Annotated in this window: 54 protein-coding genes and 1 tRNA gene (2 of these 55 cut by a window edge); 23 read left to right on the forward strand and 32 right to left on the reverse strand. The window is 35.0% G+C overall.

Translation table 11 applies throughout. The features are described from left to right. Window positions 1–193, reverse strand: the 5' end (the start) of a protein-coding gene (locus tag B2Z27_RS01700) for an MBL fold metallo-hydrolase (RefSeq protein WP_286812321.1). Its footprint begins 617 nt before the window's first position; only the first 193 of its 810 coding nucleotides appear in the window; it begins with the start codon at window positions 191–193; its stop codon lies beyond the left edge, outside the window. Beyond that, window positions 180–662 (reverse strand): GNAT family N-acetyltransferase, encoded by a 483-nt coding sequence (locus B2Z27_RS01705; protein ID WP_286812322.1) that lies wholly within the window; start codon window positions 660–662, stop codon window positions 180–182. The genes B2Z27_RS01700 and B2Z27_RS01705 overlap by 14 nt, the downstream gene beginning before the upstream one ends. Before the next feature lie 153 nt (window positions 663–815). Here B2Z27_RS01705 and B2Z27_RS01710 point away from each other — a divergent pair, with 153 nt between their 5' ends. Then, window positions 816–1,703, forward strand: coding sequence for a hypothetical protein (locus B2Z27_RS01710; RefSeq protein ID WP_058103210.1), 888 nt, complete (start codon window positions 816–818; stop codon window positions 1,701–1,703). 70 nt (window positions 1,704–1,773) lie between these two features. Here the strand turns inward: B2Z27_RS01710 and fumC are convergent, their stop codons facing one another. Then, the gene (gene fumC, locus B2Z27_RS01715; protein WP_286812323.1) at window positions 1,774–3,174 is read right to left on the reverse strand and encodes a class II fumarate hydratase; all 1,401 of its coding nucleotides are present in this window, start codon (window positions 3,172–3,174) and stop codon (window positions 1,774–1,776) included. A 172-nt stretch (window positions 3,175–3,346) separates the two neighbouring features. Here fumC and B2Z27_RS01720 point away from each other — a divergent pair, with 172 nt between their 5' ends. Further along, on the forward strand, window positions 3,347–3,520 hold the full coding sequence (locus B2Z27_RS01720; protein WP_286812324.1) for a hypothetical protein: 174 nt from the start codon (window positions 3,347–3,349) through the stop codon (window positions 3,518–3,520). Between the two features lie 69 nt (window positions 3,521–3,589). On the opposite strand, the gene B2Z27_RS01725 is transcribed toward B2Z27_RS01720, so the two are convergent. The 7 genes from B2Z27_RS01725 to B2Z27_RS01755 all read right to left on the reverse strand — a co-directional run bounded on the left by B2Z27_RS01725 (window position 3,590) and on the right by B2Z27_RS01755 (window position 11,571). After that, a complete protein-coding gene (locus tag B2Z27_RS01725) occupies window positions 3,590–6,088 on the reverse strand; it encodes an outer membrane beta-barrel family protein (RefSeq protein WP_286812325.1) in 2,499 nt (832 codons plus the stop codon). Between the two features lie 4 nt (window positions 6,089–6,092). Continuing rightward, window positions 6,093–6,608: a hypothetical protein gene (locus B2Z27_RS01730; RefSeq protein ID WP_286812326.1), complete on the reverse strand. Its 516-nt coding sequence runs from the start codon at window positions 6,606–6,608 to the stop codon at window positions 6,093–6,095. 87 nt (window positions 6,609–6,695) lie between these two features. Continuing rightward, entirely contained in the window at window positions 6,696–7,040 is a 345-nt protein-coding gene (gene arsC, locus B2Z27_RS01735) for an arsenate reductase (glutaredoxin) (protein ID WP_058103205.1), read from the reverse strand. A gap of 61 nt (window positions 7,041–7,101) precedes the next feature. After that, window positions 7,102–8,203 (reverse strand): peptide chain release factor 2 gene (prfB, locus tag B2Z27_RS01740; RefSeq protein ID WP_286812327.1). Its coding sequence is split into 2 segments (ribosomal slippage): window positions 7,102–8,136 and window positions 8,138–8,203, totalling 1,101 coding nucleotides; the frame shifts between segments, so codons are not numbered across the junction. Between the two features lie 65 nt (window positions 8,204–8,268). After that, window positions 8,269–9,120 (reverse strand): transglutaminase-like domain-containing protein, encoded by an 852-nt coding sequence (locus B2Z27_RS01745; RefSeq protein ID WP_286812328.1) that lies wholly within the window; start codon window positions 9,118–9,120, stop codon window positions 8,269–8,271. 30 nt (window positions 9,121–9,150) lie between these two features. Further along, window positions 9,151–10,098, reverse strand: coding sequence for an alpha-E domain-containing protein (locus B2Z27_RS01750; protein WP_058103203.1), 948 nt, complete (start codon window positions 10,096–10,098; stop codon window positions 9,151–9,153). Window positions 10,099–10,107: 9 nt separating this feature from the next. Next, entirely contained in the window at window positions 10,108–11,571 is a 1,464-nt protein-coding gene (locus B2Z27_RS01755) for a circularly permuted type 2 ATP-grasp protein (RefSeq protein WP_058103202.1), read from the reverse strand. A gap of 194 nt (window positions 11,572–11,765) precedes the next feature. Here B2Z27_RS01755 and B2Z27_RS01760 point away from each other — a divergent pair, with 194 nt between their 5' ends. Together B2Z27_RS01760 and B2Z27_RS01765 are read left to right on the forward strand one after the other, a co-directional pair. After that, on the forward strand, window positions 11,766–14,171 hold the full coding sequence (locus B2Z27_RS01760; protein ID WP_286812329.1) for a zinc-dependent metalloprotease: 2,406 nt from the start codon (window positions 11,766–11,768) through the stop codon (window positions 14,169–14,171). A gap of 21 nt (window positions 14,172–14,192) precedes the next feature. Continuing rightward, entirely contained in the window at window positions 14,193–15,215 is a 1,023-nt protein-coding gene (locus B2Z27_RS01765) for a threonine aldolase family protein (RefSeq protein ID WP_286812330.1), read from the forward strand. A gap of 4 nt (window positions 15,216–15,219) precedes the next feature. On the opposite strand, the gene B2Z27_RS01770 is transcribed toward B2Z27_RS01765, so the two are convergent. After that, window positions 15,220–15,522 carry a YegP family protein gene (locus B2Z27_RS01770; protein WP_286812331.1) on the reverse strand — a complete coding sequence of 101 codons (303 nt, stop codon included), beginning with the start codon at window positions 15,520–15,522 and terminating at the stop codon, window positions 15,220–15,222. 187 nt (window positions 15,523–15,709) lie between these two features. Between B2Z27_RS01770 and B2Z27_RS01775 the strand changes: the two genes are divergently transcribed. Next, the gene (locus B2Z27_RS01775) at window positions 15,710–16,810 is read left to right on the forward strand and encodes an OmpA family protein (protein ID WP_071341885.1); all 1,101 of its coding nucleotides are present in this window, start codon (window positions 15,710–15,712) and stop codon (window positions 16,808–16,810) included. A gap of 334 nt (window positions 16,811–17,144) precedes the next feature. Here the strand turns inward: B2Z27_RS01775 and B2Z27_RS01780 are convergent, their stop codons facing one another. Together B2Z27_RS01780 and B2Z27_RS01785 are read right to left on the reverse strand one after the other, a co-directional pair. Continuing rightward, window positions 17,145–17,597 carry a thioredoxin family protein gene (locus B2Z27_RS01780; protein WP_058103197.1) on the reverse strand — a complete coding sequence of 151 codons (453 nt, stop codon included), beginning with the start codon at window positions 17,595–17,597 and terminating at the stop codon, window positions 17,145–17,147. Window positions 17,598–17,640: 43 nt separating this feature from the next. Then, window positions 17,641–17,967 carry a YbaB/EbfC family nucleoid-associated protein gene (locus B2Z27_RS01785; RefSeq protein WP_071341887.1) on the reverse strand — a complete coding sequence of 109 codons (327 nt, stop codon included), beginning with the start codon at window positions 17,965–17,967 and terminating at the stop codon, window positions 17,641–17,643. A gap of 127 nt (window positions 17,968–18,094) precedes the next feature. On the opposite strand from B2Z27_RS01785, the gene B2Z27_RS01790 reads away from it, so the two are divergent. From B2Z27_RS01790 to B2Z27_RS01800, 3 genes are all read left to right on the forward strand, one after another. Continuing rightward, window positions 18,095–20,152 (forward strand): S9 family peptidase, encoded by a 2,058-nt coding sequence (locus B2Z27_RS01790; protein ID WP_286812333.1) that lies wholly within the window; start codon window positions 18,095–18,097, stop codon window positions 20,150–20,152. Window positions 20,153–20,232: 80 nt separating this feature from the next. Continuing rightward, complete coding sequence (locus tag B2Z27_RS01795; protein ID WP_286812334.1) at window positions 20,233–21,273, forward strand: PLP-dependent cysteine synthase family protein; 1,041 nt, start codon at window positions 20,233–20,235, stop codon at window positions 21,271–21,273. A gap of 119 nt (window positions 21,274–21,392) precedes the next feature. Further along, complete coding sequence (locus B2Z27_RS01800) at window positions 21,393–22,652, forward strand: aminotransferase class I/II-fold pyridoxal phosphate-dependent enzyme (RefSeq protein WP_074673329.1); 1,260 nt, start codon at window positions 21,393–21,395, stop codon at window positions 22,650–22,652. Between the two features lie 60 nt (window positions 22,653–22,712). Here B2Z27_RS01800 and B2Z27_RS01805 read toward each other — a convergent pair whose 3' ends face one another. Together B2Z27_RS01805 and B2Z27_RS01810 are read right to left on the reverse strand one after the other, a co-directional pair. Then, window positions 22,713–23,834: a GTP cyclohydrolase gene (locus B2Z27_RS01805; protein WP_286812337.1), complete on the reverse strand. Its 1,122-nt coding sequence runs from the start codon at window positions 23,832–23,834 to the stop codon at window positions 22,713–22,715. An 88-nt stretch (window positions 23,835–23,922) separates the two neighbouring features. Beyond that, on the reverse strand, window positions 23,923–25,008 hold the full coding sequence (locus B2Z27_RS01810; protein ID WP_091605171.1) for a transporter: 1,086 nt from the start codon (window positions 25,006–25,008) through the stop codon (window positions 23,923–23,925). An 86-nt stretch (window positions 25,009–25,094) separates the two neighbouring features. Between B2Z27_RS01810 and B2Z27_RS01815 the strand changes: the two genes are divergently transcribed. Genes B2Z27_RS01815 through B2Z27_RS01830 form a run of 4 tightly spaced genes read left to right on the forward strand, consistent with a single transcriptional unit; the run spans window position 25,095 to window position 30,540 of the window. Further along, a complete protein-coding gene (locus B2Z27_RS01815; RefSeq protein WP_058103190.1) occupies window positions 25,095–25,349 on the forward strand; it encodes a DUF4834 family protein in 255 nt (84 codons plus the stop codon). Between the two features lie 30 nt (window positions 25,350–25,379). Then, the gene (locus tag B2Z27_RS01820) at window positions 25,380–27,815 is read left to right on the forward strand and encodes a YfhO family protein (protein WP_286812338.1); all 2,436 of its coding nucleotides are present in this window, start codon (window positions 25,380–25,382) and stop codon (window positions 27,813–27,815) included. Further along, window positions 27,815–29,086 (forward strand): glycosyltransferase family 4 protein, encoded by a 1,272-nt coding sequence (locus tag B2Z27_RS01825; RefSeq protein WP_286812339.1) that lies wholly within the window; start codon window positions 27,815–27,817, stop codon window positions 29,084–29,086. The genes B2Z27_RS01820 and B2Z27_RS01825 overlap by 1 nt, the downstream gene beginning before the upstream one ends. Then, window positions 29,086–30,540, forward strand: a complete 1,455-nt coding sequence (locus tag B2Z27_RS01830; RefSeq protein WP_286812340.1) for a lipopolysaccharide biosynthesis protein — start codon at window positions 29,086–29,088, stop codon at window positions 30,538–30,540. The genes B2Z27_RS01825 and B2Z27_RS01830 overlap by 1 nt, the downstream gene beginning before the upstream one ends. Here the strand turns inward: B2Z27_RS01830 and B2Z27_RS01835 are convergent, their stop codons facing one another. Further along, window positions 30,541–31,578 (reverse strand): AI-2E family transporter, encoded by a 1,038-nt coding sequence (locus B2Z27_RS01835; protein WP_286812341.1) that lies wholly within the window; start codon window positions 31,576–31,578, stop codon window positions 30,541–30,543. A gap of 139 nt (window positions 31,579–31,717) precedes the next feature. Between B2Z27_RS01835 and B2Z27_RS01840 the strand changes: the two genes are divergently transcribed. Continuing rightward, entirely contained in the window at window positions 31,718–32,590 is an 873-nt protein-coding gene (locus B2Z27_RS01840) for an RluA family pseudouridine synthase (protein ID WP_286812342.1), read from the forward strand. Window positions 32,591–32,653: 63 nt separating this feature from the next. On the opposite strand, the gene B2Z27_RS01845 is transcribed toward B2Z27_RS01840, so the two are convergent. Both B2Z27_RS01845 and uvrA read right to left on the reverse strand, forming a co-directional pair. Then, the gene (locus B2Z27_RS01845; protein WP_091605152.1) at window positions 32,654–33,856 is read right to left on the reverse strand and encodes a hypothetical protein; all 1,203 of its coding nucleotides are present in this window, start codon (window positions 33,854–33,856) and stop codon (window positions 32,654–32,656) included. 163 nt (window positions 33,857–34,019) lie between these two features. After that, the gene (gene uvrA, locus B2Z27_RS01850; RefSeq protein WP_286812343.1) at window positions 34,020–36,800 is read right to left on the reverse strand and encodes an excinuclease ABC subunit UvrA; all 2,781 of its coding nucleotides are present in this window, start codon (window positions 36,798–36,800) and stop codon (window positions 34,020–34,022) included. Window positions 36,801–37,043: 243 nt separating this feature from the next. Between uvrA and B2Z27_RS01855 the strand changes: the two genes are divergently transcribed. From B2Z27_RS01855 to B2Z27_RS01870, 4 genes are all read left to right on the forward strand, one after another. After that, window positions 37,044–37,625 carry an RNA polymerase sigma factor gene (locus B2Z27_RS01855; RefSeq protein WP_058103182.1) on the forward strand — a complete coding sequence of 194 codons (582 nt, stop codon included), beginning with the start codon at window positions 37,044–37,046 and terminating at the stop codon, window positions 37,623–37,625. Between the two features lie 74 nt (window positions 37,626–37,699). Continuing rightward, window positions 37,700–37,843, forward strand: coding sequence for a hypothetical protein (locus B2Z27_RS01860; protein ID WP_167342518.1), 144 nt, complete (start codon window positions 37,700–37,702; stop codon window positions 37,841–37,843). Between the two features lie 399 nt (window positions 37,844–38,242). Then, window positions 38,243–38,824, forward strand: coding sequence for an RNA polymerase sigma factor (locus B2Z27_RS01865; RefSeq protein WP_058103181.1), 582 nt, complete (start codon window positions 38,243–38,245; stop codon window positions 38,822–38,824). 71 nt (window positions 38,825–38,895) lie between these two features. Beyond that, a complete protein-coding gene (locus B2Z27_RS01870) occupies window positions 38,896–39,039 on the forward strand; it encodes a hypothetical protein (RefSeq protein WP_167342516.1) in 144 nt (47 codons plus the stop codon). Between the two features lie 12 nt (window positions 39,040–39,051). Here B2Z27_RS01870 and B2Z27_RS01875 read toward each other — a convergent pair whose 3' ends face one another. Then, window positions 39,052–39,717, reverse strand: coding sequence for an endonuclease III domain-containing protein (locus B2Z27_RS01875; RefSeq protein WP_286812344.1), 666 nt, complete (start codon window positions 39,715–39,717; stop codon window positions 39,052–39,054). Window positions 39,718–39,772: 55 nt separating this feature from the next. On the opposite strand from B2Z27_RS01875, the gene bcp reads away from it, so the two are divergent. Next, window positions 39,773–40,225, forward strand: a complete 453-nt coding sequence (gene bcp / locus B2Z27_RS01880) for a thioredoxin-dependent thiol peroxidase (RefSeq protein WP_058103179.1) — start codon at window positions 39,773–39,775, stop codon at window positions 40,223–40,225. A 77-nt stretch (window positions 40,226–40,302) separates the two neighbouring features. Here bcp and B2Z27_RS01885 read toward each other — a convergent pair whose 3' ends face one another. Beyond that, window positions 40,303–41,757: a hypothetical protein gene (locus tag B2Z27_RS01885; protein ID WP_058103178.1), complete on the reverse strand. Its 1,455-nt coding sequence runs from the start codon at window positions 41,755–41,757 to the stop codon at window positions 40,303–40,305. A 171-nt stretch (window positions 41,758–41,928) separates the two neighbouring features. Here B2Z27_RS01885 and B2Z27_RS01890 point away from each other — a divergent pair, with 171 nt between their 5' ends. Together B2Z27_RS01890 and B2Z27_RS01895 are read left to right on the forward strand one after the other, a co-directional pair. Next, window positions 41,929–42,705 (forward strand): MBL fold metallo-hydrolase, encoded by a 777-nt coding sequence (locus B2Z27_RS01890; RefSeq protein ID WP_071341901.1) that lies wholly within the window; start codon window positions 41,929–41,931, stop codon window positions 42,703–42,705. Between the two features lie 2 nt (window positions 42,706–42,707). After that, window positions 42,708–43,202 (forward strand): hydrolase, encoded by a 495-nt coding sequence (locus B2Z27_RS01895; RefSeq protein WP_286812345.1) that lies wholly within the window; start codon window positions 42,708–42,710, stop codon window positions 43,200–43,202. Here B2Z27_RS01895 and B2Z27_RS01900 read toward each other — a convergent pair. The 5 genes from B2Z27_RS01900 to B2Z27_RS01920 form a co-directional block, all read right to left on the reverse strand. Beyond that, a complete protein-coding gene (locus B2Z27_RS01900) occupies window positions 43,199–43,858 on the reverse strand; it encodes an alpha/beta hydrolase (protein ID WP_058103175.1) in 660 nt (219 codons plus the stop codon). The genes B2Z27_RS01895 and B2Z27_RS01900 overlap by 4 nt on opposite strands. Window positions 43,859–43,862: 4 nt before the next feature. Next, the gene (locus tag B2Z27_RS01905) at window positions 43,863–44,192 is read right to left on the reverse strand and encodes a hypothetical protein (RefSeq protein WP_058103174.1); all 330 of its coding nucleotides are present in this window, start codon (window positions 44,190–44,192) and stop codon (window positions 43,863–43,865) included. After that, entirely contained in the window at window positions 44,192–45,451 is a 1,260-nt protein-coding gene (locus B2Z27_RS01910; RefSeq protein ID WP_286812346.1) for a dihydroorotase, read from the reverse strand. The genes B2Z27_RS01905 and B2Z27_RS01910 overlap by 1 nt, the downstream gene beginning before the upstream one ends. A 26-nt stretch (window positions 45,452–45,477) precedes the next feature. After that, the gene (locus B2Z27_RS01915) at window positions 45,478–47,394 is read right to left on the reverse strand and encodes a BatA domain-containing protein (protein WP_286812347.1); all 1,917 of its coding nucleotides are present in this window, start codon (window positions 47,392–47,394) and stop codon (window positions 45,478–45,480) included. An 82-nt stretch (window positions 47,395–47,476) separates the two neighbouring features. Next, the gene (locus B2Z27_RS01920; protein ID WP_286812349.1) at window positions 47,477–48,484 is read right to left on the reverse strand and encodes a glycosyltransferase family 2 protein; all 1,008 of its coding nucleotides are present in this window, start codon (window positions 48,482–48,484) and stop codon (window positions 47,477–47,479) included. 157 nt (window positions 48,485–48,641) lie between these two features. Between B2Z27_RS01920 and B2Z27_RS01925 the strand changes: the two genes are divergently transcribed. Both B2Z27_RS01925 and B2Z27_RS01930 read left to right on the forward strand, forming a co-directional pair. Further along, window positions 48,642–48,726: transfer RNA gene (locus B2Z27_RS01925), tRNA-Ser, on the forward strand. A 238-nt stretch (window positions 48,727–48,964) separates the two neighbouring features. Further along, window positions 48,965–50,206: a site-specific integrase gene (locus B2Z27_RS01930; RefSeq protein ID WP_114492131.1), complete on the forward strand. Its 1,242-nt coding sequence runs from the start codon at window positions 48,965–48,967 to the stop codon at window positions 50,204–50,206. A gap of 17 nt (window positions 50,207–50,223) precedes the next feature. On the opposite strand, the gene B2Z27_RS01935 is transcribed toward B2Z27_RS01930, so the two are convergent. Beyond that, window positions 50,224–50,883, reverse strand: coding sequence for a hypothetical protein (locus tag B2Z27_RS01935; protein WP_114492132.1), 660 nt, complete (start codon window positions 50,881–50,883; stop codon window positions 50,224–50,226). Then, window positions 50,883–51,299 carry a BfmA/BtgA family mobilization protein gene (locus B2Z27_RS01940; protein WP_114492133.1) on the reverse strand — a complete coding sequence of 139 codons (417 nt, stop codon included), beginning with the start codon at window positions 51,297–51,299 and terminating at the stop codon, window positions 50,883–50,885. The genes B2Z27_RS01935 and B2Z27_RS01940 overlap by 1 nt, the downstream gene beginning before the upstream one ends. A gap of 984 nt (window positions 51,300–52,283) precedes the next feature. On the opposite strand from B2Z27_RS01940, the gene B2Z27_RS01945 reads away from it, so the two are divergent. Then, window positions 52,284–52,970 (forward strand): sulfite exporter TauE/SafE family protein, encoded by a 687-nt coding sequence (locus B2Z27_RS01945; RefSeq protein WP_273292744.1) that lies wholly within the window; start codon window positions 52,284–52,286, stop codon window positions 52,968–52,970. Here B2Z27_RS01945 and B2Z27_RS01950 read toward each other — a convergent pair. The 5 genes in view from B2Z27_RS01950 to hypF are tightly spaced (at most 22 nt apart) and all read right to left on the reverse strand, a layout consistent with a single transcriptional unit that may run on beyond the window. Further along, window positions 52,953–54,053, reverse strand: coding sequence for a hypothetical protein (locus B2Z27_RS01950; RefSeq protein WP_273292742.1), 1,101 nt, complete (start codon window positions 54,051–54,053; stop codon window positions 52,953–52,955). The genes B2Z27_RS01945 and B2Z27_RS01950 overlap by 18 nt on opposite strands. Before the next feature lie 3 nt (window positions 54,054–54,056). Beyond that, the gene (hypE, locus tag B2Z27_RS01955; protein WP_286812350.1) at window positions 54,057–55,115 is read right to left on the reverse strand and encodes a hydrogenase expression/formation protein HypE; all 1,059 of its coding nucleotides are present in this window, start codon (window positions 55,113–55,115) and stop codon (window positions 54,057–54,059) included. 22 nt (window positions 55,116–55,137) lie between these two features. Beyond that, window positions 55,138–56,232 carry a hydrogenase formation protein HypD gene (gene hypD, locus B2Z27_RS01960; RefSeq protein ID WP_273292739.1) on the reverse strand — a complete coding sequence of 365 codons (1,095 nt, stop codon included), beginning with the start codon at window positions 56,230–56,232 and terminating at the stop codon, window positions 55,138–55,140. A gap of 2 nt (window positions 56,233–56,234) precedes the next feature. After that, window positions 56,235–56,510, reverse strand: a complete 276-nt coding sequence (locus tag B2Z27_RS01965) for a HypC/HybG/HupF family hydrogenase formation chaperone (RefSeq protein ID WP_273292737.1) — start codon at window positions 56,508–56,510, stop codon at window positions 56,235–56,237. Window positions 56,511–56,522: 12 nt separating this feature from the next. Further along, window positions 56,523–57,671, reverse strand: partial view of a carbamoyltransferase HypF gene (hypF, locus tag B2Z27_RS01970; protein ID WP_286812352.1) — the 3' portion only. 1,113 nt of this gene lie beyond the right edge of the window; 1,149 of the gene's 2,262 nt are visible here — the last part of the coding sequence; its start codon lies off the right edge, out of view — the gene reads right to left on this strand; the stop codon is at window positions 56,523–56,525.

The following is a 57,671-nucleotide window of genomic DNA, read 5'->3' on the forward strand; positions in this document are numbered from 1 at the left end:
TATTCCATTCTAAGACAGCCGTTGCGTGTTCTATGGGTGTTATGGTGATTTCGGTGTCTTTAGCCTCATTTTTCATTGAAGTCGACATTTCCGCTTCCGCTTCTGTGACTTCGGAATCTGATTTCTTTACTTCTTTACATGAGAAAGAAATGGCTCCTATACATAATAATAAAAAGAGTTTATTGATGTTCATTGTTATATTGTTTTAGTTTTAATTCCATTTTAATGTCAGATCTAAGGTAGTCTAAATTATCTTCCAACGGCGTTTCTATAAATCCGTATTTTTTATAAATATGCAAGGCGGCGTCAAGCTTGGTGCTTGAGTATAGTTCAAGTGTATTCCAGTTTTTATTCTTTGCAAAATCAATGGCGTATAATAATAATTTTTGACCAATTTGTAAGCCGTGATAAGATTTGCTAACTGCCATTTTTCCTAATTCATATCTTTCCTTGTTTTTTCTTATTAATGCAAAACACCCCACAGGTTCATTATTCCAGAGCCCAATAAAGATAAAGCCACCTTTGTCAATGATAGAGGCTTGGCTGTTTTCTAATAGTTCTCTGTCCTTTTCTTCAACTTTAAAATATTCGGTAATCCACTCTATATTCAAGTCTTTAAAGATTTGAGTATATTTAGTCTCAAATGGCACAATGGTAAGCATAGTCTATGTATTGGTCTAATGGTTACTTCTAAATTATACTATATTTAATGGTATTTACCACGTAATATAATTTAATTTTATGCTAAAGAATCTAAAATTTGAATTAACACGTATATAAACTGAACAAACAGACACTTTATTAAATTTAAAATTATGACTGAAACAAAAAACAACAATGGTTTAAAAGTTTTGACCGCTCTTTTAGGTGTTGTGCTTTTAGCAACTATCATTTATACAGTAAGTCTTTATCAAGATAAAAAGAAGACAGAGGTTGTTCTTTCTAAAGAGAAAGAATTGGTGGTTGAAGATTTAAATAGCTTAAAATCAGAATATGATAAAGCTATTTTGGAAAGTAATGCTACTAACGAAGAATTGGTTAGCGCAAGAGATAATATTGCTAAATACATAGACTCGGTAAAAACTATGAAAGCGGATATTAGTTCTTTATCTAGATACAGAAGACAAGTTAGTGTTCTTAAAGCGGAGAGAGAGCAGTTGTTAAAGCAAGTTGATTCTTTAACTCGTTCTAATAGTATGATCGCTATGCAGCGTGATAGTACTTATGTTGAGTTGGAAAAACAAACAGTTTTCAACGATTCTTTAGTAGTGCAAAACACAAATTTGGCTCAAGTAGTTGAAAAAGGGTCTGCATTGAATTTATCTAAATTTAATGTTGATGCAGTTAAGGAGCGAAACAGCGGAAAATTAGTTTCTACTCAACGTGCCAGAGCTACTGATAAGTTTAAAATTTGTTTTACCGTAGCGGATAACGTTATTGCTCAAGCTGGTGATAGAGAGTTCTTCTTAGAAGTTTTAGATCCACAAGGGAATGTTCTTGGAGGTGGTAACTCAATGACCAACGATAACGGAGCATCAATTACTTATAGTAAGCAAACAGGATTTTACTATGAAAACAAATCTTTAGATGTATGTGATTACATTAGTAAGCCAGCTGGTGATTTTAAAGATGGAAATTACATGGTAAATGTATATGACGATCAGTTGAAATTATTAGGAACTTCTAAGTTCATGTTGAAGTAAGTTTTCCTATAATTATATAATACAAAAGGCGACCAATTTGGTCGCCTTTTTTTGTTTATTGGTTTAGTTTTTAGTCTTTTAAACTACCCACCATATTTTCAGGTTTTACCCACTCGTCATAATCTTCAGCGGAAACGTAACCTAAATTAACAGCTTCTTCTTTTAATGTAGTGCCGTTCTTATGTGCGGTGTTTGCAATCTCTGCAGCTTTGTAATACCCAATTTTGGTATTTAAAGCAGTGACCAACATTAAAGAGTTATTCAACAATTCTTTGATTACACCGTGATTTGGCTCAATACCGGCAGCACAATGCTCTTCAAAACTTACACAGGCATCGCCAATTAGTTGTGCAGACTGTAGAATGTTTGCTGCCATCATTGGTTTAAAGACATTCAATTCATAATGTCCCTGTGTACCACCAACGCTTACAGCAACGTCATTACCCATAACTTGTGCGCAAACCATTGTCATTGCTTCACATTGAGTAGGGTTCACTTTACCTGGCATTATTGAACTACCAGGTTCGTTGGCAGGAATAATGATTTCACCTATTCCTGAACGAGGTCCAGATGCCATCATTCTAATATCATTTGCTATTTTGTTCAATGACACTGCCAACTGTTTTAAAGCTCCGTGGCTTTCAACAATGGCATCATGTGCCGCTAGTGCTTCAAATTTATTTTCAGCGGTTATAAAAGGCAACCCTGTGAAGTCTGCAATATATTTTGCTACAAGCACATCATAGCCTTCCGGTGTGTTTAATCCAGTTCCAACGGCAGTACCACCAAGTGCCAATTCACTTAAATGTGCTAAGGTGTTGTTCAATGCTTTTAAACCATGGTCCAATTGAGAAACATAACCGGAAAATTCTTGACCTAAGGTTAGGGGAGTGGCATCCATTAAATGGGTGCGACCTATTTTAACCACATCTTTAAATTCTTTTGATTTTTTATGTAATGTATCTCTTAACTGAGTTACACCAGGAATGGTCACTTCTACAATCTTTTTGTAAGCGGCAATATGCATACCGGTAGGGAAAGTATCGTTAGAAGATTGAGATTTGTTGACATCGTCATTCGGTTGAATGGTTTTTTCTCCCTCGCCAATTACTTTACCGGCAATTTCATGGGCTCTATTGGCAACTACTTCATTAACGTTCATATTACTTTGCGTACCAGAACCAGTTTGCCAAATAACCAATGGAAATTGGTCATCGTGCTTTCCTTCTAAAATTTCATCGCATACCTGGGCGATCAAATCTCTTTTTTCGGTAGCTAAGACACCAAGCTCACAATTGGCATATGCAGCGGATTTTTTTAAATAAGCGAATCCGTAAACTATGTCCAACGGCATAGATGCCGTTGGTCCTATTTTAAAATTATTACGCGAGCGTTCTGTTTGTGCACCCCAGTATTTGTCTTTGGGTACTTCAACATTCCCCATGGTATCTTTTTCGATTCTGAACTCCATAATCTTATATTTTATATGAATCTTAAATAAACTTTTATATACAGCATCAAAAATAAGGTTTACATTTATTTTTCTTACGACAAGATTAAAGGGAAATGTGAAATTAATTTTGCAGAACGTTTGCAAAAAATAATTGGTTTATGGTATCTTTGTCATATATAAGCAAGAAGATATGTTTGATTTTGACCAATATTTAGGATTTTTAGCTTTTTTGACCATTTTAACTATCGGTTTTTGGCTAATGATGTTTTTGTTATTATTTGTTGTGCCTTACTGGTTAGGTGGTAACATTATAGAGTTATTGAAAGAAAGACGCGAAAAGAAAAAAGCTGCTAGGGAAGCATAAATGATATTATTAAATAAAAAAAGGAAGCCAATTGGCTTCCTTTTTTTGTTGCTATTTATAGTTATTGAATTATCCTTCAATTTCCTCATCACCTTCGTCATTATTTCTGTTTCCTCTATCGCCATTTCTATTTCTTTCTTTTGGCTGGTTAAAACGATAAACAAAGCCCATGGTTATTTGGCGTTGTCTCCATTGGAATTCACTATCAGATGTAAAGAATTCCGTTTCTGTATAAGAAGTTCTTTTTCTGGAATTTAATAGATCGCTAACGTTTAGGGAAATAGTTCCATTGTCTTTCAAAATATCTTTGCTGAATGCCAAATTTAAAGAGAATATACCTCCATTTTCCGTTTGGGCGGTTGATGATGGACCTCTATAAAATGCATTGGTCTGCCAGTCAATTTTTGCAGGTAAAGATACTTTAGAGCTAAATCTTGCAAACCAACTGGTATTTGTTGTACCATAATCTATACCGTTGAATGCGCCATCTGTCTTAAATTGAAAGAAGTTGAAACTAGAATTTAAACGTAACCATTTTGCAGGATTATATAGCATACCGGCTTCAACACCTATTCTGTCATTTGTAGATAGGTTAATAGGAATTGATCTAATTATTTCAATTCCATCTGTGGTGGTTTCACCGGTTTCTTCTTGTATACGTTCAAATGAATCGGTTTCTCGTTGGTAGTACACAGAAGAGGTAAGGGTTAGCTTATCCCATCTCTTTAAGTAACCAACATCAAAAGCATTGGAGAACGCTGGGTCAAGATCCGGGTTTCCTTGAAAAATATTTGTTCTACTAGATCTTGAAGGAAAAGGGTTTACGTACCTTCCTCTTGGTCTATTTATCCTTCTATTATAACCTAATGATATGTTTTCATTTTCACCCAATTCGTAAATGACGTTCACAGTTGGAAAAAGCCCTAAATAGTTCTTATCGAAATTTGCCTCAACATCTACTCCCAATTGATCCTCTAACTCAGAAGAATCATATAAAGAGGTCAATTCTCCTTTTAACTGGGTGTTCTCTAAACGTAATCCTAAAAGAAAAGAAAATTTACCGTATTTGTTACCATATTGGGTATATACGGCATTTACATTTTCAGTATAGGCAAATAAGTTGGTCAGGTCTTGGTTAATATCGAACAGACCGGTGGTTTGGTTTAAAGAGTCTAATCTATAATCCGTTTCTGTTTTTTCAAAAGTACCTCTATACCCAGCTTCAAATTGTGCATCGCCCATAGGTAATACATAATCTGCTTGTATTAAATATTCATTTTGGGTTTCTTTTTCAAAGACATTTTCCAAGACTATTAAATTATCATTAGGCAATGTATTGTTTTCTTGTATGATGTTGGTCTTATCTTCTACGCCGTTAGAGTATTGAGCGTCTACCGTTAGTTTTTGCCCATCATCATCAAGATTATTAATATAATTCAAAGAAAATTGATAGTTCTCATCATCTTCACCTTCATCTTCAGTTCTAAAGGTTTCACTATCTAGTGTGCTGTTAATAAACCTTTGGTTGGTATTTTCAGTTTCATCTTCACTTTTAGAGGTTCTGTAAAATACACTTCCTGTAATTGAAGATTCCTCTGTAATAAAATACTCAAGTCCCAAATTAGTGTTGAATCCTTTTCTAAGTCTAAAATAGTCCCTGTCCTCTATAATCCTATCATATGATCCAGAAGTATAGGTGTTATCATAAAATGCATTTCCTGGGGCATCTCTATAGTTATACCCTGTTGTGTTGAACAAATTAAATTTGTCTGTACGTAAATTGGCATTAACGGATATACCACTATTTACTGGGTAACCGATCGTAGTGTTTACAGAACCGTTAAAGCCCAGTGTTTTTTCCTTTTTAAGAACAATGTTCAAAATACCTGCGGTACCTTCTGCGTCATATCTTGCAGACGGACTAGTAATTACCTCAACCTTTTCAATGGCATCCGCAGGAAGTTGTGTAAGAGCATCTGTAGATCCAAAACCCGCTAATGCTGACGGTTTGCCGTTAATAAGAATTCTAACATTTTCATTACCCCTTAAACTTATGGCGCCTTCAACATCTACATCAACAGAGGGTACATTATTCAAGGCGTCGGTAATAGTTGCGCCACTATTGGTTAAATCCTTACCAATATTATAGATCTTTTTGTCTAAACGTACCTCTACGGTAGTTTTTTCACCAACGACTTCAACGGCTTCTAGTTGAGCAACATCTAAAGCAAGTTTAACCGTACCCAAATCTGTGGATTCAGTCAATGTTTGATTTGTTAATTTGTAAGTTTTGTATGAAATGTATTCTATGGAAATATTGTACTTGCCTGGTGTGGTTTCAACCTGAAAGTTACCATCAATATCTGTAATGCCACCTGTAATTTTATCAGGGTTGTTTACACTTTGTAGTACCAGTGTAGCATATTCTAAAGGAAGATTATCGTCTTTGTCTACGACTTTACCGCTAATGATAATTGGACCTCTTTCCCGTTCTCCTCCGGGTCTTTGACTGTATATATAATTAAATGATAGTGTTAAGAGTAGGAGTAAAGGGTAAAGTTGTCTCATTAAGTCAGTTTTTGGATTTCTTTCGTTTTTCTTTTTTCTTCTTTTTATTCTTCTTTAAAGTTTTTGAAACACCATCTTTTTGTAATGCAACAAAAGCTTCATACTTTTCTAATGGCAGACCGGCTTTTAATTCCTCATCTTGCCTTTTAGTTATGTTTTTATATACTTCTGCCATTTTTTCTGGCGGAAGTTTTAATATTTGAGCCTCTATACGCTCTTGTACATATTTTTTAAGTACAGAGCTTAATACGGCCTGTTCAAATTCATTTAGTTCCAATGCCTCCGTAATTCTGGGCATTTCACCATCTACCAGTTCTTCGGCAGTTTTTGGTTTGGGTTCTTCGACCGGAGTTTGTGCTTGGGGAATAGAGCTCCTTTGACTCCCATAACCATAACCTCCTCTAGATCCATAACCATATTGCGACCCATAACCATATTGCGCGTAAATTGCTGTAGTGCCAAATAAGGCAACCAACAATGTCAATATATTTAGTCCACTATACTTTAATACTTTTTTCATGTCTTTAGATTATAAAGTTATACTATGGTTTAACCGAAAATGGTTAATTGTTTGTTAAGATAATATACCTAACTATTATAATAAATTCTATTTCAACAAAGAGTTAATGTTTGAAGCCGGTCTACCAATAACCGCGCTATTTCCATTAATTACAATTGGTCTTTCTATTAATTTTGGATGCGTGATCATGGCATCGATCAACTCTTCATCGTTTAGTGATAAATGTTTGAATTTCTCTTTCCAAACGGCTTCTGACTTACGTATTAAGTTAATTGGTTTAATGTCCAAACAACTAATAATATTTCTAAGTTCATCTTTTGTTGGTATATCTTCTAGATATTTTACCACTTCAAATTTCTTGCCAGACTCTTCTACAACTTTTAAACCTTCTCTAGATTTGCTGCATCTAGAATTGTGATATATTTTAATCATATTACTTTTAGCTTTATGTTAAAACCCTATCTATTAAATATAATAAATAGGGATTAATAATTTATTCTTCTTCTTTTTGTCCCATCATCATTAGAAAGGCTTTCAAAAACTGGTCAATGTCACCATCCATGACATTGTCTACATTACCGGTTTCTTCTCCGGTTCTTACATCCTTAACCAATTTGTACGGATGCATAACGTAGTTTCTAATTTGAGAGCCCCATTCAATTTTCATTTTAGAGGATTCAATCTCTTGGCGAGCTTCCATTTTTTTACGTAGCTCAATTTCATATAGTTGAGATTTCAGCATTTTCATCGCCGTAGCCCTGTTATCATGCTGGCTTCTACTGTCTGAACAAGATATTTGAATTCCTGTAGGGTGGTGGGTCAATTGGACTTTAGTTTCAACCTTGTTTACATTTTGCCCACCAGCACCACTTGATCTTGCAGTGGTTATGGTAATATCTGCAGGATTGACATCTACTTCTATACTGTCATCTACTAACGGATATACATATACGGAAACAAATGAGGTATGTCTTTTGGCATTACTATCAAAAGGTGATATACGTACAAGACGATGAACTCCATTTTCTCCTTTTAACCAACCAAAAGCAAATTCACCGTCAATTTCCAAGGTTACGGTTTTAATGCCGGCAACATCACCATCTTGATAATTGAGTTCTTTGATTTTGTAACCGTTCTTTTCGGCCCACATCATATACATACGCATAAGCATAGCTGCCCAGTCGCAACTTTCGGTACCACCTGCGCCTGCTGTAATCTGCAGTACCGCTGGTAATTCATCACCCTCTTCTGAGAGCATATTCTTGAACTCCATTTTTTCAATGGTGTTCACTGCTTTCTCATATTGCTTTTCAACTTCGGCTTCAGGGACTTCGCCTTCTTGCTGAAACTCAATCAATACTTCTAAATCAGCAACCAATAGCTGGGCGGCATCATAATCATCTACCCATTGTTTTTTAGACTGAATGAATTTCATATGTGCCTGTGCCTCTTGCGGATTGTCCCAAAAGTCAGGAGCCAAGGTTTTTTCTTGCTCGTTTTCTATTTCAATTAATTTGGCATCAATGTCAAAGATACCTCCTTAACGCACCAAGGCGATCTATAAGACCTTTGTAGTGGTCTGTACTTATGTTCATACAATTCTAATTTTGAGTAAAAATAATACTCTTTTAAGTAATGTTTAAAGATATTTTTAGATTAACTATTGCTGGCTTTGCAATGTGACCGAGTGTGTGGTCTTATTTGTGCCCAAAGAATAAATAATACCTTTTAATGGAGCACAATCATTATAATCTTTACCGTGGCAGACTTTTATGTGATTCATATCCGCTAAAATATTATTGGTAGGGTCAAAACCTTTCCAGCCTATTCCTGGTATATAGCATTCTACCCAGGCATGCATTTGTGAATCTCCTTTAAAACCATGGGTTTGGTCTAGGTACCCGGAGACGTACCTTGTTGGTATGCCATTAATTCTTGCCAAGGCACAGAAAAGATGTGCAAAATCTTGGCAAACGCCTTTTTTATTAGTTACAACGTCATTTAACATTGTACTTACATCTGTAGCTCCTGTTGAAAATTCAATGAAATTATATACCCAATGGTTTAGGTTTTCTAGATTTTTGAATGTGGAAATAGTTGAATCAAAGGCGTATAGTTGCTCTTGTGCAAAACTTAGGTTTGTAAATGTAGTCGCTTTTAAAAAGCGTTCATAATTAATTCTAAAATCAAGTTTTTGTAACTCGGCATGTGCTGCTGAAACGTTAGGGTTGATGTTAAAATCAAAAGGGTCAATATCTTCTTTGGTCAGTTTAAATTTTGCTTCAAAAGTTACCTTCTTGAATTTTTTCTTCGGATGTATTCTTAGGGTTTTAAAGCCATAACCGTTAATGGAATTTTCGGTAATGGCAAATAATGAATTGTTGAATTCTATCTCTACATTATGTTGGCTATCGTTCTCTACCGGTATAATTAGAAACTGCCAATATGCAGTATGTACCCAATCGTCATAAATATTTTTAGCCCTATATGTAATCTCAATATCTCTTGGCATAAGAGCGCAAAGATACCTTATTTAAATGGGCTAATAATTAAAAAATTCCTCATCTACTTTGTCGCTGATATCAACAAGACTTTCTAGAATATTTTCAATGAAAGATTTTATATCTTGATCTATTTCCTCAATATATTTAAATTCATATTCTGATCTTACCCTGCCGATTAAAAAAGCCGTAGAATTTTTGTTATACCGTTTTTCGGGGTTTAAAATTTTTACATGTTGATTTACCTGGTTCAAAGAATTCATTACCGATCTTGGGCAATTAGGGTTAAGAATTAAGAACTCTAATGTAGTTATGCTTGTAGGGGTTTTTTTGTAGAACCTACGCATCATATCATAAGATTCGGCACATTTTAATAACGTGGTCCATTCAAAACTTTTACTGAACTTTTCATTTTCACCACCTTGAGAAAGTAATGCATCATTGTATTTAGAATTGATCATTCTAGTAATTTGTGTAGCCCTTTCAATGTTTATGCCCATTGATATTATGGCATAAGTGGCATCATGCAAGAGTGTACCGCGTATTTTTCCACGAAGTATATCTGTCATTTCAGCAACCTGGGTAGTGAAATCATGTAGACCATTTTTAACAAAAACTTCTTTAGGGTAGTTGACGACAAAATGATAGAATTTATTGATCGCTTCATAAAGCTCAGTTGAAATTAAATCCCGTGCGCTATTTGCGTTCTCCCTTGCAAACTTAATATTGTTTATGATCGATGAGCTATAAGTGGGGTCTAGACCAATTTTATAGAGTACATCTTCTTCTTTTAAAAACTTTTCTGAATCCTCTTCGGGATCTCCGACCATAAATAACATAGAACGTAAAACAAATTGACGATCTTGAGATTTTAGATTTGGAGCATCTAAAGAAGAGAAATAATTTACATTTAAATATCTTGCTACGTGTTCAGAACGTTCAATATAACGTCCCATCCAAAATAGATTATTGGCAACTCTTGCTAACATATAGATTTTTTATTTTTTTAATACCCAGGTGTCTTTTGATCCGCCTCCTTGAGAAGAGTTTACAATTAGATTTCCCCTCTTAAGTGCTACGCGTGTTAACCCGCCTTTGAGAACAAATTCTTTGTCTTTCCCGAGAACGGTAAACGTTCTTAAATCAACATGGCGTTGTTCAAAAGATTCGGTATCGTCTATATAGGTAGGGTGAACGGACAATGACATAATAGGTTGGGCTACATATTTTCTTGGGCTGGCCTTTACCTCGGCCTTTACCTTTTCAATTTCTTCTTTACTTAGCTTGTTTCCTATAGAAATACCGTAGCCACCGGCTTCATCAACAGGTTTAATAACTAGTTCATGAATATGTTCCAATACATATTTTAATTCATCGGGTCTGCTGCAATGATAGGTATGTACATTGTTTAATATAGGTTCTTCGTCTAAGTAATATTTTATAATTTCTGGCATATAGGTGTATACGGCTTTATCATCAGCTACACCAGTGCCAGGGGCATTGGCCAACGTAACATTGCCTTTTTTATACGCGGCAAATAAACCGGGTACGCCAAGAACGGAATCTGGATTAAACTCCAGAGGATCTATGAACTGGTCATCTATTCGTCTATAAATAACATCAACCTTTTCTGGACCCTTTATAGTCTTCATGTAAACAAAATCATTTTCTACAAATAGATCACGACCTTCTACCAATTCAACTCCCATGGTTTTGGCTAGGTAAGAATGCTCATAAAATGCAGAGTTGTACATACCAGGTGTAATAACTACTACATTGGGTATGTCCACGCCCTTAGGTTTTACGGATTCTAGTAGTTCTAAAAGGTTTTCTGCATAATTGGTCACCGTATGTGTCTGGTAATGATTGAATACACCAAACAACGCCTTTTTAAGTGCTGTTCTGTTGCAGATTACATAACTTACCCCAGACGGACATCTAATATTATCTTCAAGTACATAATATTTACCGTCCTTATGTTTAATGACATCTGTACCCGAAATGTGATTATAGATTCCTCCTGGCGGATTTACACCGTTCATTTGATCTAAGTAATTGGCTGAAGATGTAATGAGTTCTATGGGTACAACCTTATCTTTTAATATTTTTTTATCATGATAAATATCCCACAGGAATAAGTTCAAAGCTTTACTTCTTTGTATGGAGCCACGCTCTATAATATCCCAGTCTACGGGATCAATAATTCGTGGAAATAAATCAAAGGGAAAAATCTTCTCTTGCACGTTATTTTCCCCGTATACTTGAAAAGTAATGCCTTGATTAAAAAATGAAGACTTCGCTTTATTGTTTAGCGTAACGTAATCTTTAATAGAATGTTCACCATAGAGGTTGAATAACTTTTGATAAACCTCTTTTACCTTTCCTTTCTTATCATGAATTTCATCATATAAATCTGGGTTTCTTTGATAAGAAGAAAAAATTTGATTTTCAATGTTCTCCATAGAATTAGTTTTGTTAAAAGGTACATGATAAAAAGCGATTATTAGGTGTAATATTTACAATAATTGGTAGTATTTTTCCTTATTCTGTAATTATTAGGTAGCTTTTTTAACAAGTATGATATTTATAATATAGTTGGGCTTTCCTGTTTTTCATTCGTTGGTTTTTCTCTACTTTTAATGAAAACTATTAGAGAATGAGAAAGCACTATGTACTTTTGGTTGGATTTCTATTGTTATCCATTACTACAATAACCGCACAGTTTAGCGATCAAAAGAAGAATTTTGATAAATATGAGGGGTTCTATAATTTCTACTATGATGAGGACAATGATAAAATCTTTTTGGAAGTAGATCAGTTGGATAAGGATTTTCTTTATGTATACTCTTTAAGTAGTGGAATAGGGAGTAATGACATTGGCTTGGACAGAGGTCAACTGGGAGACGAGCAGGTAGTATATTTTAAAAAGGCGGGCAATAAATTACTGTTGGTTCAACCAAATTTAAAGTATAGGGCCATAACGGATAATGAATTGGAACGAAAATCCGTTGAACAAGCGTTTGCCAAATCTGTTCTGTTCGGCTTTCCTATTGTTGAAGATAAAAACGGTACCTATATAATAGATATCACTGATTTTTTAATGCAAGATGCACATGGTGTCTCTTCAAGACTAAAAAGAACTGAGCAGGGTTCATATAGTCTGGATAAATCTAAAAGTGCCTTTGCCTTGGAAAGAACTAAGGCTTTTCCCAAGAATATAGAGTTTGATGTTTTAATGACTTTTAAGGGCGAGGCGAAAGGTGGTTATATCAGAAGTGTAGCTCCCAATGCGAATTTAGTAACCGTTGCTGAGCATCATTCTTTTATTGAATTGCCAGATGATAAGTATAAAAAACGAGCTTTTGATCCAAGATCAGGTTCTTCTCCATTTAACTATTATGATTATGCGGCACCTGTGGAGCAAAATATTCTAAAGCAGTTTATAAGAAGGCATCGTTTAGAGAAAAAAGATCCTACTGCAGAGGTTAGTGAGGCCGTAGAACCTATTATTTATTATTTGGATAATGGAACACCGGAACCTGTAAGGTCCGCTTTATTGGAAGGTGGCCGTTGGTGGAACCAAGCTTTTGAAGCTATAGGTTATAAAGATGCCTTTCAAATAAAAATGTTGCCAGATGATGCGGATCCTTTAGATGTTCGTTACAACGTTATTCAATGGGTTCATCGTTCTACCAGAGGTTGGAGCTATGGTAGTAGTATAACAGATCCAAGAACTGGTGAAATTATGAAAGGGCATGTTAGTTTAGGAAGTTTAAGAATAAGACAAGATTATTTAATCGCCCAGGCTTTAATGAACAAACCATTTGCCGAAAGAGATGATAATTATGAGCCAATGTTAGAAATGGCCATTGCAAGAATAAGACAATTATCTGCACATGAAATTGGGCATACTTTAGGTTTTGCCCATAATTATGCCGCCAGTACTACAGGCAAGGCTTCAGTGATGGACTATCCTCATCCGCAGTTTACTTTGAACAATGGAAAGGTTGATTTTTCAAGTGCCTATGAAACTGGTATTGGAGCATGGGATAAGGTTACCGTAGCATACTCCTATCAGAACTTTCCTGAAGGGGAAGAAAAAATAGGCTTGAACAATATTTTGGATAAGGCCAAAGCAGATGGGCTACGTTATATAACGGATCAAGATGCGAGACCACAAGGTAGTGCCCATGTCTTGGCTCATTTGTGGGATAACGGCACCAGTATCAGCAAAGAATTGGAGGAAATGATGAGTATTCGTAAAGTAGCCATTAATAACTTTTCTGTAGATAATATTCAAGAAGGTACACCTTACTCTGTATTGGAAGATGTTTTTGTACCGCTATATTTCTTTCATAGGTACCAAACAGAAGGTGTGGCAAAAGTCATTGGTGGTTTAGAATATAATTATGCGGTAAAAGGTGATGGACAAGAGGTAGTTGCCGTTGCGGATAAGTCTATGCAACAAGAGGCATTAAAGAGTGTGTTGCGGACTTTGGATGCTGCAGAAATAGCTATACCAAAAGAAAAATTGAGCTTGTTTCCTCCTAGGTCATTTGGAACCCCTAGAACAAGGGAATCTATAAAAGGTAAAACCGGTGTTTCTTTTGATGCCCTGTCGGCAGTGGAAACAGCTTCGGATTTGACTTTAAAATTTTTATTGCATCCGGAGAAAGCATCAAGACTTATTCAGCAAAAAGCAATAGATACGGATAATGTTGGTTTGGCTGATATTTTAGATGAATTGATAGCTTCAACCATTAACAAAAAGCAGAAAGATGCATATTTGAACGAAGCGCAAACGATAATCAATTTTAGAGTATTGTATCATATCATGAATTTGGCAGGGCACACCAATGTGCATCCACAGGTAAATGCCATAGCGTCCCAAAAAATAAATGAACTGAATATGCAGTTAATGAAAGATTCTGGGGCTAATGCAATTAGTGCGGAAATGGTTAAGAGAATAAAATCATACAGAGAGCACCCGGAACAATTCAAAATGATACCTTCGCCAAAGATTCCTGATGGTTCGCCAATTGGAATGAGCTGTTTTCACTAATTAAATCGTTAGAACTTTATTATGCTTATTAATCTTATCAGTGATACGGTAACCAAGCCTACACCCGGAATGTTAGATGCTATGATGACCGCTGAGGTAGGTGATGATGTTTTTAAAGAGGACCCTACCGTAAATGCCTTAGAGGAAAAGGTGGCAAAACTTTTTGGAATGGAGTCAGCACTGTTTTTTCCTAGTGGTACCATGACCAACCAGACCGCTATAAAATTACATACGCAGCCTGGTGAGCAATTGATCTGTGACAAGTATGCCCACATTTATAATTATGAAGGTGGTGGTGTTAGTTTTAATAGTGGGGTGTCTTGCAGGCTGGTAGATGGTGATAGAGGTACAATGACAGCGGAACAAGTGGCAGCGGCAATAAATCCACCGGATTTTTACCATAGCCCGTTAACCACATTGGTATCCATAGAAAATACAGCAAATAAAGGTGGGGGTACTTGTTGGAATTTTAGTGAACTGCAGGCAATTAAAAAGGTTTGTGCCAATAATGGTTTAAAGTATCATTTAGATGGAGCAAGATTATGGAACGCTATGGTGGAAATGAAAGAGACTCCGTTACAGTACGGAGAGCTTTTTGATACCATAAGCGTCTGTCTGAGTAAAGGGTTAGGTTGCCCTGTAGGGTCTTTGCTATTGGGTACTAAAGAACAAATGAACAAGGCGATCCGTATTCGTAAAATATTTGGTGGTGGCATGAGACAATCGGGTTTTTTGGCGGCAGCGGCTATTTATGCTTTGGACAATCATATAGAGAGATTGGTAGAAGATCATAAAAAGGCAAAGGAAATAGGGAAGGCTTTGGCTTTAAAGTCGTTTGTTAAGAAGGTAGAGCCTATTGAAACCAATATTGTCATTTTTGAAATTGATGAGTCATTTATGACAAGCGATCAATTTGTTCATAAATTAAAAGAAAAGAATATTTTAATAATTGGTATGGGGCAGGGGAAATTGAGAATGGTTACCCATTTGGACTATACTAATGATATGCATGAAGAATTGCTTAAGCAGCTAGCGTCTTTTTAATATGTTACTCTAAACTGTTTGTAATATTCAATATACCATTTTCCATACCGGCTTCTGAAGTGTAAAGTCCGCTACTACCAACAATTTTGCCTGTAGAATTTTTTAATTCAACTAAAAATTTACCATCCGTATTAGTTCTTCTTTCAAAGAATTTTCCGTTAGATTTTTTCAGTGCCTTAATGTCTTTTATGGTGCTATCTGTTTCATTTTCACTATTAAAGGGTATACTCTTTAATAATACTTGCCCGTTGTCAGACTTCAAAACAAATTGATATAGGCCGTCTTTATCTTTAACAATTTTAATCATATCCTTAAAGATAAATAATATTTTCTCTGCTTTTCAGTGACTTTTTAAATAATAGTGTGTCTTAATTATTGAGGCGTTAAACTCACAGGTTTTAAAATAGCATTCGACACTAGGTTGAAACCAGTTTACAGGAAACCTCAAATAAATAATTATAAATAACCAATTATTAATTTTAAACACTATCAAAATGAAAAAAGTATTATTTCTAGCAGTGGCATTTTCTGCTTCGTTTGCAATGGCACAAGACTTGCCGTCAAATCCAGAACCAGGTAAATGCTATGTACGTTGTACCACACCAGATGTGTATGTAAATGAAACGACTACGGTTACAACCAACCCTTCGTACAAAATTTTAAAAACGATTCCTGCTACATTTAAAACAATAACAGAACGTGTATTGGTGAGAGAAGAAGAAAAAGTGCTTACTGTTGTTCCTGCTAAGTGGGGAACAGAAACGGTAACCTATGTATCTAAAGGAGGTGGAAATTCTTTACAGGTGATCCCTGCTTCTTTTTCTCCCAGTACACAAACTATAGAGATCAAGCCTGCATATGCACAGTGGGAGTTGGGCGTAGCGGCACCTGATTGTGAGTCTGGTAATCCAGATGATTGTAGATACTGGTGTTACAAAGGATACCCTGCACAATTTGAAACAGTTTCTACGCAGGTATTGGCTAATGATGCCTCTACAACGAGTTCTCCATTAGGTTCTAAAAATGGATCTTACACAAAAGAAGTTTTGATCTCACCTGCTACCGTAGTTGAAAAAATTATTCCTGCAGTTTATAAAGAAATTACTAAAACGGTATTGGATAAAGATGCTTACACAGTAGAAGAGATTATTCCGGCTAAAACTACAACGATTACCAAAGAGGTATTAAAGGAAAAAGGTGGTTTAACTACTTGGAAAGAAGTGGAGTGCGCTTTGGTTGAGTACCAAGCTTTACCAATTAACTGGGATTCTGGTAGTGCTACATTGACTTCTGCGGCAAAAAGTATTATCGATAATAGATTATTACCAGTATTAGCTCAAAACCCTGGTGTTAAGGTTGAATTAGCTTCTCATACAGATTCACAAGGTAGTTCAGTGTCTAACCAAGACTTATCTGAAAGAAGAGCGAAAGCAGTAGCTGATTACTTAATTACGAAAGGTGTTAATTCAAGTCTTTTAGTAGCTAACGGTTACGGTGAAACAAGATTGTTGAACAGATGTAGTGATGGCGTTTCTTGTACGGCTAGAGAGCATGCAGTGAACAGAAGAACTCAATTTAGATTGATCAACAATTAATGAATAGGTTGTTTTTTTGATTGAAAAGGGCTTACACTAGTAAGCCCTTTTTTATGCTTTTAACTTAGGTTATAATAGTAACCTAATTGTTTCAAAAGGTGCTAAGCTGTTTGTAAGTTAGAAGTAAGTAATTATTGTAGTTGAGGTTTGGTTGTCTCCCTAGACTTGCCAATAGCATGGTAATTATGAAGTTTAATGGTATATATCTATTTAAGGTATACATCTTTCATATTGAAATAGGTTAATTGTTTTAAATGTTATTGCTTGGAATTGATGTATAACAAAAATGGCTCATGTATTTACATGAGCCATTTTTTATGAAATAAAATTTATCTTACTTATTTTTTTCTAAAAGTTTAAGATGAGAATCAACTACGCCGTTCATGCTATAACCAGAAAGAGCGTCTAATTCTTTTCCTTTGTAATCTATTACTTTAAATAATGGAAATACCTTCTTTTTGTTGAGTTTTGTAAGTAGCTCTTTGTTGTGCGCCAATTGTTTTTCAGTTAACAAATCCTTATTTCTTGGAACATCTATATAAAGCAGTATATAGTTGCTTGACAGTTCTTGAAACTCAACGGTGTCGAACAAATCGGTTTTCAACATTTTGCATGGAGGACACCAATCGCTACCCGTGAAGTAAACGAGTACATTTTTTTTCTGCTTTTTGGCTTTTGAAATAGCCGTATCATAATTAGTAAGCCATTTAGAATCATTTGCATTTTTAATATCCATTTGGGCGGTGGCCAAAAACGGAATCATTAATAATAAAAAAAGATACTTCATGAATTTATATTTTTTAATGTCAATTGCAAATAACCTGCCAATCTTACTTAAATAACGAATCCATACCAGGAATATTGGGCATACCGTCTTTAGCAACAGCAGCTAATTCAGTTTCATTTACGTTAGTAGCGTTTTGTATGGCCTTGTTCAATGTTAGTATCAAATAATCTTCTAATTGCTCTTTGTCCTGTAAAAGACTGTCATCTATTACTATGGACTTAACTTCTCTATTTGCGGTTATGGTAACCGAAACCAAGCCATCACTTGACTTTTCTTCAAGGGTAACCGTATTCAATCTTTTTTTGGTCTCTTCAACTTTTTTTTGGGTTTCTTTGAGTTTTCCCATCATACCCATCATATCTCCGAACATAGTTTGTGTTTTTAATTTTAAATGTCAAAAATACTAAAAATAGGGGCATTTCAGTTTTTGCTTATAATAAAACGGGGGTCTACGAATTAGTCTTATTTTTGCCGTCTTATTTTATAATGTAGTAGGTATGAATATTAAACATCCGCCGCAGGCGCAAAAAGTTCCTAAAGAATTAATTATTCATGATGATGTAAGGGTAGATAATTATTATTGGTTAAATGATAAGGAAAACAAAGAAGTTATTACTTATCTAGAAGCTGAGAATGCATATTATGATGCTGTAACTGCGCATACCAAAGATTTTCAAGAAAATTTGTTTCAAGAAATGAAAGGTAGAATTAAGGAAGATGATTCTTCTGTTCCCTATAAATATAATGATTATTGGTACAGTACTCGCTACATAATAGGTGGTGAATATCCATTGTACTCAAGATTTAAGAACGATTTAAGTGCCAATGAAGAAATTATGTTCAACGGTAATGAAATGGCCAAGGGACATGATTACTTTAATCTTGGAGGTATTGCTATCAGTCCTAATAATAAATTGGCTGCGTTTGGTGTAGATACGGTGTCTAGAAGACAATATACCTTACAGGTCAAAAACTTGGAAACTGGTGAGGTTTTAGAAGATAAAATTGAAAATACAACAGGTGGTGGTGTATGGGCAAATGACAATGAAACTTTGTTTTATACCCGAAAAGACCCGGTAACACTTCGGTCGGATAAAATTTATAAGCATAAGCTAGGCACTCCTACCTCTGATGATGTTTTGGTTTTTCATGAGCAAGATGATACGTTCAGTACATTTATATATCGAACCAAGTCGAAGAAATATTTGGTCATAGGTTCTTTTAGTACTTTAACGTCTGAATTTCAAATTCTCTCTACAGATACTCCTGATGGTGATTTTGAAGTGTTTTCGCCAAGGGAAAGAGGTTTGGAGTATACTATTTTTCATTATGAGGATAGCTTTTACATTCTTACCAATAAAGATAAGGCCGAGAATTTTAAATTAATGCGTACTTCTGAAAACCAAACGTCTTCAGAACATTGGCAAGAGTTTATTCCTCATCGAGCAGAGGTTCTTTTAGAAGACGTAGATATTTTTAAAGAATACTATGTACTCTCTGAGCGTGAAAACGGACTGAACAAAATTAGAATTGTTAGGTGGGATGGTACAAATGAGTATTATTTACCATTTGAAAGTGAAACATACACAGCATATGTAGGTAACAATCCTGATTTTGATACCGAAATACTCAGGTATTCTTATAATTCCATGTCTACACCTAGTTCTGTGATAGATTTTAACATGCGAACTAAGGAAAAGGAGGTGAAAAAGGAACAATCCGTTTTAGGAGGAACTTTTGAAAAAGAAAATTATAGAGAAGTTCGTTTATGGGCAACGGCTAGAGATGGGGAGAAAATACCTATGTCGGTTGTTCATAGAAAGGATACTGTTTTAAATGAGGATACACCTATTTTGCAATACGCATATGGTTCTTATGGTTCTACAATTGATCCTTACTTTTCTACGGTAAGATTAAGTTTGTTAGACCGTGGTTTTGTATTTGTAATAGCTCATATTAGGGGCGGGGAGTACCTTGGTAGAAGATGGTATGAGACCGGTAAATTATTGCAGAAGAAAAACACTTTTACTGATTTTATTGATTGTTCAAAATTTTTAATCGAACAAAAAATGACCAGTGCAAAGCATTTATATGCAATGGGCGGTTCTGCCGGTGGTTTATTAATGGGGGCAATTATAAATATGCAACCTGACATTTATAATGGTGTTATTGCTGCTGTACCGTTTGTTGATGTGGTAACAACAATGTTAGATGATTCTATTCCGCTAACCACAGGTGAGTATGATGAATGGGGTAATCCAAATGAAAAGGTATTTTATGATTATATGAAATCTTATTCGCCTTATGATAACGTGGTGGCTCAAAAGTATCCTAACATGTTGGTCACTACTGGTCTGCACGATTCTCAAGTGCAGTATTTTGAGCCGGCCAAATGGGTTGCCAAGTTAAGGGAGTTGAAGAAAGATGATAATCAACTACTGTTAAATACTAACATGGATGCTGGTCATGGTGGTGCTTCTGGTAGATTTGAGTCGTTAAGAGAAGTTGCCAAAGAATATGCATTTCTTCTTGATTTGGAAGGAAAAATCACATAGTGGAAAAAAAATGGTAGCTTTGCGTCAGAAATTTCAAGAAATTTCTTTTTATAAAATAACTAAACATTGATATCCCCCTTATGAAAAATGAGATCAGGGCTTACAACAATATTTTAGAACTAGTAGGTAATACACCTTTAGTTAAGTTAAATAGAATTGCAGAAAATTTTACCGGTAACTTTTACGCTAAGGTAGAAGCTTTTAATCCGGGTCACTCTTCTAAAGATAGAATTGCGATTCATATTATAGAGCAGGCTGAAAAGGCAGGTATTCTAACCGAAGGTAGTACTGTAATAGAAACAACTTCAGGAAACACTGGCTTTAGTATTGCAATGGCAAGTATCATTAAAGGATATGACTGTATACTGGCGGTTAGTTCCAAGTCATCACCGGACAAAATAGATATGTTGCGCTCTATGGGTGCCAAGGTATATGTTTGTCCCGCACATGTAAGTGCAGATGATCCAAGGTCATATTATGAAGTTGCTAAAAGGTTGCATAAAGAAACAAAAGGTTCTATATACATCAATCAGTATTTCAATCAACTGAATATGGAAGCCCATTATAAATCTACGGGTCCAGAGATCTGGGAGCAAACAGGTGGACAAATTACGCACTTGATCGCATGTAGTGGTACAGGTGGTACAATATCAGGAACGGCACGTTTTTTAAAGGAGCAAAACCCCAATATTAAAGTTATTGGTGTTGATGCTTATGGATCGGTATTAAAAAAGTATCATGAAACAGGAGAATTGGATACCAATGAAATCTATCCTTATAGAATAGAAGGTCTAGGTAAAAATTTAATTCCTGGTGCTACTGATTTTAGTACTATTGATGAGTTTGTAAAGGTTACAGATGCAGAAAGTGCACACACTGCTAGAGAAATATCAAGAACAGAAGGAATTTTTGTTGGGTATACCAGTGGGGCGGTAATGCAGGCCATTAAGCAATTGGACGAATTAAATACATTTGACAAGAATAGTAATGTTGTTTGTATATTTCCTGATCATGGTTCTAGATACATGAGCAAAATTTATAGTGATCAGTGGATGGAAGATCAAGGTTTCTTGAATACGAATACCGTAGAGGAGACGCAAGAAATACAATACGTTAAATAAAAAATAAATAGATATAGTTTTATAAAAAAGTGGGTTTATAGCCCACTTTTTTGCGTAGTAAATAATTTATGAATCTTTATCAAATTTTTTTACTTTTGCAGACAGATCCAAATTAAACAATGAAAGACTTATTTGATAGAATTTTAGCTAATAAAGGCCCTTTAGGTAAATGGGCTTCACAAGCAGAGGGATACTTTGTTTTCCCTAAATTGGAAGGTCCTATTTCTAATAGAATGAAATTTCAAGGTAAAGATGTTATTACCTGGAGTATCAATGATTATTTAGGCTTAGCGAATCTTCCGGAGATTAAGAAGGTTGATGGTGAGGCTGCAGCTGAATATGGTTCTGCATATCCAATGGGTGCAAGAATGATGAGTGGTCATACAGAGTTTCATGAGCAATTGGAGCAAGAATGTGCTGCTTTCGTTCAAAAGGAAGCTTCTTACTTGCTGAATTTCGGGTATCAAGGTTTTATGTCTGTAATAGACGCCCTTGTTACAAAAGATGATATTATAGTTTATGACGTTGATTGTCATGCTTGTATAATTGACGGTGTACGTTTACACATGGGTAAGCGTTTTACCTTTGTTCACAATAATGCGGAGAGCCTTGAAAAGAATTTAGAACGTGCAACCAAATTGGCCGAACAAACCGGTGGAGGTATCTTGGTTATATCTGAAGGCGTTTTTGGTATGCGTGGTGAGCAAGGTATCTTAAAGGAAATCGTAGCCTTAAAAGAAAAATTCAAGTTTAGGTTATTGGTAGATGATGCACATGGCTTTGGTACTTTAGGTGAAACCGGTGCAGGTGCAGGTCAAGAGCAAGGTGTACAAGACGGTATTGATGTTTATCTTGCCACTTTTGCAAAGTCAATGGCAAGTATTGGTGCATTTGTTGCTGCCGATCAAGAAATTATCGATTATTTAAAATATAACCTACGTTCGCAAATGTTCGCTAAATCATTACCAATGGTTTATGTGAAAGGAGCACTAAAACGTTTAGAAATGTTGCGTACCCAGCCAGAGCTGAAAGCTAAACTTTGGGAAAACGTGAATGCGTTACAAAATGGGTTAAAAGAAAAAGGGTTTGATATTGGTACAACTACTAGTTGTGTTACTCCTGTTTATCTAAATGGTAGTATTCCAGAGGCAATGGCCTTGGTGAAGGATTTACGTGAAAACCATGGTATTTTCTGTTCTATTGTTGTGTATCCGGTAATACCTAAAGGACTTATACTTTTACGTTTAATACCTACCGCTACCCACACCTTACAAGATGTTGAAGAAACATTGGAAGCTTTCTCTTCTATTAGAGAGCGCTTGCAGAATGGTACATATAAAAGATTATCTGCTGCAGTTGCCGCTGCAATGGGAGAATAATCTACAACAGACGTATATAAAAAGGTCCGAAATCGAATTTGATTTCGGACCTTTTTCTTTTTAAGAAAGTGATTTTCTATACGTTCTTCTTCGTTTATAGATTACCGGGTCAAAATGTTTCCACATTTGCTTTATAGCAATGTTCTCCTCTAATTCTGGAGTGCGGTAGCACATGTCTATGCCTTTTTCTTTGAATGTTTTGTAGTACTCGTTGAAAATTACTGCAGTAACTCCTTTGTTTTGGTATTCGGGTCGTATTCCTATTAAATAGAAAATAACATCCTTACTGTTTTTCTTGGCCTTCAACAAGTGGTATAATCCAAACGGAAACAACTTACCTTTAGCTCTCTGCAGTGCTTCTGAAAATGATGGCATTACAATGGCAAAGGCGATGAGTTTATCCTCTTTATCTTTAATGAATTTTATGTACTCTGGGTTAATAAAGCTTATATATTTCTTTTTGAAATAAGCCTTTTGTATTTCTGTTATGGGAACAAAAGAAGAAAGGTTGGCATAGGTTTCATTAAATAAATCGAACATTTCATCTGCTAAGGGCATAACCTCTTTAGTCTTTGTGAAATTAACCTCTTTAAGACCGTACCTTCTTTTAACTAGGTCGTTCAATTTAGTAAAGAGTGCTGGATCTGCATTACCTGCAGGAAATTTATTTTCCATGTATTCCTTTTCCTTTACAAAGCCAAGACTCTCATAATGGTCTTTGTAATAAGGATGGTTATACCAAGTTATCATGGTGCCAATATGATCAAACCCTTCTATAAGTACTCCAACTTTATCTAAGTTTGAAAAACCTACAGGACCTTCCATAAATTCCAATTGGTGCTGATTACCAATTTCTGCTACCTTGTCTAAAAGTGCTTTAGATACATTTTGATTATCTATAAAATCGAACCAACCAAAACGCATTTTTTTTACATTTTGTTGGTCAACTTCTAGGTGATTGACAATAGCGGCTACACGACCAACTATTTTATCACCGTCCATGGCAAGGAAGAACCATGCCTCTGCATCTTTAAAAACAGGATTTTTTTCTTTATCAAAACTTTCAAGTTCGTCATTTATAATGGGGGGTACCCAATATTTGTTGTTTTTGTATAACGAAAAAGGAAAGGTTACAAAACGTTTTAAATCTTGCTTTGATTTGGCTTCATGTATCGTAATCATTGGACTTCTTTAGAAGTGCCAATATTAGTGATATTAATCTACATTATAAAGGGGTGCGTAATGAAATATTGAAGTGTAGAATGTAGTGTTAAAAGTCGATCTCGCTACTTTCTTTCTTTTTCTTCTTTTCCGCTTTCTTAAGTTTTTTGAGCTGTTTTTTAGAAGGGCCAAGGTTTACGTCTTCTGCACCGCTACCTTTACTTTTCTTATCCTTCTTTTTCTTTTTCATGGCTTTTTTGTCAATGGCACCACCATTTTGATCTGCTTCTTGATCTTCAATTGGTTTTAAGCTGTCTTTATGGAAGTCCATTCTATAAGACCCCCCAATTCCAAAAAATATACGTGTAGGTGTATTTTTAAGACTAGCTCCCATATTAAAATCGAACTGCAGGTTTTCTTTTAATAAATGGGCAATACCTCCACGTATCAATACATCTGAGTACCGATCGCTATCAATGCCTTGGTGTTCTACAAAAACACTCCATTTTGGGTTTCTAAATGCATGGGATAATGATATGGTATAGCTGAGCTCAGGGTCATCTGTGCTTATACGGTCATATGCGGTGTTGGTAATTAATACGAACCTTGGAGTCAAACGACTTTGGGTAGCTATCATACCACGATAAGAAATGGTTGGTTCACCTATATAAAAAGGATTATCGCCTAAAACAAAATTTGCTCCACCGTATAAAGAAACTGCGGGCAGTAAATTCTTAAATTGAAATTTATGATTGGCTCTCCAGCTATAAAGGTTGGGTTTGTTGGCTTCAGGATTTTTAAATGGGTCATAGATCAAGTATTTTAAACCTAATCTATTTCTAGAAAAATCTCTTCGCTTGCCCTCTAGGTCAAAATTCAAAAATGTTATCTTTTGATCTTGAAAAGTACCTTCGTAATTAAGTTCTAATCTTTCGAATAACAAACCATATCGTAATGAAACATCGGTTCCCCAAATATTCGATTCTGTATTTAGAATGGTGTGGTCTCTTTGTTCATAGAATAATCCCATTTCTGCCTGTACCACATTTTTGCCAACCGCGTAAGCGCTCACAGAAACTCCAGGTCTATTAGAATTTATTACATCTGTATATTGAGAAATACCTATTAACGGTATTAGAAATAATAAAGCGAATACGTATTGATATGATTTAGAGTAGGCAAAAAGACTATTCATGAACACGATTTTATATATATTTTAATAATATGATTCTACATATACAACGTGATAATTGTATTTTTGATATATATAAGCAGTAATAAATGGCTTTTTTAAAAACTATATTAATTATTCTTTTGGTCTATTACCTTCTAAAAATATTAGCAAGGTTATTTGCGCCAAAAATTTTGAATTACGCAGCAAAGAAAACTGAATCTCATTTCAGACAAGCTTTTGATAATCAACGCCCATTTAATGAACAAGAAGATGAGAGTGTAATTATCAATAAAAAAACCACTAGAAAAAAGAAGGATTCAGAAAAAGTAGGTGAATACATTGATTTTGAAGAGCTAGACTAGTTATCTTTGCTTAAACACTACTTTTAGCAAATGAAGCAAGGCTTAAAATTCTTTTTCATCAATTTTTTTGTTGTCGTATTTTTCATCATCGCCGCCTTGGCTTATTTTAGTCCGGTTCTGCAGGGTAAGGTTATGTACCAGCATGATATTGCTCAATATACCGGTATGGCCAAAGAGCAGAACGATTTTCGAAAAGCTACAGATCAAGAACCGTATTGGACCAATAGCGCTTTTGGGGGCATGCCAACGTACCAATTAGGAGCAAATTACCCACATAATTACATTAAAAAATTAGACCGTTTAATTCGGTTTTTACCAAGACCGGCAGATTATCTATTTCTATATTTCATAGGTTTTTATATTCTACTGTGTTGTTTAAAAGTGGATTTTAAGTTAGCTGTAATTGGTGCGCTTGCCTTTGGTTTCTCTACTTACTTAATAATAATTTTAGGTGCCGGACATAATGCTAAGGCTCATGCCATGGCATACCTACCTATGCTTTTAGGTGGTATTGTATTGGTTTTTAGAAAAAAATATCTGTGGGGCTTTGTTTTAACCGCTTTGGCCATGGCTTTGGAAATTACGGCCAACCACTACCAAATGACCTATTACTTTATGTTACTTGTATTGGTTTTGGGTGTGGTTTATTTGATATATGCCATTAAGGATAAAAAATTGAAGCATTTTTTCACTTCGGTCGGTATATTGTTGATAGCCGTAACTTTAGGTATTGCCGCCAACGCTACAGGGTTAATGGCAACTAAAGAATATGCTGATTGGAGTACGCGAGGTAAAAGTGAATTAACGATCAACCCAGATGGTTCACCTAAAGAAGACACTGGAGGATTAAGCAAAGCTTATATTACTAACTGGAGTTACGGTATTGCTGAATCGTTGAATTTATTTGTTCCTAGACTTTTTGGTGGCGCAAGTCAAGAAAATTTAGGAGAGAATTCAAAATCTTATAATTACCTAATTGATAAAGGTTTGGCCAGATCTAGTGCTTTGGATTTTGTTAGTGGTCTACCTTTGTATTGGGGAGAACAACCAGGTACTTCAGGACCGGCTTATTTAGGTGCGGTGATATTTTTTCTATTTGTTTTAGGGTTGTTTTTGGTAAAAGGCAAGCATAAATGGTGGCTACTGTTTGGCTCTTTGTTGTCATTAATACTTTCATGGGGAAAGAATTTTAGTGTATTGACAGATTTTATGATAGATTACTTTCCGCTATACGATAAGTTTAGGGCGGTGTCTTCCATTCAAGTTATATTAGAGCTATGCGTACCTGTTTTGGCAATATTGGCATTGAAAAAGCTATTTAAGGATAAGGTGCCACATGCCGATAAGATCAAATCTTTGACCTTAGCTACAGCTACAATCCTAGGGCTTGGGGTTGTGTTATTTTTATTTAAAGGAGCTTTTCATTTTGTGGGTGCTGCCGATGATAATTTGAGAATGACAGGGTTAGAGGAGCTTCCGGAAATGCTTCGTTTAGATCGTAAAAGTGTTTATACAAGTGATCTATTGCGTTCTTTAGGGTTTGCTTTGGCAACCGCTTTATTGATCTGGTTGTATTTGAAAGAGAAATTGAAAATGAATTTCTTGATTATCGCTGTTGGTATTTTAGTGGTGGTAGATTTGGTTGGGGTTGATCTACGTTATGTGAACAATGACAATTTTGTGTCTAAGCGTAAAATGCTTGAGCCATTTCAAGAAACTACCGCCGATAAAATTATTGCTAAAGATGATGGTGTTTTTCGTGTATTTGATCAAACCGACGGATTTGACTCTGCTAAAACGGCTTATTTTCATCAAAGTATAACGGGGTATCATGCCGCAAAACCTGCCGGTATGCAAGATTTGTTTAATTTCCACGTCTATAACGGTAATCTGTCTGTCTTGAATATGATGAACATTAAGTATGTTATAAGGCAAGATCAAGAAGGAAATACCTTTCCTATTGAAAACCCTAATGCCAATGGTAATGCTTGGTTTATTTCTAAACTGAATGCGGTCAATAATGCCAATGAGGAAATAATGGCACTTGACAGTTTAGATACTAAGAATATAGCCGTATTTAACGCTACTTCATTTGCAGATGTTAAGCCAATGGAATATCAAGTGGATTCTACGGCATCTATTGAATTAATAGATTATGAACCCAATCACCTAATATATCATTCTAAAAACAGCAATGAAGGTGTAGCTGTTTTTTCTGAAATGTATTACAAAAATGGTTGGAATGCTTATATAGACGGAAAACAAAGTGATTATTTTAAAGTTGATTATGTATTAAGAGCACTTTCGGTACCTTCTGGGGAGCATAAAATAGAGTTCAAATTTGAACCAGAGGTTGTAGCTACGGGTAGTAAAATTACTTTAGCAAGTACTATTTTATTGGGACTGGTAATTGTAGGTGGTTTAGGTTTTTCTTTTTGGAGGTCTAAAAAAGAAGAAGAAGCATAATGAGAAAAGTGCTGGTCATTACGTACTATTGGCCACCTGCTGGCGGACCAGGAGTGCAACGTTGGCTAAAGTTTGTGAAATACCTTAGAGATTTTGGTATTGAACCGGTACTATTTATTCCTGAGAATCCTCATTACCCCATGTTAGATGATACTTTTTCTCAAGATGTACCCACTGATATAAAAATCTATAAGCATAAAATTAAAGAACCTTATCGCATTGCTTCACTCTTTTCAAGTAAAAAAACGAAGCGTATTAGCTCTGGAATTATACAGACGAAAAACCAATCTTTTATAGAGAAAGTTCTTTTGTGGGTTCGCGGAAACCTTTTTATACCCGATGCAAGAAAGTTTTGGGTAAAACCATCTGTAAACTTCCTAAAAGATGTGTTGGCTAAAGAGGGTATTGATACTATAATAACTACTGGTCCTCCACACAGTGTGCATTTAATTGGCTATTATTTAAAACAAGGGAAACCTGTACATTGGGTAGCGGACTTTCGTGATCCTTGGACAACTATTGGCTATCATAAGAAATTGAAATTAACCAAATCGGCAGAAAAGAAACATAAACTATTAGAAGCTAAAGTTCTTCACACGGCAGACAAAATTATAGTTACTAGCAGTACTACAAAAAAGGAATTTGAAAACATTACAGGTCAACCAATAAAGGTTATTACCAATGGGTTTGATGGGGAGTTGCTGACTGATGATGGGTTAGATTCAAAATTTACCATTTCACATATAGGGTCATTATTAAGCGGTAGAAATCCCGTGAAATTTTGGTCGGTTTTGGCACAAATGGTAGATGAATTTCCTGCATTTAAAGAGGCATTAAGACTACAGTTTATAGGTGTTGTCAGTGATGAAATACTATCAACTATAAAAGAAGTAGGATTACAGGACTTTATTGAAGTTATAGGATATGTTTCTCACCAAGAAGCTTTGGTATATCAACGAAAATCTCAAGTATTATTACTGGTAGAAATAGATTCTCAGGAAACCATTGGAATTATACCAGGTAAACTGTTTGAATATATGGCGGCCAAGCGACCAATTTTAGGAATAGGACCTAAGAATTGGGACGTAGAAAGTATTGTTGAAGAAACTAAAACGGGCTATATATTTGAACATTCTGATGATATTGAACTGAAAAATGTAATTTTAAGATGGTTTGAAAATTATCAGAAAGGGCAATTAAATATTATTGCGGACAATATTGAGCAATTTAGCAGAAGAGAGCTCACCAGAAAATTGGCTGAATACATCTAATGGGTATCGTACTAAAACAATCTCTAAATAATACAATTGTTACCTATATAGGTTTTGCGATAGGAGCTGCCAATACCTTGTTTTTGTATACCAATTTTATGCAACCAAGTAATTACGGTTTAATACAGGTTATTTTGTCCGTGTCTTCAGTTTTAATGCCCATTTTAGCATTTGGTGTTCCCAATAGTTTAGTCAAATTTTATTCAAGTTTTAAGGATCAAAAGAATCAAGATTCATTTTTGACTTTAATGTTGATCTTGCCTTTGTTCTTAATCATACCGGTGGCAGTGGCTAGCTATGCCGCTAATGATATGATAGGAAATTTGCTTTCTAGACAAAATGATGTGGTTAGGGAGTATGTGTGGCATATTTTTTTGGTAGGTATGGCAATGTCATACTTTGAAGTCTTTTATGCATGGGCGCGAATTCAAATGAAATCGATGTTCGGCAATTTCATGAAAGAGATTTTTTGTAGGGTAGGGCAAACCGTATTACTACTGCTATTGTATTTTAAGTTGATAGATATATCATTTTTTATTAATGCTTTGGTAGGCTTCTATATTGCGAGAACATTAATAATGAAATTATATTCTTATAGCTTACGTTCTCCTAAATTAGATTTTCATTTTCCGAACAATTGGAGAAATATTGTAAAGTATAGTGCTTTAATAATTTTAGGAGGTTCTACTGCTATTGTATTGATGGAGGTAGATAAGGTTATGTTGAATAATTTTTTGGAGCTTGAAAATGTGGCTTTTTATGCTGTAGCTGGTTTTATTGCATCAACCATTGCAGTGCCCTCAAAAGCAATGCATCAAATTACATATCCGTTAACGGCAAATTATTTAAATAGTAGGGATATACCGGCTCTTACGCAATTATACCAAAAAAGCTCGTTAACACTGTTTATAGTCTCCGGCATACTTTTTTTATTGATTTTATTGAATCTTAATGAGCTTTATGAATTGTTGCCGAATAAATATGCTGGCGGTTTTATGATCGTATTTTGGGTTGGTTTGGCAAAGGTGTATGATGCGCTTTTAGGGAACAACAGTGCTATACTTTTTAATTCAGATTACTACCGGTCTATTTTGTTTTTTGGTGTATTGTTAGCGGTTTTGGCTATTCTTTTTAATCTCTGGTTGATTCCGAACTACGGTATTAACGGTGCGGCAATAGCTAGTTTCAGTGCCTTTTTTATTTATAATTCATTGAAATTGGGCTACGTAAAAGCAAAGTTTCAAATGCAGCCTTTTACACATGAGACAATTAAAGTATTGCTTTTGCTGATTATTATAGCAGTGATGTTTTCAATATTTTCATTTTCTTTTCATCCGCTAGTTAATATTGCGTTGAAAAGTATTTTGATGATTGCGCTTTATGTAGGTGTTCTATATCGATTTAAAATATCGGAGGATGTGTATGCATTCTTGAATAAATATTTAAAGTTTTAATTACATCTTATTTTCGTTTTGCTTGGTCGATTTTTGAATGCCGTATTGTTGTTTGTATATTTTTACAATAATCAAGAATAAGTTTATAATTAATGGGCCAAAAATAAGTCCTACAAAACCAAAAAGAGGTATACCGATTAATACACCAATTAAGGTAATTAACGGGTGAGTGCTATCTAATTGTTTTAAAACGAAAAGTCGAATGACATTATCGGTCATACCCACCACCAAAATACCATAAAGCAAAATTCCCCAAGCCTGAAAGTCTTCGCCATTGGCAAGGCTCAATACAAACACTGGAAATATTCCTATAAATGTTCCTATAAAAGGAATCATGGATCCAATAGTAACGATTACAAACCAAAATAAGGGGTTGTCTACACCAAAAACATAGAACCCGATAAGAGCGATAATTCCTTGAGCTAACGCAACCAGTGGTATGGCAATGGCATTGGAGCGTACCACACTATCAATCTCCTTTCCCAAAGTCATTAAATTTTTATTACTGAGCGGAATATATTCTAAAAGAGACTCTTTTAATTGTTTTGGGCTCTTTAACATGTAGTACAATAGAAATAGCAATATGCCCAATGAAATAAGCACATTGAAAGTGCCACTGGCAAAACCTTGCATATTATCCGTTAACCAGCCTGAAGCTTGTTTGGGGTCAATAGTAGATGAAATGTCATACTCTATATATTTCTCTACTTGAAAAAGTTGATCTTTAAACGCCTTGGTAACTTGTTCAGATTTGTCTGCCAAATTACTTAGTTCAGAACTTAACATAAACCCTGCTGCGGTCAACGGAATAAAGATGCCAATAAGGGAGGCAAAGATAAGTAGCATAGCTGCCCACATTCTTTTTATCCCTTTATTGATTAATTTGAGCATCCATTTTCTAAGAACTACGTAAAGCGTAAGGGCTCCTAAAACTCCAGAAATATACGGAAGCATGTATTTGATAATCAATCCGCCTAAAAAAATAATCAGCGACAATATGATAAGTTGTCTAAGAATCTTATGGTTGATTTTTTTCATTTCGGTTTTTGATGATGGATTGTTAACTGGGTGAAAATTAAACTTATATAGGTAGCATGGTTAACTCACTTAAGTATTTTAGTAGTTCTAAAGTATTTAAATGGATAACTAATAAAACAGAGTTAACTTTGGACTTAAGATGATTTTGAAGCAGACGCATATTGTTCAAGAACTAACTGGTCCAATTAGGTTGCAGGAATACGGAGTAGGGATATTTCAACAGATTTCTACCAAATCCGCTTTAAAGAAAGCACTTAAAAAAAATCAGATTACGGTAGATGGGGTAGTGGGCAGTACGGCAACTTTTATTAAAGGTGGGGAAATTATAATATATCATGTCACAGAGAAAGACACCAACACTAGATTGGTTCTTACCTTAAATGTTATTTACGAGGATGAGTATATGGCGGTAATTAATAAACCAGCAGGAATTTTAGTAAGCGGTAACGGATTTAAAACCGTGGCTAATGCACTAGCTCAAAACCTTTCTCCTAGTACATTGTTAGATGCCGTAAGTCCAAAACCGGTACATCGTTTAGATTATGCAACTACTGGATTGCTTCTTGTTGGGAAAACCAGTAGTGCAATTACAGCACTCAACAAATTATTTGAACATAAAGAAATTACTAAAACGTACTATGCCGTAACCATTGGTTCACAAATACCAGCTGGGGTTATTGATGATGCTATAGATGATAAACCTGCTAGTTCTAGTTTTAAGGTAGTAAAATCACTGAAGTCTGAACGTTTTTCATTTTTAAATCTGGTAAAGCTAAATCCGAGATCGGGGCGAAGGCATCAACTTAGAAAACATTTACTATCTATTGGAAACCCCATTTTGGGCGATGCTACTTATTTTCTTGAAGGGTTGCAATTAAAGGGTAAAGGTCTGTACTTACATGCCGGCACCTTAGAGTTTATTCATCCTTTTACCCAAGAGAAAATGAAGATAGTTACTAGTTTGCCTAAAAAGTTTAGAAAATTATTTCCTGAGGAGGGATTATTGCATTAAAAAAGCGCCGCAATGAATGAATTCATTACGGCGCTTTACAACTAACCAACCTAAAAACTTATTTTAATTTCTTCTACTACTTCTAGTTGCAGAACTTGTTCTAGAGCTTGAGCTTCTAGAAGGAGCTTTACTTACAGATCTTGAATTAGAACTTCTACTTACCGTACTTCTAGAAGGACTCTTGGTCGCTTTTCTTGTAACAGTGCTACGCTGTGTTCTGGTATTTGTAGCAGTTCTAGTATTTGCACTTCTGCTAACGGGTTTCTTGTACGTTGTAGTACTTCTTTTTACCGTAGTACTTTTTGGTGTACGTGTAACCTCTCTTTTTGTAACCGTTCTATTTGGCGTACTACGATTTACTGTAGTACTTCTTTTAACTGTTCCGTTATTAGAACTTCTAGTAACCGTTCTGCTTTGTGTAGTTCTACCACTATTGGTATTACTACGTCTAACAGTAGTAGATCTATTGACCGTTGAGTTTCTATTGTTTCTTGAAGTATTGTTAGCGGCAACCGATCTACCGGTTCTTAATCCATTGTCTCTTTTAGCCACTGATCTGTTACTTCTGTATGTATTATTTCTTACGGCTACACGCTTATCGTTTCTATAAATTTTAGTTCTGTTATTTCTTACTTTATTATATCTATACTGCTTACCAACATTTACATAAGCCCTTCTGAAATTATTTCTATAAGGTCTGTAGTAAGAATATCTTACTGGTGTGTAATATCTTCTGTACGGACTATTGAATACCAAACTAAATCCTACTGCCGGTCTAACGAACCATCTATGGAAAGGACGGTACACATAGTTTCTGTTGTAAATATTGATATAACCGGTATGGTAATCATAAAAACCACGGTTGTTATAGTATACGTACATACCACCTATACTACGTACTCTGTTGTTTCTGTAATTGATATTAACATCACCAATTTGATTAACACGACCATAATAGTCATAATAAATAGGCACATTTTCTACTTGAATTACAGCACCATAATCATCATATTGAGCAAATGGACTATAATCGTAACCTGAATTGAACGTTACTCCGTTTCTACTTCCTGTTACCTGGTTTTCAATATAAAAATCAAATTCACCATCTGGGTAAACAGAAAAAGTAATTCCGTTTTCTATAAAAATAAATGAGTTGTCATATCTATAAGTATTGCTGTTTGCAACCTTATCTTCGCTAATACCTGAAGCGAAAACACCTGTGGTGCTAAAAATCATCGCTGTAAAAAGGAGTACTAAGTTCTTCATAATATAAGGTTTAACTCTGCCCCGTGGAGCAGTTGTTCTAAATGTAATTATTTACATTCCCTTAGTACATTACAAACAGCGTGCCAAAAATCAAAACCATTAATTATAGCACTGATAATCAATGGTTTGTAATATATTTAAATACTTTGCTTTTGGAGTAAATTTAATTTATTTTCTCTTTTAGGTAGTTCGCCGTGTACGATTTTTTGCTTTTTACAACCTCTTCTGGAGTACCTTCGGCTAATAATTGTCCACCATTTTCACCACCACCTGGACCAAGATCTATAATGTAGTCTGCACATTTAATTAAATCAATATTATGTTCAATGACTACAATAGAATGTCCTTTCTTAATAAGTGCGTAAAATGATTTCAATAGTTTTTGAATATCATGAAAATGTAATCCCGTAGTTGGCTCATCAAAAATGAAGAGCGCTTTTTCTTTGGTACTACCTTTAATCAAAAAAGAAGCTAATTTAATACGTTGTGCCTCTCCACCGGAAAGGGTAGATGAAGATTGCCCCAATGTTACATACCCCAAACCAACATCTTGTAAAGGTTTTAGTTTAGTGACTATTTTGGTCTGCTCTCCGGTTTCAAAAAACTGAATAGCATCGTCAATGGTCATATTAAGTACATCGTCTATATTCGCATTATTGAAAGTGACCTCAAGTACTTCTTTTTTAAATCGTTTACCACCACAGGTTTCACATTCCAAATGAACATCTGCCATAAACTGCATTTCTACGGTGATTTCACCTTCACCTTTACATTTTTCACATCTACCGCCATCGACATTGAATGAAAAATGCTTTGCTTGGTAATTTCTGATCTTGCTCAGTTTTTGGCCAGCGAACAAACTTCTAATATCATCATATGCCTTTATGTAAGTTACAGGATTAGAGCGTGAAGATCTCCCGATCGGATTTTGATCTACAAATTCTACATGTTTAATATGTTTGTACTTGCCCTCCACAGAAGTATGCTGACCTGCTTTTTCTCCATACCCACCAGTTTCTTTAAGTACTATAGGATATAACAGTTTTTTGACCAAAGTACTTTTTCCACTACCGGATACACCTGTTACTACGGTTAACATATCTAAAGGAAAAGTAACATTGATGTTTTTAAGGTTGTTTTCACGAACACCGTTTATAGTAATATGGTTTTTTGAAGTTCTACGTTCTTTAGGAACCTTAATCTCCATTTTACCATTTAGATACTGGGCCGTGAGCGATTTTGACTTAAGTATTTCCTTAAGTGTACCTTGAGCCACTACTTCGCCGCCATGTGTACCGGCTTCCGGACCTATATCTATAACCACATCTGCGGCCTTCATGATATCTTCGTCATGTTCAACCACTATAACGGTATTGCCCAGATTACGTAAGGATAGTAAAACCTCTATCAAATTTTCAGTATCTCTTGGGTGTAGTCCAATACTTGGCTCATCTAAAATATACATGGAACCTACCAAACTACTACCTAAAGAGGTTGCTAGATTTATACGTTGACTTTCTCCACCAGATAATGTATTGGATTTTCTGTTAATGGTTAGGTAATTTAAACCCACCTTATCCAAAAATCCTAACCGTGTGTTTATTTCAACTAAAAGTCTTGCTGCAATGGTTGCGTCACTTTCATTTAATTTAAGGTCGTTAAAAAACAGAATCAGTTTTTCTATGGATAACCCTACCAATGAAGAAATGGAAGCTCCGCCAACTTTCACATAATCTGTCTCCGGACGTAACCTTTTGCCATTACAAACATTACATTTGGTTTTACCTCTATATCTTGAGAGCATTACCCTGTTCTGTATTTTATAGCTTTTCTCTTCTAACATTCCAAAGAACTTATGTAGTCCTATAAAATGTGCATTACCATCCCAAACCAATTGTTTTTGCTCTTCAGTAAGTTCAAACCAAGGTTTATGAATTGGAAAATCAAATTTATATGCTGAGTTGACCAACTGATCTCTATAAAAACTCATGCTATCTCCTCTCCATGGGAAAATCGCATTTTCGTAAACCGATAATGCCGTATTTGGTACAACCAGATCTTCATCTATACCGATAACATCTCCGTACCCTTCGCACTTTGGACAAGCACCGTAGGGATTATTAAAGCTAAAGAGATGAACATTCGGTTCAAGAAATGTAATACCATCTAATTCAAACTTATTACTGAAAGGTGTTTGTTTGCCATCTGCCAGTTCCTCGATCATACATTCGCCCTTACCTTCAAAAAAGGCAGTATCTACGGCATTTGCCAATCTATTGTAAAAATCTTCGTCGTCTTTGGTAATGATTCTGTCAATTACAAGATCAAACTTTTTGCCAATATCCTTGGGAGCTTGATCTATTCGCATTACACTGTCATTATATTTAATACGTGCGTAACCTTGTTTTGAAAATAATTCCAATGATTTTGTGGCATCTCTATCTTCACGAATGGTAATAGGTGCTAAAAGTAAGAGCTTGGTACCTTCGGTATAAGCATTTACATGATTAACAACATCTGTAACAGTATGTTTTTTTACTTCGTTACCAGAAACAGGGGAGTAGGTCTTACCAATACGCGCAAACAAAAGTTTTATGTAGTCATAAATTTCAGTGGTTGTACCAACGGTTGATCTAGGATTGGTAGAATTCACTTTTTGCTCAATTGCAATAGCTGGGGCTATACCTTTAATATAATCTACCTTAGGTTTATCCAATTTGCCCAAAAACTGTCGGGCATAGGATGATAAGCTTTCTACATAGCGTCTTTGACCTTCTGCGTACAAGGTGTCAAAAGCTAAACTAGACTTTCCAGAACCTGAAAGTCCTGTAATGACCACAAGTTTATTTCTAGGTATAACAACATCAATATCTTTTAGGTTGTGCAATTTAGCACCCTTGATTATAATGTTTTCTTTCGGATTTATTTCGGTAAGTGTAGGCATACAAATTTCTAAGAATACAAAGATACGCTTTGCCTTTTTTCTGAACTAAAAAATGCCGTTTATCTAAAAATGGAGTAAGAAATTTTCACATTTTTATAAGAGTATTTATTTTTTTATATCTTTGGAATCTCATTTTAATTCAACACGCCTATAACGCAACATTACTTTTTAAGTTAGAATTTAACCATTAGACCCTTATTCATTTTGAATTTGGGACTGCATTTTAACCCTACAAGTAACGTTATGGTAGTACAAGTTGAAGATTCCCAATTAGTAAAGCAATATATTCAAGGAGACGAAAAAGCTATTGAAGCTTTAATCAATCGTCATAACTCTAGGTTAACAGGATTTATCTATTCTAAAGTAGGTGACCGTGAACTTACCGAAGATATTTTTCAAGATACCTTTATGAAGGTTATACGAACCTTAAAAAGAGGTGCCTACAACGAAGAGGGCAAATTTTTACCATGGGTAATGCGTATAGCTCATAACCTTGTTATAGATCATTTTAGAAAGCATAACAGAATGCCAATGTATAATAGCAAGGAAAGTTATAATATCTTTTCATTGTTAGGTGACGATAAATTGAATGCGGAAAAGCAATTGATAAAAGAGCAAATAGATACTGATCTATTGAGAATGATAAAAGAGCTACCGGAGGATCAACAAGAAGTTTTAGAGATGCGTATATATAAAGATATGAGCTTTAAAGAAATTTCCGATAATACGGGTGTGAGTATTAACACTGCGTTAGGAAGAATGCGCTACGCTTTAATAAACCTTAGAAAGCTTGTTGAGGCCAATAATATAGTTTTAACGAATTAATTGGTCTTAGGTCGAGTGGATCTACTATCTTCATCCATGTGTCGTTCTTTAGATGAACCTAAACAACAAATAGCATGGAAAAATTATACACTAAGAACCAGAATAACACTAAAGTAGTAAAGGCTAAACCAGAAACTATTCAGTTTTTACTGTCTTATTCTAAATCTTTAAATGTAACTGAGGCAAAAGGATTGCAGTTTGAAACTAATTTGAACTAAGAACAATCTTACATCATATATAAACCCTTAAGCTAAGCTTAAGGGTTTTTTCATTTCTACTACTTTTTTATTATCAAGTTTTTTTTGTTGTAGTATTTATTCTTGTAGGACAAATAATATATTACCTCTTCTTATATATATGTATTCTATTGTATTAGCAATACTTAAGGGCTTTCAGTGAGATTTTGGAATTCTTACAATTTGCCCGCCGAACTATACTAAATACTATTTATTGTATGGAAATATACTTTTTCGATGTTTCACATCAAAAAAACGCGGTTTGACAACATACTTTTTCCTACAGCCCCCCTTTTCTCTAGTTTTATATCAGAAATAAAAAACAAACCAATTAACTAAAAAGATTTTCCCAATCTTAACCAATTAAAGAAAGTAACTCGTATGAAACTACAAATTGAAGACTCAGAATTAGTTAAGGATTATATCAACGGAAACGAAGGTGCCCTTGAAATTTTAATTAACAGACACAATCAGCGTATTACTAGTTTTATCTATTCTAAGGTTTTAGATAGGGATATTACAGAAGATATTTTTCAAGATACTTTTATTAAAGTGATCAAAACTTTAAAAAGAGGTAAGTATAGTGAAGAAGGTAAATTTTTACCTTGGGTAATGAGAATTTCACATAACTTGATCATTGACCACTTTAGAAGAAACAAAAGAATGCCAATGTTTGAAGGCAGCGATGACTTTAATATTTTCTCTGTAATTGGAGATGATAAGTTAAATGCCGAAAAACAACTAATTAAAAATCAAATAGATACTGATCTTAGACAATTGGTAGAAGAATTGCCAGATGATCAAAAAGAGGTTTTGTTAATGCGTATCTATAAGGATATGAGCTTTAAAGAAATCTCAGAAAATACTGGTGTAAGTATAAATACAGCTTTAGGTAGAATGCGTTATGCTCTTATTAACCTTAGAAAAATCATTGAAAAAAACAATATAGTTCTTACGAATTAATAGAGGGTAAAAATTAAATAAACAATATTTCCAAATTTGCTGCGTTATTTTATTGTAACAACGTAGGAAGTATGGAAAAAATTTACTCAGATTACCAAGAACAGACAGGATTTAATAAAGTATGTCCTAAAACAATCAATTTCTTGTTGAGCTATTCACAAGCGCTCTTTGAATTTGAATACGAAGATTTAGAATTCGAAACATTTTTGAATTAATAAAAAAACCCGCTAACTGCGGGTTTTTTTATTTTTATAATAATCATTTAAAACCGTTTTTCTACCAATGGTCTTGGTGATTATGTCTTTTTCAAGATCCCAGCCTCTAGCGGGTGAATATTCTCTACCATACCAAATAATCTGTAAGTGAAGATCGTTCCAAATTTCTTTTGGAAATAGCCTCTTGGCATCTTTTTCGGTTTGTGCCACATTTTTACCATTGGTGAACCCCCACCTATATAGTAGCCTGTGAATATGTGTGTCTACCGGGAAAGCAGGAATTCCAAATGCTTGTGAGATTACTACACTCGCTGTTTTATGGCCAACAGCAGGTAATTCTTCTAAATCTTCAAGATTTTGGGGAACCTCACCATTATGTTTTTCTATTAAAATTTTTGATAATCCGTAAATACCTTTTGCTTTCATTGGCGATAAACCAACGGGTTTAATAATTTCCCTAATTTCATCTATGCTCAGTTTAATCATGTCATAAGGGTTGTCCGCTTTTGCAAAAAGTAAGGGGGTTATTTTATTTACCCTAACGTCTGTACTTTGGGCAGACATTAATACTGCAATTAATAAAGTATAAGGATCTTTATGATCTAAGGGAACAGGAATTTCTGGATATAACTCTTGTAAAGTATCAATTGTAAAAGCTATTTTTTCGGCTTTCGTCATTAAATGTTTAATTTTGATTGAGAATATTTAAACACAAATTTAAAAAATATCATAGATGAATACGTTAAAAGTTGGTGATAAAGTACCATCATTTTCTGCTAAAGATCAAGATGGCAATACTGTGAATTTATCAGATTATAAAGGAAAAAAACTAATAGTATTTTTCTATCCAAAAGCAAGTACACCTGGTTGTACCGCAGAGGCTTGCAATTTACGCGATAATTATGCGGAATTACAATCACAAGGTTATGAACTTTTAGGAGTAAGTGCCGATTCTGAAAAAAGACAAACAAATTTTAGAAACAAATATGAATTTCCTTTTCCGTTATTGGCAGATGAAGACCATACGGTAATCAATGCTTTTGGGGTATGGGGTTTAAAGAAATTTATGGGTCGCGAATATGATGGTATTCATAGAAAAACCTTTATAATTGATGAAGAGGGGATAGTCACTAAAGTAATAGATAAGGTAAAGACCAAGGACCACGCAGCTCAGTTATTAGATTAATTTTGTAGACTTTTAAAATACTAAAAATGCCCACTATTGTGGGCATTTTTTATTTTTTGGAATCGAAGGTAGAAAACTTATTCAGCTTCTTGATCTTCGGTTTTTCTGGTAAATAATTGTTTTTGTTTTATAATTTCGGCAATACCTTCTGGTAACATTTCTTCCCAGCCATCTTCATTGTTCATCAACTTTTTAAGCACATCTCTAGAGAAAATATGCATAACGTCTGGTTCGTAATCAATGATATCCATAACCTTACCATTGTATTTAAAGAATTTGTACAATTCTTTCATACGAGGGTGAACCTTAACGTTGTTACTTGTCATGATCTGCCCGGTATCTGGGTTTTTCATTGGGTATAGGTATACCTGTAAATCTTTAAAGAATAGTTTACCAAAAGCCTCAAGTATGCCACCACTTAAATGACGATAATACTTTTCATCGAATATGTCTACAAGGTTATTTACACCCATTGTAAGACCAATTCTGTTTTTGGTATAATTGTTAAAGTATTCTACCAATTTATAATACTCCTGGAATTTGGAAATCATTACCGAATGACCAAGTGAACATAGTAATTCTGCCCTGTCCATGAAATCTTGTTCATCAATTTCACCAGAAGCTTTTAAGTTGGAAAGTGTTATTTCAAAAATGACAATAGTGTTATTTTGGTCTACACCTTTATCTCGTATAAAAATATCATAAGACTTTTCGAACATATCTAAATTAACCTTGGTTACGGGTCTAAAACTACCACGTAAAGCCAATATGTTCTTTTTGTAAAGCACGGCCGCAGGTAAAAGGTTGTTACCGTCAGGACCGAACATTACAGCATCTGTCATGTCATTTTTAATAAGTTGCAAACTCATTAAACGGTTATCCACTTCTTTGAAATTTGGACCGGAGAAGTTGATCATGTCTATTTCCAATGTATCCTTATCTATATGGTCATATAAATATTTCAACATTTTCTTTGGTTTATGATACTTGTAAAAAGCACCATATATTAAGTTTACACCAAGAATTCCTAGGGTTTCTTGTTGTAGTCTTGCTTCGTTCTGCTTAAAACGAATATGTAATATAATTTCGTCAAATTCTTTTTGCTTAGGGTCTAATTGGTATCTGATTCCAACCCAGCCATGACCTTTGTATCGCTTAGAAAAATCAATGGTCGCTACTGTATTCGCATAGGAGAAAAATAATCGGTCAGGGTGGTTTTCTCTACTAATTCGCTCTTCCATTAACTGCATTTCGTAATCTAGCATGGTCTTTAACCTTGCTTGGGTTACATAGCGTCCGTCAGATTCTACACCGTAAATAGCATCACTAAAATCTTTGTCATAGGCACTCATTGCCTTTGCAATGGTACCAGATGCACCACCGGATCTAAAGAAATGACGGGCGGTTTCTTGCCCGGCGCCAATTTCTGCAAAAGTTCCGTAGATATCCGGATTTAAATTTATTCGTAAGGTTTTTGCCTTTATAGAAGGAATATTTTCAAAGACACTATCTCTTTTTAATACCGATGCCATTTTGTTAGCTGTTTAACTTTTAACAAAGTTATAAAGAATGGTTGTTACAAAGGGCAATAGCTCCAAAAAATTGGAAGAAGTTTTGGTAATTGTTTTTATTGCCTCTCAATTATGTTAATCTCTTTAATTTCCATCATTAATTTTATTAAAAAGGAATTAAATTTGTAGCACATGACCAATAAATTAAGTGTTACTTTTTTAGGAACGGGGACTTCTCAGGGTATTCCAATTATTGGTAGTACACATCCTGTTTGCTTAAGTAGTAATGAGAAGGATAAAAGGCTAAGGGTTTCTGTCTTACTTTCATGGAAAGAGTTTAACTATGTAATTGATTGCGGTCCAGATTTTAGGCAACAAATGCTAAGGCAGCATGTTAATCGTCTAGATGGTATTTTGTACACCCATGAGCACTCTGATCATACGGCTGGTTTAGATGATATTCGCCCATATTTCTTTAGGCAAGGTAATATTCCTTTGTTTGCTCATAGCAGGGTAGTGGCCTCATTAAAAAAGCGTTTTGATTATATTTTTGAAGAGAAAAACAAATATCCTGGTGCGCCAACGGTAGATATTAATTTGGTTAAAAATAATGAGCCATTCTCAATTGGGGATACATTAGTAACTCCTATTAATGTTATGCATAACAAGGTGCAGGTATTTGGCTACCGAGTGGGCGACTTTACCTATTTGACAGATGTTAAGACCATAGCCCCAGAAGAATTGGAAAAGATTAAAGGTTCTAAGGTAGTGGTGGTAAACGCGCTACGTATTGAACCGCATATTTCTCATTTTAACTTAGAAGAAGCACTTGCCTTTATTGATTTGATTCAACCAGAAAAAGCATATTTAACACACATAAGCCACTTACTTGGTTTTCATGATGAAATAGAAAAATCATTACCGAGTAACGTTCATTTGGCTTACGATAATTTAACAATCACCATTTAATTATGAAGAATAAAATATTTCTTTACCTGTTTTTATTTGTATCACTAATATGTCTGTATTTATTTGTCAGTAGTAATAACATAGTGAAAGCAGGGTCTGAGAAAATATCTATGTTGGAAAAACAAGTTGAAGTTTTAAAAGATTCAGTACAAACATCATCTTTAAAGGTTTTGGATATGCAGTATTTTTCATTGGAAAACAATGATGATGCCTTGGCTTATTTTGATCACTTGGATTTAGAAAACCCTGCAGGTTATATTGCCGATAAACTACTGGAAACCAATGCGCAAAAAGGTGATAATCCATTAGTTCCGTATGAAGGTATGCAGAACGATTTTAAGATCAATAAAATAAAAGTTCTTAACCATAAATGGATTTTAACCGATTTTTCCGATGGAAAATACTGGGGAGAACTTTTAATCAGATATGAGTTAAAAGATGATCTTGGTGTAGACTTTACACTAGTTGATCACTTGCTTTATACCCGTAGTAATTAAATCTTAGTTGAAATCCATTTTTTTAAAGAATAGAAGTTCTGTGGAGCTACGCCATGCCCGGCAGGGAATTCTTCAAAAACATGTTTTATGTTCAGTTTTTCCAATATTACCGGTGCTTTTCTAGCCCAATCAATAGGGATTACCTGATCCATATCACCATGTGAAGAATAGAAATTTAAATGGTCGAAATTGTTTTCTTTATAAGTTTCAACCAATATATTTTCATTAATGTACCCACTAAGAGCAATAATATTCTTTACTTTTTCAGGGTATGATAGGGCAACGGCATAACTTAGAATGGTACCTTGACTAAAGCCTAGTAAGTTTACATTTTTTTCATCTAAGCCATAAGTGGAGCAAGCTTCGTCAATGAAATTTTTTATTTTGTCACGAGATGCTATGGCTTGATCGTCATCGCTCCATTTTCCTTTTTCGTTATCAAAATTTATGGCATACCATGCATATCCATAGGGTTGTAAAATATATGGGGCACGTACCGAGATAATACATAATTCCTGTGGCAGTTCAGAGGCAAATGAAAAAAGGTCATCTTCATTACTACCATAGCCATGCAGCATAAATAGTACCGGAGGCTTTTTGTCGGTCAATGAAGAAGGTTTTATAATATGTTCTAAGGATAGGGGAGCTGTTGTCATTTTATTATTGGATAAAGGTGAACCACTTTTGAAAATAAGGACCTACAATAGGCACAATTTGTTCTTTGTTGCTAAGGGCGCCAATAAAGCCGTATACCCATAACACAATGTAACAAAGGTATAAACCATATAATGCATATTGGTTAAACCAAACGCTTGAGAAAATAGCAAATCCGTGGAACATTAAGTGTAGCCCAAAAGCTTGGCGTGTATGTACTCTGGCAAACGTATGTTTTGGTTCATTGTTCATAAATAAAGCTATTATTGCTCCAATTATGGTTAAGTATGCTATTACTGCTATATTTTTTCCAGGTACATCGGTAGATTTCTCCATTACTTATTTAAAATGATTTGATTATTAGAAATGCTTCCAACGACTTTTCCTTTCATGGTCTTACCTAAAGCTATAGCATTTTTACTAGAGCTGTAAATATGCTCATCAGAGAATTCAAAAGTATCTTCGGTTGTGAATAAGGTTAAATTGGCAGCTTTACCGGTTTCAATTTCAGGTTCATCCAACCCAAATATGGAACGTCCTTTGGTAAGTATAGCTATGGTTTCTTCTACACCAAATATATCATTGAGCGTACCAAATGCACTTTCTAAACCAATGGTTCCAAATTCGGCATTGTCAAATTCTACATGTTTAAGTTCAATATTCAGGGGTGTATGGTCTGTCGTTACCAAATCAATAGTTCCGTTTTTAACTGCTTTTTGTAATGCTTTAATGTCAGCAGAAGTGCGTAAAGGTGGCATGACCTTAAACTGTGTGTCAAAATTTTCAAGTTCACTGTCTGTAATCGTTAGATTGTGCACAGCAACACTGCAGAACACTTGAAGTCCTTTCTTTTTTGCGTCGGCAATTAATTTTACAGAGTTTGCAGAGGATACAGTTGGAATAAACAATTTGCCGCCAGTATATTCAAGAACAAAAAGGTCTCTTGCAATTTGTAATTCTTCGGCTAATGTAGGTATGCCTTTTAAGCCTAATTTGGTGCTGGTAATGCCTTCATTGACAATTCCTTTTCCAGAGATGCTTTTATCCAAAGGAAAAGAGAATACCATACCTTCAAAATTTTGAGCATATTGCAGGGCTATCTTTAAAAGGTTGGCATTGCCCATTGGTCCTTTGTAATCATAAAAGCCAAGCGCCCCGGCATTTTTCATGTCATAAATTTCGGCAAGAACTTCTCCTTCTCCTTTTACGGTAAGATTCCCTAGCGGATATAGATTGGTTAGCTGATTTTTGGACGCATTTTTAAGGTATACGATATCCGATGCCGAATCTGGAGTTGGATGGCTGCTGGTATTTAAAACTACATCTGTAAATCCACTTTTTGCAGCTGTCAATAATCCGTTTTCTATGGTCTCTCTTTCCTCGTAACCTGGCTCGCCAAAATTTACACCACTATCAAACCAGCCGATGGAAACATGTAGGTTCTTTATATCAATAACCTTTGTTTTGCCACTAGGCTCTATCTTGCTTTCAATGGCGTCTATTATACCATTTTTAATCAGGATATCGCGTTTTTTTAAATGAAGATGATTTGTACTCCCATTTACTATCGTTACTGATTTTAAAAGTATGTTCATAGGGCTACAGAGGGTTCGTTATTAGCTTATTTTAAAAATCTTTGAAGTAAGGTTTCTATTATAACAAATACCAATGCTAAAATAGCAAACCATTTCCAAAACTCGTTTATGGCATTGTTTTTTTGACTTTCTAAAAAGAAATTGGAAATGGATGTACTGCTGTTGTTTTCCGGTAATGGTGAATACAACAACTCACTTTCTTTTCTATTTTCATTAAAACTGATATGTCTAAGAATACTATCGTTATGAACAACTTTATAAATACCGGCATTTTTTGGATTTTCGGCAAAATTGATCTGTACTTTATTAGGTAGTATACGTTGTTGAGGAATAAACTCATTTACGGAACTACTAATTTTAATAATATCGTCTTGTTGCAAGTTTAGTGGTATTTCTACAGAAATATCAGTACCAAGATTGGCATACAACGGTGGAATTTTTAAACTGTTTACTCCCATATTGTAAAAAGACGGAACTATTAACGGGGAATTTATGAAGTTTGAGTTGTTGGCATTTAATGCTGCAGAGAAGAAATAAGCATTAGAATCTCCTACCAAATAAGGGTCTTTGTTTTGAAGCGCTATCGCAACAGGACCTTTGGTACTTATTTTAAAGTGTTCATTAACTTTTGGATACTGAAAATTGGACACCTTTTTATCAAAGACGTTTTGAAATAAGGGATGTCCCGTTTTTATTTCCGATATGGATAATTCCTGGGCTGATGAATTGCCGTATTGTGTGGCATAATGTGCCGATGATAGGTCGTTGTATGAATTGTTGTTGCCTTTTACAGCGGGTATAAGTGTAAAGCTACCTCCGTTTTTAGTTAAGGTTCTCAATGCTGTTACAAGTGAGCTAGGTAGGTTCTCTATTTCATTTAGAACTACTAAATCTTGGTTTTCAATACTGCTGTAATTTAATTGATCTAGTGTACTATTGGTAAATACAAACTCATCATCTGTATAAATACGTTCTAAGAACCCTGAAGGAGAATTGCCAATAGCCAGTACCTTGATCTTTGGGTTTTTATCAATATTAAAGTAAAATTCATTATCATAGGATAATCCATTATCTGAAATGGTGATCTTACCTAGAATAGTCTCTTTCGCATTCAATGTAAAACTAACTTCGGTCTTTTTAGATCCATTGAACTTTGCTGCTGTTTTAGCAATAAGTTTGTCATTGTCAAATAATGACACTGGTATGGATTCTTCTTCTGTATTCGTTGATAAATAGGCTGTTAGCTCAATGTTCTCATTGGTTCTGTTACTTATGAAAATAGAATCTAAAGAGGTATTTACTATGAAGTTACTATCCGGTTTTATGTATTTAATATGAAGATTATCAATAGGGTCGGTCTTAGAAATGGTACCCAATCTTTGTTGAAAATCAGATATAAGAACTAAGTTCTTTTGAGTTCCGGCGTTCTTACTAAAAAAGGTATTTCCCCTTAATATGATTTCATCGATTTTTAATTGTTCTGAAGAAACATTAATATTCAATAGCTCATTCTGTATTTCACTTATCTCTACATCTTTGAACACCTCTTTGTTAGTAAACAAGGTAAAGCGTGTGTCCGTTGGTGCGTATTTAATGAAATCTTGAATGGTATTTTGAAAAAGATTTCCGTTTTCAATTTGGGCGTTCATACTAAAAGAATCATCCAAGTAGAACACAATTTCTTTTTCTTGTAATGCCGTATCGTTTGCAAAGAATGGTTGAGCAAAAGCCAATACCAAGGCAGCAAGAATCATCATTCTGGATATGAGCAACAACCATTTTTTTAGGGTGCTGCTTTTTCTAGATTCAGAGACAACTTGTTTTAAGAACTTTACATTTGTAAAGGGTGTTTTCTTAAATCTGCGTAATTGAAAAAGGTGAATTAATATAGGAATGATTAGTAGTAAAAGACCCCAAAGAAGTTCTGGATATTTAAATTGCATTCCTGTTTTTGATTAATGCAAAGATAATTATTTTGAATTTAGAAGTTTGTTAGTTGGCCACTATTATTTTTATGAAGGTCGCTTAACAGAAAAAGAAATAATCTACTGCTGTTTTTTTATTCAATTCATTAAAAAAAGAGGTAATGTTCAGTTGGTCTTCTTCATTGGCTACGGTAATTATGGATTTAGTGTGAGAAATTTTGCGCAACGCAGAGAAATGATCAAGGCGTACATCATAAATGTCCTTACCTATTTTCTTTTCGTTATCACAAACCCAATGAAAAGGTATATTTTTTTTAACCAGTAAATTGGCAATTGTTTTTCCTTTTTTTCCCGCGCCCCAAACTACAAGGTTGTCGTTTGCTTTTAATTCAAGCTTTAAGAAGTAATGTAGTTTTATATCTAAAAAGTAGTTTTGCGCATAATGTTCGCTAGTACGTGATGTTCTAATGTCATAATCTCGCCAATAGTGTAGGGTAGTGGTGCAGGGTAAACATTTTAAGCCCTTTTCATAAAAACGAAATGCCAAGTCATAATCTTCCGGGTATCTATTAGGCTTAAATGCACCGCATGCGTCAAAGTCAGACCTATGTACCATCCAACAAGGGGAGGGAATTACACATTCCTTGTATATTTCCTTAAAATTATCGCCCGTTGCGGTTAGCTTGTTCAACCACTTTTCATAACGGTCATAACCGTTTTTTACTCCTTTTTTTGAAAAATATTTCACTTTTCCTATAGCAAGAGTTTCTTTTCCATGAGTAGCCAGTGATTCCGCCATAATCTTAATACGGTCTTTATCCATGTAGTCATCGGCATCCATCCTAGAAATATAATCACCCTTACTGTGTAGATAAGCTTTTCTTAGGGCCGTTATAATTCCGGCTTCATCATTGTCCAGTATTTTAAACCTAGCGTCTTTAGCTGCAAATGATTTGGCTATTGTTACACTTAAGTCATTAGAGTTGTCATTAACGGCAACTACTTCCCAATTGGTATACGTCTGTTTTTGAATAGAATCTAGACATTCTTCAAAATATTCGGCTACATTTTTAAAGGGAATTAAAATACTTACTAGTGGTTCATGCATTGTGGCAAGGTAATAAATAACTGAAATTCAACCTTTTCATTTTTTAAAAAAGAACTAATAGTATTTAGATGAAAAATAAATTAGAAAAGGCTTTATTAGAAAAGAAAACCTTTATATATTTGCACCCGCATTCAGGGAATACCTGATGAGGCACTCAGGAGAAATGGCAGAGTGGTCGAATGCGGCAGTCTTGAAAACTGTTGAGGGTCACACCTCCGGGGGTTCGAATCCCTCTTTCTCCGCTTAGGAATTACCAAATTCTGCTAAAAGCCCGTAAACACTATGTTTATGGGCTTTTTTAATTTTTCATAATATCATCTAAAATCATATAATATCAAATAAAAGGTGCGTGATTCGGTGCGTAAATATTTATACTAAAATACGCACCTAATAAGTCGTTAACTATTGTTGTATAGGGGTTTACGTGTAATTTGCATTTGTATTTTTTGTACCTTATAGTGCGATAAAAACCACGCACCGATGAAAACTACATTTTCAATCCTATTTTACCCAAGAGGTAATGACATTGACAAAAACGGTAATGCTCCTATTTACTTAAGAATAACGGTAAATGGTAAGCGTAGCGAGTTGAGCATAAAACGAAAGGTGTTATTGAGTAGATGGAACTCTGAGGCTGGAAAGGTTCGCGGAACGACAACTGATGTTCGTGAGCTTAATAAGTATATGGACACTATTAAAGTTAAAATCTACAAGATTCAGGAAACGTTATCTGAGAATCAAGAGCTGGTCACGGCTGAAATTATTAAGAATGTTTATTTAGGCAAAGGAATACATCATAAGATGCTACTTGAAATTTTCCAGAATCATAATGATAAGATTGAACGTTTAGTAGGGAAAGAATTTGCTCCTGGAACCATAGAGCGCTACAAAACAGCAAAGAAACACGTTTCAGATTATATAAATTTAGAATATAACCTTGAGGATATTCCAGTAAAAGATGTAGACCATAAATTTATATCGGGCTTAGAATACTACTTAAAAACAGAACGAAAGTGCGCGCATAACACAGCTATTAAGTATGTCACAAATTTCAAAAAAATCATACGTATCGCTTTTGCTAACGATTGGATTCAGAAAGACCCATTTGCAAATTGGAAAGCTAAACTTAAAATAGTTGAGAGAGAATTTCTTACCGAAGAAGAAATTCAAAAGATGGTGGAAAAGGAATTACATACAGAACGTTTGGACCAAGTCAAAGATATCTTTCTCTTTTCTTGTTTTACCGGACTTGCATATGCCGATGTAAAGAAGCTTTCGCGCAACGATATCGTAATTGGTATAGATGGTGATAAGTGGATTAAAATAAAACGTTCTAAAACCGATACGCGAAGCAGTATTCCATTATTACCCACAGCTATTGATATTTTGAAGAAGTATGACGACCATCCTGATGTTTCGAATAAAGGTAGACTACTTCCGGTATTAAGTAATCAAAAAATGAATGCCTACATTAAGGAAATAGCGATACTTTGCAAAATAACAAAGAACCTAACTTTTCACTTGGCGAGACATACGTTTGCAACTACAGTAACACTATCAAATGGTGTTCCTATTGAATCTGTAAGCAAAATGCTTGGTCACAAATCTTTAAGAACTACGCAACATTACGCCAAAATTTTGGATAGAAAAGTGAGCGAAGATATGAAGATACTCAAGGCTAAAATGCAGGCTTCAACCCAAGCAGTAAGACAAATAAAATAGGTTTTTCAAAAGAGCATTCAATAGTCCCTATCCCCATCATTTCTAAGTTTTTCTACATAGCCAGAAATTGGACTCCTCATTTTAGGTTCTTTTAATTCAAAATCGTTTTTAGCAAAAATCCTCGCTATAGTTTGCCAATTGTCTGTTTTCCATTTTTTCGATTTAATAAAAGCGTGAAATTTTAGTGCTTCTATCTCTGGCCAACTATTTTGCTCAAAAAACAAAATGACTTCACTTTCGTTAAAAAATAAGACAGGCTGTTTATTTAAGTTTTCTTTTGTTTTATGTTTATAAGAAGATACCAAATTTTGGCTAGGTTTTGGAACGCAGTTGTCCAAATTTTGGACCTTCAGTGTACTAGAGGTTGTACCACTTTTGGGACAAGCTCTGGTCATCTTAATCTTAGAACCTCTTGATGGATGGTATGATGGATAGTAGGTAAGATATCCCCAAGCATCTAAATCTCGCAAATGATTATGATACGTTGTTTTTGATTTAATCTTTGCGCGCTCCATTATAAACTCCCGATTTATGGTTAAGGTCTCTTTGAAAAATTTTTTATTCCATAAATAGAAGAAGGCAAGGTATAATGTGATATGTCCTTGTTTAATACGTTCATCGTTATTGAATATTTCCAATATAGTATTGAGGTGAATAATGTAGTTTACACTTTTCATTACACATCATCATTGTTATTCAAATATTTCTTTTCGCGAAAGCGAACGTCTTTCTCCAGATAAGGGTCATTTTTCTCCACCATTCGTACTTTCTTCTTTGGTTCAGCTTGTTCAAAAAGTGATTGTAGCATTGCTACTGTCGGTTTGGTCTGGTTCTTTTCAATGTCTTTCATTATGGCAATCATTCCATTCATTCGTTTTTTAATAAGAAGTGAAATCCGCTTCTCTAATGTCTCCATATTTGGTCCCATAGACTCTGTTGGTGAAATACAGTTTTCTTCAAAAAACTCAATCATAACCAATAAGGTCATCGATTTTGAAAGTGACATTTCTTTACAAAATTTATTGAACTTAGCTGCTACAGAAGCTTTAATACTTAAGCTCTTAAATTGCTCTTTTTCATATCCTTTGTCCATTTTTCCGTGAAAAATTTGTTGTCCTTGTCTAGTTGTGAGCGTTTTTCCGTGAAAAACAACACTTCAATTTTTAAAACACAAAACAATAAATCGTTGTCAAGCACTTATTTTACTGGTGTTTTGAAAAAAACTGAATATTGTAACATCGCGCCAGCGTGTTACCCTCTTGCTATACAATCCCTCCATTTAATTTCGGGTTTGCAGTACTTTTTATCTAAAGCTAAAAAGCCTAAGAGGTGTTAAACTACACCTTGCATTTTTTAAGAAAAATCTAATCAACTTTTTAAAGTATTCGTAATAAATACTGGAGACCATTGATATTACTTAATAATGATTATGAGCATATTAGGTCAATAGTTAAGCCAATTATATATGGTTTAGATTGGTGTCAATTAGTTGCCACAATGGCATTTATCTGCATACTTATTATATCTTGAGCGTTTTCCTTTTCTTTTAGCTCAAAAAGCAGGGATTTGATACGTTTTGCTATCTATTTATTAGGTAAGATTGAGATGAAAGTAGCCGATGATGATTTAATATCTACTTACTTCCCATAGCGCCATCGCTGTTACCTTTTCAGTAACTGACACTAAAATTTTGAGGGAATAAGAACTTATAAAAGTGAGTGCGCGAACGGTTATGCAGTTCGTTTCGGGCAGAATTTTACAACTTTGTGAAGTGAAAGGTGTAAGTGAAATTAATTAGCGGACTCTATTTCAAAGTTGATAGGGTTCTATTCAGATGTAGTTCGTTTGTTCGACTTAATAGCGACTGAAAGTAATGATAGCTACTTTGAAATTGTGTCCAAGATTATTGTGAATGAAGCTCTTTTCCTGAAATGTAGCTTTTCGCGAAGTTTAGGAAAATGTGCTGAGAGGATACACTTTAAAAATAAACCAAAACCAGAGACATCTTCTCGAAGAGTAAAATATTTAAAATAAATTTTTAACTTACCAAATATTAAAAAATATCCGATTTGAAATTTTGATTACAACTTTATTCTCTGCTATACTTGCCTCTATACTTCACGTTATTTCTGGACCAGACCATTTAGCCGCAGTAACACCTTTAGCTATTTCTTCTCAGCGTAAAGGATGGAAAATAGGATTAGTATGGGGGATTGGGCATTTATTAGGAATGCTTTTAATTGGAATTCTATTCCTACTTTTTAAAGAAGTAATTCCGGTAGATGCAATTTCTGCATATAGTGAACAATTAGTAGCTATAGTTTTGATTGTGGTTGGACTATGGGCTTTTTATCGCATTTTTAAAGAAAAGAAAAAACATCATCATCCACATACGCATAGCGATGGAGAAACTCACATTCACACGTATACATCATCAGCCGAATCGCATACCCATAAAAAGAAAATTAAACAAAACACATTATCCTCTTTAGGTATTGGTTTTCTTCACGGACTTGCTGGAGTAGCGCATTTTATCTTATTACTTCCGGTATTAGCATTTGATACTAAATTAGAAGGCATTCAATATATTATTGGTTTTGCGATTGGAACAGTACTAGCTATGACAGTTTACGCGCTTATACTTGGAAGCATTGCTTCCTACTCTAAAAAAGCAAATGACCCGATATTTTTCAAAGGTATTCGATTTGCGGGTGGTTTATTTGCCGTAGTTATTGGGATATACTGGTTATATCTCACCTTTTAAGTCGCAAATAACCAAGCGGTGATTACCTGTATCTGCCATAAATAGGGTGTTTCCTTCTGTGGTTATTGAGAATGGCCAGTAAATTGCACTTTGCGTACCGTGCATATTACCTTTAAACTCGCTACTGGTTGTGAAATTTTCTCTGCCTATAACCGCTTTCGCGAAAGCGTTATTTTCCTCTGGTATCGTATCAAAATATAGAATTCGGCTATTACCTGTATCATTAATGAGGATACCATCCTTGTAAAAACAGGCATCGTATGTCCAATTTAACGTATTTGCTTCTGGAGCAAGTCTAAATTGATTTTGCCCACACGCATCAAAATTATCTTGCCCAATAATAATATCAGCTGGTTTTGAAAGTGCATCTTCTTTAGAATTCCAAATAAGCACGCGGTAAAACTGCGTATCTGCAACTGCCATTTGACCTTTGCTATTTAGTTTAATTGAATAGGGCCAGATAGGGTCATCGTTATTATAATCTCGGGTAGTGAATGCAGGTTTCCCTATTACTTCATCAGCAGGAGTATAATTTTCTTTCGGAATAGTCTTATAGAAAAGAATGCGCCTATTTCCCGTATCTGCAACCCAGAGGCTTTGTCCGTCAGAAAACAAGCCATAAGGCCAATTTAGTGTTTGAGATGTTGGGTCATTTCCGATACCTTTTACATTGGGTAGATTAGTTCTAAAATGAGGTTGTCCCAAAACAACATCTGCAGGCTGTCCATTAGATGTAGGAAGGGTATGCCATATAAGTACGCGATGATTCCAAGCATCAGCAACGATTAATTGTTCGCCATCGCTCCAAATACCTGAAGGATACTGTAATGTATTTGCCGTAACATCTCCTCCAGAATTGCGACCACTATCTGCCACTTCTAGTTGTCCTAAAACAACATCGGGTTCCTGAAATTCTGAAGTAGGTATCTTGTTCCAAATAAAAACTCGGTTTTGCCCCGTATCCGATACAAAGAGTTTATTCTTTGCGACAAAAACACCCCTTGGAGCCAAAAATGGTTTCGCTTCAGAACCTCTAAACAATCGTGCATTGGTAACGCGGTCACCTAGTGTGCTAAAATCCATAGGCTAACAGATTCTTGGTAATTGTTCCCCAGGCAACATACTTACCACACGTTTACCACCTATGGCACTTTCCATAATCACTTGTTTGGGATGCTCTTCGGTAACAGTTCCAATAATTTTTGCATTTCCGCCATTTTTATCTTTATGTAGTGCTTCTAGAAAATCATTTGCGATAGACGCATCTACAAAAGCTATAAAAAGTCCCTCATTTGCGACATAAATAGGGTCTAAACCCAACAATTCACACGCGCTAGCTACTTGAGCGTCTATGGGTAATTTGCTATGCGCAATCTCTATCCCTAAGTTTATAGATTGAGCTGTTTCTTTTAATACGGTAGCTATACCACCACGAGTTGGGTCGGTGAGCAGGTGAATGTTTTCGCCATAACTTTCTATAAGGGACAAAATCGTATGATTAAGATTTGTGGAATCACTTAAAATTTCAGAATCAAACTCTAATCCTTCGCGTACAGACATTATGGCCATACCGTGTGAAGCGATATTACCACTAACGATAATTGAGTCGCCTACTTTTATATTTCTTGGCGCAATATTAGCTTTATAATGTATACTCCCGACACCAGAGGTATTGATAAAAATTTTATCACCCTTTCCTTTTTCTACAACTTTAGTATCTCCTGTTACCACGTGAACCCCTGCTTCCTCACAGGCTAATTTTATTGACACAAGAATATCCCAAAATTCAGACATTTTTAATCCCTCTTCTATAATAAAACTTAGGGATATATATTTAGGAATAGCACCGCACATAGCTAGGTCATTAACCGTTCCATTTACTGCTAATTCGCCTATGTTGCCGCCAGGAAAGAAGATGGGTGACACTAAAAAACTATCGGTTGAGAAGGCCATCTTTCCATCCATTTTAAAAATGGCTCCGTCGTGACGTTCATCAAGGATTGGGTTACTTAATAAGTCAAAAACACCACTATCTAATAATTTATTGGTAAGCACGCCACCACTACCGTGACCTAAGGTAATTACATCAAAGTCCAATTTAGGCATTGGGCATTGCAATTGCATTCGTATTTTTTTATCTGTCATTAAATAAATTGGATTTTAAGGGCTATGCTTCTACCAGTCCTGAGAAATGATAGTAGGCAGCACAAGCACCTTCACTACTTACCATAGGTGCTCCTAATGGATTCGTAGGTTTACATTTTTTACCAAATTGCGAACACTCAAAAGGTTTCTTTAAGCCTTTCATAATTTGACCAGAAATACAATCTGGGTTTTCAGGTGCTTCTTCAATCCGGATGCTGAATTTACGGTTAGCATCAAAAGCTTCATATTCGGGTCGCACTTGATACCCACTATCTGGAATTTCACCAATACCTCTCCATATTTGATTTTTTATTTCAAATACGGTGTGAATCATTTTTTGAGCATCAGGATTACCTTCTTCCTTTACGATACGTGCATATTGATTTTCAACTTGCGATTTACTTTCTTCTAATTGGCGTAATACCATTAATATGCCTTGTAAAACATCGAGTGGCTCAAAACCTGTTACTACGATAGGTACTTTATATTTCGCAGATAATGGATGGTATTCTGCATTACCCATTATAGTACACACGTGACCTGCTGCGAGAAAACCATCTATCTTACTTTCTTCATCATCGATAACCGCTTTTATGGCAGGTGGTACCAAAACGTGAGATGCTAATATGGAATAATTTTTAAGCTCTTTCCTGTGCGCGTGAATAACAGATAACGCATTTGCAGGTGCTGTGGTTTCAAAACCTACTGCAAAAAAAACGACTTCTTTATCTGGATTATCCTCTGCAATTTTAACTGCTTCTAGAGGTGAGTACAGAATGCGTACATCTGCACCTTCTGCTTTTGCTTCTAAAAGATTTTTACCAGATCCAGGTACACGAAGCATATCACCAAAAGAACATAAAATAACATTCTCGTTTAGCGCTAAATGAATGGCTTTATCAATAATATTCAAAGGAGTTACACATACTGGACAGCCTGGGCCGTGAATCATCGTCACCTCCTTGGGTAACATATCGATAATCCCGTTTTTAACTAGACTATGTGTTTGCCCGCCGCAAACCTCCATAATAGACCAAGGTTGCGAAACTGTTTTTTTTATTTCTTCGAGATACTTTTTGGCAAGTTCTGGGTCTCGGTATTCTGACATATACTTCATAACTACTCCGATTTAGGTAAATATTCATCTACATCTGTGAGCTCTCCCAACTCTCCGAGCTCTTCTAAGTATTTAAAACTCTTTTGAGCCTCTTCTTCATTTACCTTACTGATAGCAACACCTACGTGGACTAACACATAATCTCCAATATCTGCATCAGGTAACATTTCTAGACTAGCTTCTTTTGAAATACCTCCAAAGGAGACTGTAGCCATTCGCACTGCACCGCCATATTGCAGTTCAATACTTTTTATTTTCCCTGGGATTGCTAAACACATAATTTATAGGATTTAATTCTTAATATTCTGAAAATACATCAGCTGTCCAAAAGAGATATTTTCATCGTTACTGGACAATTTACAATTTATTTTTAACACTTTTTTGTGGCTTTTGCAAAGTTTTGATAGTACTGAAACTAGCAAGGCATTTTGAAAAACACCTCCACTGCAGGCTATGATTGTTGTTTGATGCTTTCGCGAAAGTGTAATTATACTTTTTGCCAGTGTATAGATAAAGCTAAAAGCTAATCTTTCTTTACAAAATCCTTCTCTGTAGGCTTTTAAAACAGCCTCAGCAATCTTCTTACTTGGAATAGTATCATAGGGTATATTATGTAAAAAATCTATGTAATAACTTTTTGAATAGATGGAAGCACAATCTTCAAGTAACATTGCTGCTTCCGCTTCAAATGTATTACTATCACAAAGCCCTAGAGCCGAAGCTACAGCGTCGAATAGTCTACCAACTGATGATGTTTTTAAATTGTTTGATAAAAGCATTTTATTGTAAATAGTCCACTCTGTTGACGTGAATTTGTCTTTTATCTGTTCCTTGTTTTCTTCGCCAAGTAAACTTAATAATGAGATGCGAGGTTCTTTTGCCATTTTATCGTTTGCCAGCCAGTCATAATATTCAAAATGAGATACTCTTTCTATCGTATTATTTTCATATACGAAAAACTCACCTCCCCAAATAGCATTGTCATCACCATAACCTGTTCCGTCCCATACGACCCCCAATATTTTTTCTTCGGAATCGAACAATTTATGCTCGCCTAAAACACTTGCAAAATGTGCTTTGTGATGCTGAATTTTGTGTGTTTCTGCCTTGTATTGTTGGGTCATTTCAGAACCTAAAAGACTACTTTGATATGCAGGGTGCGTATCTACAAGAATCGTTTTAGGTCGACAATTAAAGACCTGTAATTGTTGGTCTAACGTTTTTTTGAAGCGTGTTGCTACATCATAATTATCAAGATTTCCAAAATATTGACTCACATAGATATGGGCATTGGGCACAAGCGTAAATGTGCTTTTTAAATGTGCTCCCATCGCCAACGTCCCAGATTCAATTTGCGTATTGTCCTCCATATAATTTGGAGCAAAACCTCTAGAACGTCTTAAAATATGTTGTGTGTTCTCGTGAAACTTAACAACAGA

The organism is Maribacter sp. UBA3344 (assembly GCF_002362375.1).
Lineage (GTDB): Bacteria > Bacteroidota > Bacteroidia > Flavobacteriales > Flavobacteriaceae > Maribacter > Maribacter dokdonensis.

Excerpts from the sequence above, each read along its gene's own strand:
- B2Z27_RS01705 (WP_286812322.1), bottom strand. The coding sequence starts at position 662 with ATGCTTACCATTGTGCCATTTGAGACTAAATATACTCAAATCTTTAAA.
- B2Z27_RS01710 (WP_058103210.1), top strand. The coding sequence starts at position 816 with ATGACTGAAACAAAAAACAACAATGGTTTAAAAGTTTTGACCGCTCTT.
- fumC (WP_286812323.1), bottom strand. The coding sequence starts at position 3,174 with ATGGAGTTCAGAATCGAAAAAGATACCATGGGGAATGTTGAAGTACCC.
- B2Z27_RS01720 (WP_286812324.1), top strand. The coding sequence starts at position 3,347 with ATGTTTGATTTTGACCAATATTTAGGATTTTTAGCTTTTTTGACCATT.
- B2Z27_RS01725 (WP_286812325.1), bottom strand. The coding sequence starts at position 6,088 with ATGAGACAACTTTACCCTTTACTCCTACTCTTAACACTATCATTTAAT.
- B2Z27_RS01730 (WP_286812326.1), bottom strand. The coding sequence starts at position 6,608 with ATGAAAAAAGTATTAAAGTATAGTGGACTAAATATATTGACATTGTTG.
- arsC (WP_058103205.1), bottom strand. The coding sequence starts at position 7,040 with ATGATTAAAATATATCACAATTCTAGATGCAGCAAATCTAGAGAAGGT.
- B2Z27_RS01745 (WP_286812328.1), bottom strand. The coding sequence starts at position 9,120 with ATGCCAAGAGATATTGAGATTACATATAGGGCTAAAAATATTTATGAC.
- B2Z27_RS01750 (WP_058103203.1), bottom strand. The coding sequence starts at position 10,098 with ATGTTAGCAAGAGTTGCCAATAATCTATTTTGGATGGGACGTTATATT.
- B2Z27_RS01755 (WP_058103202.1), bottom strand. The coding sequence starts at position 11,571 with ATGGAGAACATTGAAAATCAAATTTTTTCTTCTTATCAAAGAAACCCA.
- B2Z27_RS01760 (WP_286812329.1), top strand. The coding sequence starts at position 11,766 with ATGAGAAAGCACTATGTACTTTTGGTTGGATTTCTATTGTTATCCATT.
- B2Z27_RS01765 (WP_286812330.1), top strand. The coding sequence starts at position 14,193 with ATGCTTATTAATCTTATCAGTGATACGGTAACCAAGCCTACACCCGGA.
- B2Z27_RS01770 (WP_286812331.1), bottom strand. The coding sequence starts at position 15,522 with ATGATTAAAATTGTTAAAGATAAAGACGGCCTATATCAATTTGTTTTG.
- B2Z27_RS01775 (WP_071341885.1), top strand. The coding sequence starts at position 15,710 with ATGAAAAAAGTATTATTTCTAGCAGTGGCATTTTCTGCTTCGTTTGCA.
- B2Z27_RS01780 (WP_058103197.1), bottom strand. The coding sequence starts at position 17,597 with ATGAAGTATCTTTTTTTATTATTAATGATTCCGTTTTTGGCCACCGCC.
- B2Z27_RS01785 (WP_071341887.1), bottom strand. The coding sequence starts at position 17,967 with ATGTTCGGAGATATGATGGGTATGATGGGAAAACTCAAAGAAACCCAA.
- B2Z27_RS01790 (WP_286812333.1), top strand. The coding sequence starts at position 18,095 with ATGAATATTAAACATCCGCCGCAGGCGCAAAAAGTTCCTAAAGAATTA.
- B2Z27_RS01795 (WP_286812334.1), top strand. The coding sequence starts at position 20,233 with ATGAAAAATGAGATCAGGGCTTACAACAATATTTTAGAACTAGTAGGT.
- B2Z27_RS01800 (WP_074673329.1), top strand. The coding sequence starts at position 21,393 with ATGAAAGACTTATTTGATAGAATTTTAGCTAATAAAGGCCCTTTAGGT.
- B2Z27_RS01805 (WP_286812337.1), bottom strand. The coding sequence starts at position 23,834 with ATGATTACGATACATGAAGCCAAATCAAAGCAAGATTTAAAACGTTTT.
- B2Z27_RS01810 (WP_091605171.1), bottom strand. The coding sequence starts at position 25,008 with ATGAATAGTCTTTTTGCCTACTCTAAATCATATCAATACGTATTCGCT.
- B2Z27_RS01815 (WP_058103190.1), top strand. The coding sequence starts at position 25,095 with ATGGCTTTTTTAAAAACTATATTAATTATTCTTTTGGTCTATTACCTT.
- B2Z27_RS01820 (WP_286812338.1), top strand. The coding sequence starts at position 25,380 with ATGAAGCAAGGCTTAAAATTCTTTTTCATCAATTTTTTTGTTGTCGTA.
- B2Z27_RS01825 (WP_286812339.1), top strand. The coding sequence starts at position 27,815 with ATGAGAAAAGTGCTGGTCATTACGTACTATTGGCCACCTGCTGGCGGA.
- B2Z27_RS01830 (WP_286812340.1), top strand. The coding sequence starts at position 29,086 with ATGGGTATCGTACTAAAACAATCTCTAAATAATACAATTGTTACCTAT.
- B2Z27_RS01835 (WP_286812341.1), bottom strand. The coding sequence starts at position 31,578 with ATGAAAAAAATCAACCATAAGATTCTTAGACAACTTATCATATTGTCG.
- B2Z27_RS01840 (WP_286812342.1), top strand. The coding sequence starts at position 31,718 with ATGATTTTGAAGCAGACGCATATTGTTCAAGAACTAACTGGTCCAATT.
- B2Z27_RS01845 (WP_091605152.1), bottom strand. The coding sequence starts at position 33,856 with ATGAAGAACTTAGTACTCCTTTTTACAGCGATGATTTTTAGCACCACA.
- uvrA (WP_286812343.1), bottom strand. The coding sequence starts at position 36,800 with ATGCCTACACTTACCGAAATAAATCCGAAAGAAAACATTATAATCAAG.
- B2Z27_RS01855 (WP_058103182.1), top strand. The coding sequence starts at position 37,044 with ATGGTAGTACAAGTTGAAGATTCCCAATTAGTAAAGCAATATATTCAA.
- B2Z27_RS01860 (WP_167342518.1), top strand. The coding sequence starts at position 37,700 with ATGGAAAAATTATACACTAAGAACCAGAATAACACTAAAGTAGTAAAG.
- B2Z27_RS01865 (WP_058103181.1), top strand. The coding sequence starts at position 38,243 with ATGAAACTACAAATTGAAGACTCAGAATTAGTTAAGGATTATATCAAC.
- B2Z27_RS01870 (WP_167342516.1), top strand. The coding sequence starts at position 38,896 with ATGGAAAAAATTTACTCAGATTACCAAGAACAGACAGGATTTAATAAA.
- B2Z27_RS01875 (WP_286812344.1), bottom strand. The coding sequence starts at position 39,717 with ATGACGAAAGCCGAAAAAATAGCTTTTACAATTGATACTTTACAAGAG.
- bcp (WP_058103179.1), top strand. The coding sequence starts at position 39,773 with ATGAATACGTTAAAAGTTGGTGATAAAGTACCATCATTTTCTGCTAAA.
- B2Z27_RS01885 (WP_058103178.1), bottom strand. The coding sequence starts at position 41,757 with ATGGCATCGGTATTAAAAAGAGATAGTGTCTTTGAAAATATTCCTTCT.
- B2Z27_RS01890 (WP_071341901.1), top strand. The coding sequence starts at position 41,929 with ATGACCAATAAATTAAGTGTTACTTTTTTAGGAACGGGGACTTCTCAG.
- B2Z27_RS01895 (WP_286812345.1), top strand. The coding sequence starts at position 42,708 with ATGAAGAATAAAATATTTCTTTACCTGTTTTTATTTGTATCACTAATA.
- B2Z27_RS01900 (WP_058103175.1), bottom strand. The coding sequence starts at position 43,858 with ATGACAACAGCTCCCCTATCCTTAGAACATATTATAAAACCTTCTTCA.
- B2Z27_RS01905 (WP_058103174.1), bottom strand. The coding sequence starts at position 44,192 with ATGGAGAAATCTACCGATGTACCTGGAAAAAATATAGCAGTAATAGCA.
- B2Z27_RS01910 (WP_286812346.1), bottom strand. The coding sequence starts at position 45,451 with ATGAACATACTTTTAAAATCAGTAACGATAGTAAATGGGAGTACAAAT.
- B2Z27_RS01915 (WP_286812347.1), bottom strand. The coding sequence starts at position 47,394 with ATGCAATTTAAATATCCAGAACTTCTTTGGGGTCTTTTACTACTAATC.
- B2Z27_RS01920 (WP_286812349.1), bottom strand. The coding sequence starts at position 48,484 with ATGCATGAACCACTAGTAAGTATTTTAATTCCCTTTAAAAATGTAGCC.
- B2Z27_RS01930 (WP_114492131.1), top strand. The coding sequence starts at position 48,965 with ATGAAAACTACATTTTCAATCCTATTTTACCCAAGAGGTAATGACATT.
- B2Z27_RS01935 (WP_114492132.1), bottom strand. The coding sequence starts at position 50,883 with ATGAAAAGTGTAAACTACATTATTCACCTCAATACTATATTGGAAATA.
- B2Z27_RS01940 (WP_114492133.1), bottom strand. The coding sequence starts at position 51,299 with ATGGACAAAGGATATGAAAAAGAGCAATTTAAGAGCTTAAGTATTAAA.
- B2Z27_RS01950 (WP_273292742.1), bottom strand. The coding sequence starts at position 54,053 with ATGGATTTTAGCACACTAGGTGACCGCGTTACCAATGCACGATTGTTT.
- hypE (WP_286812350.1), bottom strand. The coding sequence starts at position 55,115 with ATGACAGATAAAAAAATACGAATGCAATTGCAATGCCCAATGCCTAAA.
- hypD (WP_273292739.1), bottom strand. The coding sequence starts at position 56,232 with ATGAAGTATATGTCAGAATACCGAGACCCAGAACTTGCCAAAAAGTAT.
- B2Z27_RS01965 (WP_273292737.1), bottom strand. The coding sequence starts at position 56,510 with ATGTGTTTAGCAATCCCAGGGAAAATAAAAAGTATTGAACTGCAATAT.